The organism is Bacillus sp. iso_77, assembly GCF_056173625.1.
The window spans coordinates 1781512-1839182 of the sequence record NZ_CM149683.1 but is presented as its reverse complement, the minus strand read 5'-3'; the positions used below and the strand labels follow the sequence as shown (position 1 = coordinate 1839182).

49 protein-coding genes and 3 pseudogenes (2 of these 52 only partly in view) are annotated in these 57671 nt (G+C 42.5%); 41 read left to right on the top strand and 11 right to left on the bottom strand.

Annotation, left to right across the window (positions count from 1 at the left end):
* The 4 genes from AC0VYC_RS09305 to AC0VYC_RS09290 form a co-directional block, all read right to left on the bottom strand.
* Nucleotides 1-450, bottom strand: partial view of a spore germination protein gene (locus tag AC0VYC_RS09305; RefSeq protein WP_475389984.1) — the start only. It extends 1038 nt beyond the left edge of the window; the window shows 450 of its 1488 coding nt (coding positions 1-450); the start codon lies at nucleotides 448-450; its stop codon lies off the left edge, out of view.
* A 78-nt stretch (nucleotides 451-528) separates the two neighbouring features.
* The gene (locus AC0VYC_RS09300; protein ID WP_427244182.1) at nucleotides 529-1869 is read right to left on the bottom strand and encodes a (Fe-S)-binding protein; all 1341 of its coding nucleotides are present in this window, start codon (nucleotides 1867-1869) and stop codon (nucleotides 529-531) included.
* Nucleotides 1866-3275, bottom strand: a complete 1410-nt coding sequence (gene glcD, locus AC0VYC_RS09295) for a glycolate oxidase subunit GlcD (protein ID WP_144665564.1) — start codon at nucleotides 3273-3275, stop codon at nucleotides 1866-1868. Before glcD ends, AC0VYC_RS09300 begins: the two co-directional genes overlap by 4 nt.
* Nucleotides 3276-3352: 77 nt before the next feature.
* The gene (locus AC0VYC_RS09290; protein WP_108611237.1) at nucleotides 3353-4486 is read right to left on the bottom strand and encodes a CdaR family transcriptional regulator; all 1134 of its coding nucleotides are present in this window, start codon (nucleotides 4484-4486) and stop codon (nucleotides 3353-3355) included.
* A gap of 125 nt (nucleotides 4487-4611) precedes the next feature.
* Between AC0VYC_RS09290 and AC0VYC_RS09285 the strand changes: the two genes are divergently transcribed.
* A complete protein-coding gene (locus tag AC0VYC_RS09285; RefSeq protein WP_017367394.1) occupies nucleotides 4612-5166 on the top strand; it encodes a hypothetical protein in 555 nt (184 codons plus the stop codon).
* 33 nt (nucleotides 5167-5199) lie between these two features.
* Here AC0VYC_RS09285 and AC0VYC_RS09280 read toward each other — a convergent pair whose 3' ends face one another.
* Nucleotides 5200-5550, bottom strand: coding sequence for a tautomerase family protein (locus tag AC0VYC_RS09280; RefSeq protein ID WP_427244184.1), 351 nt, complete (start codon nucleotides 5548-5550; stop codon nucleotides 5200-5202).
* Between the two features lie 69 nt (nucleotides 5551-5619).
* Nucleotides 5620-6372: a DeoR/GlpR family DNA-binding transcription regulator gene (locus tag AC0VYC_RS09275; protein WP_017359514.1), complete on the bottom strand. Its 753-nt coding sequence runs from the start codon at nucleotides 6370-6372 to the stop codon at nucleotides 5620-5622.
* A gap of 90 nt (nucleotides 6373-6462) precedes the next feature.
* Here AC0VYC_RS09275 and AC0VYC_RS09270 point away from each other — a divergent pair, with 90 nt between their 5' ends.
* The 10 genes from AC0VYC_RS09270 (at nucleotide 6463) to AC0VYC_RS09225 (ending at nucleotide 18666) form a co-directional block, all read left to right on the top strand.
* Nucleotides 6463-7350, top strand: a complete 888-nt coding sequence (locus AC0VYC_RS09270) for a tyrosine-protein phosphatase (protein WP_335352647.1) — start codon at nucleotides 6463-6465, stop codon at nucleotides 7348-7350.
* Nucleotides 7351-7374: 24 nt separating this feature from the next.
* Nucleotides 7375-8910, top strand: a complete 1536-nt coding sequence (locus tag AC0VYC_RS09265) for a glycoside hydrolase family 10-like protein (RefSeq protein WP_096881501.1) — start codon at nucleotides 7375-7377, stop codon at nucleotides 8908-8910.
* Nucleotides 8911-9069: 159 nt separating this feature from the next.
* The gene (locus AC0VYC_RS09260) at nucleotides 9070-10212 is read left to right on the top strand and encodes an acyl-CoA dehydrogenase family protein (RefSeq protein WP_039167867.1); all 1143 of its coding nucleotides are present in this window, start codon (nucleotides 9070-9072) and stop codon (nucleotides 10210-10212) included.
* Nucleotides 10213-10254: 42 nt separating this feature from the next.
* Nucleotides 10255-11892 (top strand): AMP-binding protein, encoded by a 1638-nt coding sequence (locus tag AC0VYC_RS09255; RefSeq protein ID WP_138278600.1) that lies wholly within the window; start codon nucleotides 10255-10257, stop codon nucleotides 11890-11892.
* Nucleotides 11893-11900: 8 nt separating this feature from the next.
* Nucleotides 11901-13250 carry an acetyl-CoA carboxylase biotin carboxylase subunit gene (locus AC0VYC_RS09250; RefSeq protein WP_338705074.1) on the top strand — a complete coding sequence of 450 codons (1350 nt, stop codon included), beginning with the start codon at nucleotides 11901-11903 and terminating at the stop codon, nucleotides 13248-13250.
* Nucleotides 13247-13462 carry an acetyl-CoA carboxylase biotin carboxyl carrier protein subunit gene (locus AC0VYC_RS09245; protein ID WP_008346646.1) on the top strand — a complete coding sequence of 72 codons (216 nt, stop codon included), beginning with the start codon at nucleotides 13247-13249 and terminating at the stop codon, nucleotides 13460-13462. The genes AC0VYC_RS09250 and AC0VYC_RS09245 overlap by 4 nt, the downstream gene beginning before the upstream one ends.
* 12 nt (nucleotides 13463-13474) lie before the next feature.
* Nucleotides 13475-14380 (top strand): hydroxymethylglutaryl-CoA lyase, encoded by a 906-nt coding sequence (locus AC0VYC_RS09240; RefSeq protein WP_427244188.1) that lies wholly within the window; start codon nucleotides 13475-13477, stop codon nucleotides 14378-14380.
* A gap of 15 nt (nucleotides 14381-14395) precedes the next feature.
* Nucleotides 14396-15175: an enoyl-CoA hydratase gene (locus AC0VYC_RS09235; protein WP_047947138.1), complete on the top strand. Its 780-nt coding sequence runs from the start codon at nucleotides 14396-14398 to the stop codon at nucleotides 15173-15175.
* Nucleotides 15176-15193: 18 nt separating this feature from the next.
* On the top strand, nucleotides 15194-16717 hold the full coding sequence (locus AC0VYC_RS09230) for an acyl-CoA carboxylase subunit beta (protein WP_268356385.1): 1524 nt from the start codon (nucleotides 15194-15196) through the stop codon (nucleotides 16715-16717).
* A 14-nt stretch (nucleotides 16718-16731) separates the two neighbouring features.
* Nucleotides 16732-18666 (top strand): AMP-binding protein, encoded by a 1935-nt coding sequence (locus tag AC0VYC_RS09225; RefSeq protein ID WP_110487518.1) that lies wholly within the window; start codon nucleotides 16732-16734, stop codon nucleotides 18664-18666.
* A gap of 223 nt (nucleotides 18667-18889) precedes the next feature.
* Here AC0VYC_RS09225 and cysI read toward each other — a convergent pair whose 3' ends face one another.
* The 3 genes from cysI to AC0VYC_RS09210 all read right to left on the bottom strand — a co-directional run bounded on the left by cysI (nucleotide 18890) and on the right by AC0VYC_RS09210 (nucleotide 24094).
* A complete protein-coding gene (gene cysI / locus AC0VYC_RS09220; protein ID WP_475389976.1) occupies nucleotides 18890-20608 on the bottom strand; it encodes an assimilatory sulfite reductase (NADPH) hemoprotein subunit in 1719 nt (572 codons plus the stop codon).
* Between the two features lie 33 nt (nucleotides 20609-20641).
* Nucleotides 20642-22453 carry an assimilatory sulfite reductase (NADPH) flavoprotein subunit gene (locus tag AC0VYC_RS09215; protein ID WP_475389974.1) on the bottom strand — a complete coding sequence of 604 codons (1812 nt, stop codon included), beginning with the start codon at nucleotides 22451-22453 and terminating at the stop codon, nucleotides 20642-20644.
* Nucleotides 22454-22666: 213 nt separating this feature from the next.
* Complete coding sequence (locus AC0VYC_RS09210; RefSeq protein WP_144665542.1) at nucleotides 22667-24094, bottom strand: aldehyde dehydrogenase family protein; 1428 nt, start codon at nucleotides 24092-24094, stop codon at nucleotides 22667-22669.
* Between the two features lie 212 nt (nucleotides 24095-24306).
* Between AC0VYC_RS09210 and AC0VYC_RS09205 the strand changes: the two genes are divergently transcribed.
* Genes AC0VYC_RS09205 through AC0VYC_RS09195 form a run of 3 tightly spaced genes read left to right on the top strand, consistent with a single transcriptional unit; the run spans nucleotide 24307 to nucleotide 25939 of the window.
* On the top strand, nucleotides 24307-24732 hold the full coding sequence (locus AC0VYC_RS09205) for a DMT family transporter (RefSeq protein ID WP_008343684.1): 426 nt from the start codon (nucleotides 24307-24309) through the stop codon (nucleotides 24730-24732).
* A gap of 13 nt (nucleotides 24733-24745) precedes the next feature.
* On the top strand, nucleotides 24746-25432 hold the full coding sequence (locus AC0VYC_RS09200; protein WP_475389971.1) for a Crp/Fnr family transcriptional regulator: 687 nt from the start codon (nucleotides 24746-24748) through the stop codon (nucleotides 25430-25432).
* 21 nt (nucleotides 25433-25453) lie between these two features.
* The gene (locus AC0VYC_RS09195) at nucleotides 25454-25939 is read left to right on the top strand and encodes a DMT family transporter (protein ID WP_024718278.1); all 486 of its coding nucleotides are present in this window, start codon (nucleotides 25454-25456) and stop codon (nucleotides 25937-25939) included.
* A 12-nt stretch (nucleotides 25940-25951) separates the two neighbouring features.
* Here the strand turns inward: AC0VYC_RS09195 and AC0VYC_RS09190 are convergent, their stop codons facing one another.
* Complete coding sequence (locus AC0VYC_RS09190) at nucleotides 25952-27358, bottom strand: phospholipase D-like domain-containing protein (protein ID WP_024718279.1); 1407 nt, start codon at nucleotides 27356-27358, stop codon at nucleotides 25952-25954.
* Nucleotides 27359-27518: 160 nt separating this feature from the next.
* On the opposite strand from AC0VYC_RS09190, the gene AC0VYC_RS09185 reads away from it, so the two are divergent.
* The 5 genes from AC0VYC_RS09185 to AC0VYC_RS09165 all read left to right on the top strand — a co-directional run bounded on the left by AC0VYC_RS09185 (nucleotide 27519) and on the right by AC0VYC_RS09165 (nucleotide 32114).
* Entirely contained in the window at nucleotides 27519-28295 is a 777-nt protein-coding gene (locus tag AC0VYC_RS09185; protein ID WP_007499235.1) for a MurR/RpiR family transcriptional regulator, read from the top strand.
* A gap of 130 nt (nucleotides 28296-28425) precedes the next feature.
* Nucleotides 28426-29340 carry a 1-phosphofructokinase gene (gene pfkB / locus AC0VYC_RS09180; RefSeq protein WP_041092776.1) on the top strand — a complete coding sequence of 305 codons (915 nt, stop codon included), beginning with the start codon at nucleotides 28426-28428 and terminating at the stop codon, nucleotides 29338-29340.
* A gap of 12 nt (nucleotides 29341-29352) precedes the next feature.
* Nucleotides 29353-30768: a PTS fructose transporter subunit IIC gene (locus tag AC0VYC_RS09175; protein ID WP_475389969.1), complete on the top strand. Its 1416-nt coding sequence runs from the start codon at nucleotides 29353-29355 to the stop codon at nucleotides 30766-30768.
* 15 nt (nucleotides 30769-30783) lie between these two features.
* Complete coding sequence (locus tag AC0VYC_RS09170) at nucleotides 30784-31242, top strand: PTS sugar transporter subunit IIA (protein ID WP_327862017.1); 459 nt, start codon at nucleotides 30784-30786, stop codon at nucleotides 31240-31242.
* Nucleotides 31243-31244: 2 nt separating this feature from the next.
* Nucleotides 31245-32114 (top strand): class II fructose-bisphosphate aldolase, encoded by an 870-nt coding sequence (locus AC0VYC_RS09165; protein ID WP_041092770.1) that lies wholly within the window; start codon nucleotides 31245-31247, stop codon nucleotides 32112-32114.
* A gap of 41 nt (nucleotides 32115-32155) precedes the next feature.
* Here the strand turns inward: AC0VYC_RS09165 and AC0VYC_RS09160 are convergent, their stop codons facing one another.
* Nucleotides 32156-33679 (bottom strand): MDR family MFS transporter, encoded by a 1524-nt coding sequence (locus AC0VYC_RS09160; protein WP_335350298.1) that lies wholly within the window; start codon nucleotides 33677-33679, stop codon nucleotides 32156-32158.
* A gap of 119 nt (nucleotides 33680-33798) precedes the next feature.
* On the opposite strand from AC0VYC_RS09160, the gene AC0VYC_RS09155 reads away from it, so the two are divergent.
* The 22 genes and pseudogenes from AC0VYC_RS09155 to AC0VYC_RS09050 form a co-directional block, all read left to right on the top strand.
* A complete protein-coding gene (locus tag AC0VYC_RS09155) occupies nucleotides 33799-34269 on the top strand; it encodes a MarR family winged helix-turn-helix transcriptional regulator (protein ID WP_079919853.1) in 471 nt (156 codons plus the stop codon).
* 207 nt (nucleotides 34270-34476) lie between these two features.
* Nucleotides 34477-36123: a T7SS effector LXG polymorphic toxin gene (locus tag AC0VYC_RS09150; protein ID WP_475389965.1), complete on the top strand. Its 1647-nt coding sequence runs from the start codon at nucleotides 34477-34479 to the stop codon at nucleotides 36121-36123.
* Nucleotides 36124-36143: 20 nt separating this feature from the next.
* Nucleotides 36144-36563: a hypothetical protein gene (locus AC0VYC_RS09145; RefSeq protein WP_017367369.1), complete on the top strand. Its 420-nt coding sequence runs from the start codon at nucleotides 36144-36146 to the stop codon at nucleotides 36561-36563.
* Nucleotides 36564-36649: 86 nt separating this feature from the next.
* Nucleotides 36650-37494 (top strand): annotated as a pseudogene (locus AC0VYC_RS09140) (phage portal protein); the annotation flags it as partial.
* A pseudogene (locus AC0VYC_RS09135) lies at nucleotides 37491-38386 on the top strand (phage minor head protein). The pseudogenes AC0VYC_RS09140 and AC0VYC_RS09135, both read left to right, overlap by 4 nt.
* A gap of 89 nt (nucleotides 38387-38475) precedes the next feature.
* Complete coding sequence (locus tag AC0VYC_RS09130; RefSeq protein ID WP_259254443.1) at nucleotides 38476-39240, top strand: TRADD-N-associated membrane domain-containing protein; 765 nt, start codon at nucleotides 38476-38478, stop codon at nucleotides 39238-39240.
* Nucleotides 39241-39351: 111 nt separating this feature from the next.
* Nucleotides 39352-39990: a hypothetical protein gene (locus AC0VYC_RS09125; protein WP_243825343.1), complete on the top strand. Its 639-nt coding sequence runs from the start codon at nucleotides 39352-39354 to the stop codon at nucleotides 39988-39990.
* A 39-nt stretch (nucleotides 39991-40029) separates the two neighbouring features.
* Nucleotides 40030-40570, top strand: a pseudogene (locus AC0VYC_RS09120) (XkdF-like putative serine protease domain-containing protein); the annotation flags it as partial.
* A 551-nt stretch (nucleotides 40571-41121) separates the two neighbouring features.
* Nucleotides 41122-43194: a BglG family transcription antiterminator gene (locus tag AC0VYC_RS09115; protein WP_475390036.1), complete on the top strand. Its 2073-nt coding sequence runs from the start codon at nucleotides 41122-41124 to the stop codon at nucleotides 43192-43194.
* Nucleotides 43195-43209: 15 nt separating this feature from the next.
* A complete protein-coding gene (locus AC0VYC_RS09110; protein ID WP_058015619.1) occupies nucleotides 43210-43476 on the top strand; it encodes a PTS sugar transporter subunit IIB in 267 nt (88 codons plus the stop codon).
* Nucleotides 43477-43502: 26 nt separating this feature from the next.
* The gene (locus tag AC0VYC_RS09105; protein ID WP_217967101.1) at nucleotides 43503-44765 is read left to right on the top strand and encodes a PTS ascorbate transporter subunit IIC; all 1263 of its coding nucleotides are present in this window, start codon (nucleotides 43503-43505) and stop codon (nucleotides 44763-44765) included.
* A 17-nt stretch (nucleotides 44766-44782) separates the two neighbouring features.
* Entirely contained in the window at nucleotides 44783-45475 is a 693-nt protein-coding gene (gene alsE / locus AC0VYC_RS09100; RefSeq protein WP_048001466.1) for a D-allulose 6-phosphate 3-epimerase, read from the top strand.
* A 183-nt stretch (nucleotides 45476-45658) separates the two neighbouring features.
* Nucleotides 45659-46699, top strand: coding sequence for a LacI family DNA-binding transcriptional regulator (locus tag AC0VYC_RS09095; protein WP_041507192.1), 1041 nt, complete (start codon nucleotides 45659-45661; stop codon nucleotides 46697-46699).
* A 217-nt stretch (nucleotides 46700-46916) separates the two neighbouring features.
* Nucleotides 46917-48173 carry an ABC transporter substrate-binding protein gene (locus AC0VYC_RS09090; RefSeq protein ID WP_327868325.1) on the top strand — a complete coding sequence of 419 codons (1257 nt, stop codon included), beginning with the start codon at nucleotides 46917-46919 and terminating at the stop codon, nucleotides 48171-48173.
* Nucleotides 48174-48203: 30 nt separating this feature from the next.
* Nucleotides 48204-49136, top strand: a complete 933-nt coding sequence (locus tag AC0VYC_RS09085; protein ID WP_039167807.1) for a carbohydrate ABC transporter permease — start codon at nucleotides 48204-48206, stop codon at nucleotides 49134-49136.
* On the top strand, nucleotides 49136-49966 hold the full coding sequence (locus tag AC0VYC_RS09080) for a carbohydrate ABC transporter permease (RefSeq protein WP_426578725.1): 831 nt from the start codon (nucleotides 49136-49138) through the stop codon (nucleotides 49964-49966). Before AC0VYC_RS09085 ends, AC0VYC_RS09080 begins: the two co-directional genes overlap by 1 nt.
* Nucleotides 49967-49997: 31 nt before the next feature.
* Nucleotides 49998-51329 (top strand): alpha-galactosidase, encoded by a 1332-nt coding sequence (gene melA, locus AC0VYC_RS09075; protein ID WP_475389960.1) that lies wholly within the window; start codon nucleotides 49998-50000, stop codon nucleotides 51327-51329.
* 366 nt (nucleotides 51330-51695) lie between these two features.
* Entirely contained in the window at nucleotides 51696-53156 is a 1461-nt protein-coding gene (locus AC0VYC_RS09070) for a CoA-acylating methylmalonate-semialdehyde dehydrogenase (RefSeq protein WP_041092751.1), read from the top strand.
* 224 nt (nucleotides 53157-53380) lie between these two features.
* Complete coding sequence (locus tag AC0VYC_RS09065; protein ID WP_056408605.1) at nucleotides 53381-54925, top strand: glycoside hydrolase family 43 protein; 1545 nt, start codon at nucleotides 53381-53383, stop codon at nucleotides 54923-54925.
* 41 nt (nucleotides 54926-54966) lie between these two features.
* Entirely contained in the window at nucleotides 54967-56232 is a 1266-nt protein-coding gene (gene xynC / locus AC0VYC_RS09060; RefSeq protein WP_475389957.1) for a glucuronoarabinoxylan endo-1,4-beta-xylanase XynC, read from the top strand.
* Between the two features lie 131 nt (nucleotides 56233-56363).
* Complete coding sequence (locus AC0VYC_RS09055) at nucleotides 56364-57071, top strand: response regulator transcription factor (RefSeq protein WP_008343743.1); 708 nt, start codon at nucleotides 56364-56366, stop codon at nucleotides 57069-57071.
* A gap of 2 nt (nucleotides 57072-57073) precedes the next feature.
* Nucleotides 57074-57671, top strand: partial view of a sensor histidine kinase gene (locus tag AC0VYC_RS09050; protein WP_256689297.1) — the beginning only. The gene runs 806 nt beyond the window's last position; 598 of the gene's 1404 nt are visible here — the first part of the coding sequence; the start codon lies at nucleotides 57074-57076; its stop codon lies off the right edge, out of view.

Sequence of the window (57671 nt, the reverse complement as noted above, 5' to 3'; positions counted from 1 at the left end):
TCTGAGCAAGTTTAAGTTTGTATCCAGCCCTTCCACAAAGGCTTCCTGCGCACTGATAATCCCGAATTCAATCTCAGGTTGGCTCACTTGTCTGCCTTTCTTTTCTTCAATCGGCAAAAGGAGCGCTTTGCCCCAGTCTGTCTCAATTCGAACAGCAATACTGCCTCGATGAAGAGCTTCTTCCACTTTTTGAAGGTCCCTCGTAATCACAGCTTGTTCGATTGGGATGTGTTCTTTCAGCTCTTCAAGGTTGGGTGTCAGATGCAATTGCTGAATAAAAGGCAAGATTTGTTCATGAAGGAGATTGCCATTAATTAAAGGACGAAAAAAAGAAATTCTATAAAGGAAACCTCCGGAACTTGATAATTCATTGATAAAATCAGAGGAACGCGATAGTGCCTCAAATACTGAATTCGGGTCTTTCTGTTTTGATTTGTTTTTCTTCAGCACTTGAACCATCTCCTTCCGCGATTTTCCTCTATTATCCAACCAATCGTCTGAAGATATGCATAAAAAAAGCGTTCAGCTTCATGAGCTGGACGCTTTTTTTCCATATTGAACGGCTTCTAATAAAAAGTCAGCCAGATGAATCGCTCTCATGCTAGGCGTATGTCCTGCCTTTTTGACGCCTGCTGCCATTTGTAATTGACAGCCTGGATTCGACGTCACAATGGCAGCTGCAGCTGTGTTGCTCGCTTCCGTCATTTTATGATCTAAAATTTGCATCGACATGTCTGGCTGCAAGATATTGTAGATTCCTGCAGATCCGCAGCAGCGGCCGGCATCTTTCATTTCTTTAAACGTTACCCCTCGAATGGCTTTCATGAGCACCCTCGGCGCCTGTTGTACATTCATCCCATTTCGTAAATGACAGGAGTCTTGATAGGTGATCACTTGCGCTGGCAAAACCAGTGGCACGCGGCGGTGAAACTCCAGCTCCACAAGGATGCTTGATATATCGGTTATTTTCTGTGAGAAGGCTTTACTTCGTTTTTGAAAATCTGGGTCATCCTGAAGCAAATGATCGTAATCACTTAAAAAGGCACCGCAGCCGCCCGCGTTCATGACAATCGCATCGGCATCTGTTTCCTCGAATGCTTCAATATTCCGCTTGGCTAACTGTTTTGCTTGGTCTTTTTCTCCGCTATGACCATGTAGCGCGCCGCAGCACGTTTGTATAGGAGGAACGATCACATCGCAGCCTGCCAGCTGCAAGAGATGAATGGTCGCTTTGTTTGTGTTTGAGAAAACTGTATCCATTAAACAGCCAGTAAAAAACGCCACCCGTTTTTTTGCCTGACCAATGGCTTTATATTCATTCAAACGTTTTTTCTTTTGAGGCGGTACCTTTGGAAGTGCCTGTTCCATCAACTGTAAATGGGAGGGAAGCAGCTTCAGTATGCGCGTCTTCCTGGCGGCTGTTTGCAGTCCAGATGTTTGATAAAATCGAAGAAAACTAGCAGCTTGTCGCATACGACTTTGTGACGGAAAGAGACCTTTAAACACAACACGTCTCATCAATTTGACAGGAAATGATTGTTTTTTATGTTGTTGAATAATGTCTCTGGCATCTTCTAGCAACTGTCCATACTTGACGCCAGAAGGGCAGACTGGTTCACATGCACGGCAGCCAAGACAAAGATTAAGGGAATGTTCAACATCTTCATCCGGCTCAATGACGCCATCTCTTACAGCTTTCATTAACGCAATTCGGCCCCGAGGAGAGTGCGTTTCTTGTTGTCCAGATTCAATATAGGTAGGGCAGGAAGGGAGGCAGAATCCGCAGCGCATGCAATTAAGCAGCTCCTTTTCATTCATTTGCTCCTGAAACTGCTGCTGGATCTCTTTTTGCTTAGAAGAAGAACTCATGAGACCACCACTCGCTTTCTTGAGGCTTTTCCAAACACTTTATCTGGGTTCATGATATTTGCCGGGTCAAGTGCCTGTTTAATCGCCTTCATGGCAGCGATTCCTTCTTTTTTGACCTTCAGCTCCAAATAGGGGGCTTTCATGAGACCCACGCCATGTTCGCCTGTAATCGTGCCGCCAAGTGCAACGGCTTTTTCAAAAATGGCCTGAAAGGCAGCTTCTACACGTTTCATTTCTTCTTCATTTCTTGCATCTGTCGCACAAGTGGGGTGTAAGTTGCCATCACCTGCATGACCAAACGTACAAATGTTCACCTCGTACTTTCGTGCAATGTCTTCGATTGCACGAACCATATTGGCAATTTCAGACCGGGGAACGGTAGCATCTTCTAAAATCGTTGTAGGACTTAATCGAGCGAGGGCAGATAAAGCAGAGCGTCTCGCTGTTAAGAGCGCACTTGCCTCTTCTTCTGAATGTGCAATCTTGACGCTTTTAGCCCCGTGCTGCTCACAAACTTCTGCGATTTTTTGGATATCACGAGAAACAGCTTCAGGGTTGCCGTCCTGTTCAATTAATAACACAGCTTGAACGTCGGTGGGTAGGCCGATGTTTGCAAAATCTTCAACGACTTCAAGGGTCGGCTGATCCATAAATTCTAATGTAGCAGGAATGATACGCTCAGCAATGATGGCCGATACAGAAGTCGCAGCTTCTTCAAGGCTTTCGTATAAACAAAGCATTGTTTGTTTCGTTTCTGGAAGCGGCAGGAGCTTTAGCACCGCTTCTGTGACAATCCCGAGTGTTCCTTCTGAACCAACGAACAATCGAGTCATATCATAGCCAGCGACATCTTTTGCAAGCTTTCCGCCTGTTTTGATGATGTCACCATTTGGCAAAACCACTTCAAGCCCAAGGACATAATCCCTTGTCACTCCATACTTTAACCCCCGCAGTCCCCCTGAATTTTCGTTAATATTGCCGCCTAATGTGGAAATTTTCATAGAGCTTGGATCTGGCGGGTAGAAGAGACTTTTTTCCTCTACTTGATGAATCAATTCCTGCGTAATTAAGCCAGGCTGCACCGTTGCGGTTAAATTTTCTTCGTCTATTTCTAATAATTGATTCATTCTAGTAAAGAGAATCACCAATCCGCCCTGAGTAGGGCATGTTCCTGCGCACAGATTCGTCCCTGAGCCTCTTGGGACGATCGGCACCTTGTAAGAGGCGCACAGTTTCACAATTTGCTGCACTTCTTCTGCCGTGCGAGGTGTCACGATGGCATCTGGCATCTGTTGAAAATTTGGTGTCGCATCATAAGAGTAGGCAAGACGATCCGCCTTGCTGTCTTGGACATTGGGCGCACCGACAATCTCTTTTAATTGATTTGAAAATTCTGAATCTAGCATATGCAATCACTCCCGCTCATTTAACGTCTCTTTTCTACAAGTATAAAAAAAGAACCGTCACATGACTATAGACGATTCTACAAAATATCAGGCTGTTTTATCGTATTTTTTGTATCATGATCTAAAAGCAGCAAGGCCAAATAAAAAAGCATCGCATCTTGCATGCGCTTTGGATCAAGTGTCGTTAAATCCTGAATCCGTTTTAATCTGTAATGAAGTGTATTAATATGGACATGCATAGCTTCTGCTGTATGTTTCAATGAGTAATCCGAAGCGATGAGTACCCGCAATGTTTTCACTAGTTCAGGATAGGGGAAAAGGGACGCAATCGTTCGATCAAGAAACGCATCTTTTGTTTCCTGACTGATTTCCTCCATAAAAAGTTCAAGCGTCAAATCTTCATCAAACACAATGGGTGTTTCAGCATGTGCCAATTTTAAAGCGCGAAAAGCTTGATGAAAGGACTGCTTCATGACATGAGAAGCTGCTGGTTTTCCTGCCCCCATTAAAATCCTCGATGGTGACAGCGCTGTGAGCGCAGCATGAATATGGAACAAGCGCTTGTGCCATGTTTCTCGACCATCTGGTGTGGCTTGTAGCATGAGCAAAAAACGTGCATGCCCCCAGCGCACAATGATCTCCTGATTGGTGAGTTGCAATTTGTCCTTCATCAGTTTGTATTGATCCTGCTTCATAAACGTTTCGTCTTGACAATCAATGAGAATAGCGACACGCTGCTTGTTGACATCAAAGCCAAGCCGCTGCGCCTTCTCGGTCATTCCAACCGCTGTCTCTGGCAGATGAAGCCAGTCGAATACAAAGGCTTCAAGCTGCCGTTCATCTGTTTCCGTTTCTTGAAAGAATTCATGCTCTTGAATGAGCAGCTCCGTCATTTTACGTAAAATGTCGCCAAAAGGGGAGACATGCCTTGGATCACCTGTCATTCCAATGACCCCAATGACTTCTTGTTTAAAATAAATAGGCAGATTGATACCGGCTTTGACGCCTTTCATCTGCAGCACATCATCCTTTGTGAGAATTCGTTTCTGCCCTTCTAAGGATGTGACATATGCTCCTTCATGAAATTGACCAATGCGTGCTGGATCTGTTGCAGCAATAATGGTACCGTTTGTTTGTGTGATGATGATTTCTTCCGTCAGTACCTTTTTGACCTCATCTACGATTTTTTCTGCCAGTGTCATTGTGAGCAAAACGGTCCCCTCCGAGATGTTTCTTTTTACACTATCATACCATCATATGCTCAGGCATATCTTTCTTTTCATGTGTTATGCTAAAATAAAAAACGCATATGAAGTAGATGAAAGGAGATACAGTCATGTCACTGCAAAATCGCTTACAAGATTTATTGAAAGAAGGGCAGGCGCTCACCGACTTTGAATATAACAAAGCCGCAAGTCAAAATTGGCCGCTAGAAGGGGCAAAAATGACAGAAGAAGCACGCTTTGCAGATGTTTATATAGAACGTGTAGACAAGGAATCGGAGGAAATGATTCAAACAGAAAATGCTTCCTTTTTAAATACACCTCTTACATACGTAAAAAAACAACAAAAAGAATTCATTTATATCGAGTCGAAGTGGTTTGATGTGGTGAGAGCCGACGGACTTGCCATAGAATGGGATGAAGTATTTCAGACGTATACCGTGTTATTCGGATTGAAGCGTCCTAAAAAAGATACTGGATTACTAAAAGAGATGCTCTCAACATTAAATGGTGCTCAGCTTCAATTTAATGGACAAGACGGGTTATTTGATATCAACATTCCGCTTCTTGAACTAGAAGACATCAAAGAAGATACGCCTTTAATTGGTGTGATCTCAGCAGTGTACCGCTATTTATTCAACTTGCTCATGCAGCTTGAAAATGAATGAATCAAAAAACGGCTCACATTCCTGAGCCGTTTTTTAGAGCAATCCTCTTATGAATTGAGCCTCACCCATCCCGAAGCTCCAATCGGCGTCTCCATTTTCCACGATGGAAATCATCACATCCGTCTTGGCAACTCCGCATTCTTTTTCTATACGTTCTGCGATTTGTGCATAAAGCTGTTCCTTTTGTTCTTTCGTCCGCTGTTTACTGACAACACTAATGACAACCAGATCCTTTGTTCTCGGATAACCAAGCCCAGTGTCTTCAATGATCATCTCTTCAGGGCGGTGCTGATGAACAATTTGATAGCGATCTCGTTCAGGTACCCCAAAGGCATCAACCATTGCTTCATGGCAAGTGTCCAGCAGTTTTTTTAATTCCTCCACTTCGCCGTTTCACTCTTTTGCGCATAAGAAAAAAGCCAAAACATTGGCGCTTGGCTTTTTTGCTCTGGACTAAGGCGTGACAAACTTCACATCATGCTCTTTTCCATATTGAAGGTAATCTTCATTTGGTTGTTCATTCGTCACGACGATGTCTATGTCTTTTAAGTCACAAAACGTGGTCAAGGCATAATGGTCAAACTTACTATCATCGACTAATAAAAAGGTTTTGGCGTTTTTTTCAACGAGCGTTTTTTTAATATCTGTCTCAAGCGGGGAGGAATTCGTGACGCCATGATCAATGGATAAACCCGTTGATGCAATAAATGCTTTATTGACATTGTATGCTTTTAGACGCTCAACACTTTGATAACCAACGAAAGAATTTGTTTTTCGTTCTAGCATACCGCCGGTTGAAAAGATGGTGAGGTGTTCATAAGGCATAGCCTGTGTAATGAAATCCACGTTATTTGTCACAACGGTAATCCGTTTCTCCTTCAAATAGGGAAGCATCTCCAGTGTCGTTGTACCAGAATCAACAAAAATCATATCACCATGTTCAACAAAAGCGGCGGCAGCCTGTCCGATCAATTGTTTTTTACTCAGCTGACGAGTCTTTCGCTCTTGATACACCACCAATGTTGAGTGATTCACAGCGACGCCGCCGTACACTTTCTTTAGCACGCCGGATTCTACCAATGCTTGTACATCTCGGCGTATGGTGTTTTTTGAGACGCCAAAATGCGTCACAAGCTCATCAAGAGAGGCAGATTCCCGGTCAAATACATACTCTTTTATTTGCTGAATACGTTTTGTTTTTATCATGCTACAATCTCCAATCAATACGAATATGCTGATTCTATTATAACAATAATTCCACGTAAAAGATGTCACTGATCAACATGGGAGAATCGAATGATCTTTTTCTCTTATCTTTTCTCATTTTTCATAAAAGCGTATGATAGAGAAAAGAGGATAGAAAGGATTTTCACTTCTATGAATCAGCACAACATACAATTTTCAAAGCTTGCAAATTTTAGAGAAGTAGGGGGACTCCAAACAACGGATCAGATGGTCATCAAACAAGGAATGATTTATCGATCTGCCGATTTATCACGTCTCACGAAGCAAGACATATTGACGTTCTCAACACTTGGAATTCAAACGATTTGTGACCTGCGTACAAGCTCAGAACGAAAATCACACCCGCCAAAGATCATGGAACATGACAAAATTGTTCATATCCCTATGCAGCCTGACAGCATGATGCCTAGCAAATGGACCATGTTTCGTATGCTGATAGCAGAAGGAAAATCTCTATCCTTTACACCGATCATGAAAGATGTATATCAAAGCATGCTCTATGAGCGAAAAAAAGAGATTCAGCAATTGTTTACATTACTGTCCGATGAAAAAAATTATCCGCTTATGCTTCACTGTACAAGCGGAAAAGACCGTACAGGCTTTTTATCTGCTCTTATTCAATTAGCAGCGGGTGTGCCGGTGCATACCGTTTTAAGTGAATACATGCGTTCCAATGAAGGCGTGAAAATGCTAGTGAAAAGACAAGAACGATTTGTTCGCATGATGAGTTTATATCGGGTGTCAAAAGAACAAATTCAGCCCCTCCTCGGCGTTCAGCAAGATTATCTTGAAGATGTACTGAATGAGATGATGGATACATACGGAAGTGCAGAGCGGTATTTACTAGAAGCCTGCGACGTCCCTAAAGCTCAGCTGCTTAAAATGAAAAACATCTTGCTTATTCCATCTGCTGGCATTCCATCACAAAACGCAGAATAAACTTAATATGAGGTGATGCAAAACATGCTGAAAAAGATCAGTATGACGGTTCTGACACTAGTTTTCATGGGTGTCTTCTTATTGATTCCGTCTAGTAGTCTAGCTCGTTCGATGCCAAAAGGGAAGCTTGAGAGCACAAGAGAGATGCGTGCAGTGTGGGTCGCATCAGTTTATAACTTAGATTGGCCTTCAAAGAAAGGACTGCCCGCAGATGAGCAGAAACAAGAGTTCATTCAACTGTTAGACGACATCAAAGCGATGAATATGAACGCCGTCATCATGCAAATTAAACCAACAGCAGATGCCTTTTATCCATCGAAATTCGGGCCATGGTCTGAATATTTGACTGGTACACAAGGGAAAGACCCTGGATATGACCCGCTTGAATTTATGATAGAAGAAGCACATAAACGCGGTCTTGAATTTCATGCTTGGTTTAACCCTTATCGAATCACCATGAATCATACCGATCTCAACCGGTTATCAGCCGATCATCCTGCAAAAGCACATCCTGAGTGGACCATCGCCTACGGAAATCAGCTTTACTTTAATCCAGGCATTCCTGATGCTCAGGACTTCATTGTTGACGGGATAGAGGAAGTAGTGAAAAACTACGATATTGATGCAGTGCATATGGATGATTATTTTTACCCGAATAAAATCGCTGGTGTGCCATTTCCAGATCAAGAAACGTATGAAACTTACGGGCAGAAGTTCACTCATATAGAAGATTGGCGAAGAGATAATGTGAACGAGCTAGTGAAGCAGATCAATAACACCATTAAGAAAGAAAAGCCGTATGTGAAATTTGGTATTAGCCCATTTGGTGTATGGCGCAACATAAAAGATGACCCAACCGGTTCAAACACAACAGCCGGGATGACCAATTATGATGATTTGTATGCTGATACAAGAGAGTGGATACAGCAGCACCATATTGATTATATCACCCCGCAAATTTATTGGAGTATCGGCTTTCAGCCCGCTGCCTATGATGTGCTGACGAAATGGTGGTCAAATGAAGTGAAGGGGCAGCCTGTTCACTTGTACATTGGCCAAGCGACGTATAAAATCAATCAAAACAGTGATCCTGCTTGGTCTGATCCTGAGGAGTATTTTCGCCAGATCGAGCTGAACAGGCAGTCACAGCTCGTACAAGGAAGCATGCATTTTAGTCTGAAAGATATCAATCGGAATCCCTTGAATGTAAAGAAACGATTAATAGAAGAAACCTATAGCAAACCGGCTATCATACCAGAGATGCCATGGCTTCATCAAAAAGCGCCAAAAAAACCAATCATTCAATCTGTGAAAAAGACAGAGGATGGTGCAGTTTTACAGATACAAAATGATCCGCGCTCTAGTGCATCCTATTATGCAGTCTATCGATTGTCGAATAAAGGGACATACGAATTTGTGCAAACGGTCAGAAAAGAAACAGGTTCCTTCACACAAACGAAAGACATTTTAGCAAATCAAAAGAAGAGCTATACCTATAAAGTGACGGCACTCAATCGCCTTCATCATGAAAGCAAACCTTCTACAAAAACAGTAAAATAACAAAGACAGCATAAATGAGGGGTTTCCTCCGTTTATGCTTTTTTGCTTTCTCTATTTTTCTACTATTTTTATTTTAATTTTCTGAATTCAATCAAGCTTGGCATGAAGCAGCTATTTCAATAATAAATATGATAGAAAAGCGCCAAAGGGGGAAGCAAAATGGATTTTGAATTAACGAAAGAGCAGCAAATGATCCGTCAGATGGTCAAAGAATTTGCAAAAACAGAAATTGCACCACACGCCCAAACAGTTGATGAACAGGCAGCATTTCCGGTGAACACATTTCAAAAAATGGGGGAGCTCGGTTTTATGGGTATACCCTTTCCAGAGAAATATGGAGGTTCTGGAGGAGATACGATCTCGTATGCACTGGCAGTCGAGGAAATTGGCAAGCAGTGTGCCAGTACAGGTCTAAGTTATGCCGCAGCGGTTTCCTTAGGCGCAAGTCCACTTTATTACTTCGGCACGGAGGAGCAAAAGATGGACCATCTTGTTCCATTAGCCTCTGGAACAGCGCTTGGCTCCTTCGGATTAACAGAACCAAACGCCGGATCAGATGCAAAAGGAACAAAAACAAAAGCCATCAAAGACGGACAAGAATATGTCATCAGTGGGGAAAAGTGCTGGATCACCAATGCCAATTATGCCAGAACGATTATTGTCACCGCTGTGACAGATCATGATGAAAACGGACGTCCAATCATCTCCGCCTTTATTGTGGAGAAAGGGCAAAAAGGACTGTCGATTACAAATCCATATGACAAAATGGGGGTTCGCGGTTCAGATACGGCTGAAATCATTTTAGACGAAGTGCGTGTACCAGCGCATCATATATTGGGAGACAAATCGAAAGGATTCAAGCAATTTTTATATACATTGGACGGCGGACGAATTTCCATTGCAGCCTTATCTGTCGGAATTGCACAAGCTGCACTTGATGCTTCACTTTCCTATGCAAAAGAAAGAAAGCAATTTGGAAAGACGCTCTCATCCTTCCAGGCCATTCAGTTTAAGCTGGCGGATATGGCGATGCAAATAGAGCTTGCAAGACAAATGGTCTGGAAAGCCGCTTGGCTGAAAGATCAAGGCAAACCATTTACAAAAGAAGCGGCCTATGCCAAACTGTTTGCTTCAGAAATGGCGACAAAAGCAAGTCTTGATGCTGTCCAAATTCATGGCGGAACAGGCTATATGAAAGAATGCGGTGTTGAACGGCTTGTGAGAGATGCCAAGCTCATGGAAATCGGAGAAGGGACCTCTGAAATTCAGCGGCTCGTGATCGCAAGACAGTTGTTAGCGTAATACCTTAATGAAAACGCTTACTACACATGAGGGAGGAAAGCAATGATGTCGATTCACCCGCAAACGATTGGCTCCCTATTAAGAGAAAAAAAAGAACAGCATCCAGCACATGAAGCCGTTGTTTACCCAGAACGTTCTTTACGTTATTCGTACGAAGCGTTTTATCAAGAGGTCAAGGAAACAGGTAAAGGTCTCATGGCATTAGGGGTTCAAAAGGGAGATCACATCGCCATTATGGCACCAAATATACCTGAATGGCTCATTCTTCAATTTGCCTGCGCCTCCATTGGTGCTGTTCTTGTCACTGTGAATACCAATTTTCAATCACAGGAACTCGCCTATTTACTCAAGCATTCTGACAGCAAAATGTTGTTTATTGTAGACGGCTTTAAAGAAACGTCCTATGTCAACATGCTTGAAGAGCTAATTCCAGAACTTCAAACCGCTCATCAAGAGGAGATCACTTCCACACAATTTCCTTATTTAAAAAGATGTATCTATATCGGTCAGCATGTACCAAACGGCATGCTCGGCTGGGGTCGTCTTCAAGTGGCTGCCAAAAGAACCGAAGATCATGAATGGGAGAAGCGAATGAATGAGCTCACGCCTGATGACGTTATTAATATGCAGTACACTTCAGGCACAACCGGCTATCCAAAGGGCGTCATGCTCAGCCACACAAACATCGTCTGTAATGCGAGTCAGATCGCAGATTGTATGAAATTAACAGAGCAGGACCGTATGTGTATCCCAGTGCCGTTTTTTCATTGCTTCGGCTCTGTTCTTGGTGTACTTGCTTGTCTCACAAAAGGGGGAACGATCATCCCACTTGAATCTTTCCATCCAGAACGAGTCCTTCAAACAGTAGAAAAAGAAAAATGCACCGTTCTTCATGGTGTGCCAACCATGTTCATCGCAGAGCTTGATCATCCAAATTTCCACTCCTATGACCTGTCCACATTACGAACGGGGATTATGGCCGGTTCACTCTGCCCATCCCACGTCATGAAAGCAGTCATTGAAAAAATGGGACTGAGAGAGCTCACGATTGCCTATGGTCAAACCGAAAGTTCACCCGTCATTACCCAAACAAGAACCGATGATTCGTTTGAAAGACGCGTTCAAACAGTCGGACGTGCGCTTCCTCAAATTGAAGTCAAAATTGCTTTACCAGGGACATCAGAAGAAGTGCCAAGAGGACAGCAAGGAGAGCTTTGTACAAGAGGCTATCATGTCATGAAGGGCTATTATAAAAACGAAGAAGCAACTAATGAAGTCATTGATGAGGACGGATGGCTTCACACAGGGGATTTAGCTGAGATGGATCATGACGGTTATGTGAAAATCACAGGCCGGCTCAAAGATATGATCATCAGAGGCGGAGAGAATGTGTACCCAAAAGAGATTGAGGATGTCTTATACACTCACCCTGCCATTCTTGACGCACAGGTCGTTGGTATTCCTGACGAGACATACGGCGAGGAAGCAGCCGCATTCATTCGGCTGAAACAAGGGAAGTCGGTCTCAATTGAGACATTAACGAGCTATTGTCAGTCGCAAATGGCACGCTACAAAATCCCGAAATACTTTTTCATTACAGATGAGTACCCAATGACCGCCTCAGGCAAAATTCAGAAATTCCGCTTGAAAAAGCAGGCGCTTGATCTAATAAAGGAGTGAAGGCAGCGATGTTTGAACAAGTATTGATCGCCAATCGAGGCGAAATTGCCCGTAGAGTGATTCGGACATGTAAACGGCTCGGAATCAAAACCGTTGCCGTTTATTCAGAGGCTGATCAGCATGCACTTCATGTGCAAGAAGCAGACAGCGCCTATTATATCGGCGGCGCTAAAGTTTCTGAAAGCTATTTAAACATGGAAGCGATCATTAAGGTTGCCAAACAAACAAATGCTGATGCTATCCACCCGGGGTATGGTCTTTTATCAGAAAATGCGGCATTTGCTGAGCGCTGCCGGAGCGAAGGCATTGCCTTTATTGGACCATCTGCACAAGTCATTCAGCAGATGGGAAATAAAATTGAAGCGAGAAAAACGATGGAACAAGCGGGCATCCCAATCGTTCCTGGTGTTTCAGCCCCACTCCATGATGCACACGAAGGTGTTCATAAAGCACAGACACTCGGCTATCCCATTATGCTAAAAGCATCGAGTGGTGGCGGCGGGATTGGTATGCAGCTCGTCCGCAACGACGAAGAACTGCATCGAGCGTTTGAAGGAAATCAAAAAAGAGCACAAAGTTTCTTTCAAGACGGAACTTTATACATGGAAAAGGTGATTGAACACGCACGGCACATCGAAATTCAAGTTCTTTTTGATTCGTTCGGTCACGGCGTTCACTTATTTGAAAGAGATTGTTCACTCCAAAGAAGACATCAGAAAATTGTTGAAGAGGCACCAGCCGTCTGTCTTGAAGAAACGGTGAGACAGCAAATGGGACAGATGGCCGTCAAAGCTGCCAAAGCAATTGGGTATGAAAATGCGGGCACGATTGAATGTTTAGTCGATCAAAACCAGCAATTTTATTTCTTAGAAATGAATACGAGATTGCAAGTAGAACACCCTGTCACAGAAGAAATTACCGGGATTGACCTTGTCGAGGAGCAGCTAAAAATTGCCGCATTAGAGCAACTGTCCTTCAGCCAAGAGGATATTCATCAAATTGGGCACGCGATTGAAGTTAGAATATACGCTGAAGACCCTGTGACATTTTACCCTTCGCCAGGCACGATCACTCGGCTTTCTACACCTGATGCCCCATATATCCGTCATGAGTCAAGCGTCACGAGCGGAAGTGTCATTACCCCATTTTACGATCCAATGATTGCGAAAATGATTGTGTACGGTGATACTCGAAAACTCGCCATAGAACGATTAAAAGCAGCATTACAAGCATATGAAATAGAAGGGATCAAAACCAATGTACCGCTTTTAAAGGAAATGGCCGAATCAACTGCCTTTTTACATGGCCGCATCACAACCGATTATCTGATGAAAAAAAGGGAGGAAAACCGTTCATGAAAACTGTCACGATACAAATGGCCGGAAACTTGTGGAAACTTCTTGTGAAACAGGGTGATGATGTGCAAAAAGGACAGGAAGTCGCCATCTTAGAATCGATGAAAATGGAGATTCCCATTGTTGCAGAAGAAGCAGGTGTAATCAGTAAAGTGTATAAGGCGGAGGGGGACTTTGTTGACGAGGGAGAGGTACTTTTAGAGCTGACAGAATAGGGGGAAAGCCGCATGGCATTACCAAAAAACGTGCTCATTAGAGAGGTCGGCCCGCGCGATGGACTACAAAATGAATCCGTTTGGCTGGACACAATGGAGAAGCGAACATGGATCCATTTACTCGAAGAAGCCCATCTTCCTTATATTGAAGTCACCTCATTTGTTCATCCGAAATGGGTTCCAGCCTTAAAAGACGCCAAAGAATTAGCCCAATCATTAAACAAAAAAGAGGATATCACCTATGCCGCACTCATCCCAAATGAAAAGGGATTAGCTCATTTTTTTGAAGCAAACCTTGAGCTAGGGGCTATGTTTATCTCATCGAGTGAGACACATAACAAAAAGAATATGAATCGATCTATACAGGAAACACTGCCTGTGATCAAACAAATGACAGCCGATTTAAAAGCAGAAGGACGGCAAACGCGGGCCTATATTTCAACCGTGTTTGGATGTCCTTATGAAAAACAAGTGCCGATGGACCAAGTGCTGCGATTAACGGAACAGCTGCTGTCCTTCGGGATTGATGAAATATCACTTGGGGATACCATTGGGGAAGCCCATCCGCTGCAAGTAGAAAGACGGTTAGACCTTTTACTTGAACGCTTTCCTGCTGATAAAATCGCACTTCATTTTCATGATACGAAAGGAATGGGGCTTGCCAATATTTATACAGCATTAAAAGCCGGCATCACCATATTTGATGCCTCTAGCGGAGGGCTTGGCGGCTGTCCTTATGCACCTGGCTCCAGCGGAAACGTGGCGACAGAAGACGTGGTGCACATGCTTCACAAACTCGGGATCGAAACAAATGTCGACCTCCCTTGCTTGATTAAAGCGGCTGAATGGATTGAAACAAAAGTGGATCGAACCCTGCCAAGTCACTGTTTACGCGCTTTTCAGTCTCACACTACTTGATAAAGGGTGAATCACATGACTTCATTGATCAATTTTTCAATACAAGATCACATTGGCATCATGACATTAAATAGACCAGCGCAAGCCAATGCTCTCTCCGCTGCTATGCTAGAGGAAATCAACCAAACGATTCAAGAAATCAAACATGATGCAAACATCCGCTGTTTGCTCATGACAGGAGCTGGCGCTAAAGTTTTTTGCGCAGGAGCAGACTTAAAAGAAAGGCGATTGATGACAGAACAAGAAGCCAAAGAAGCCGTTCTGACCATTCAGCAAACCTTTACAGACATTGAATCTTTGCCTGTTCCTGTCATTGCCGTGATAAACGGACACGCACTTGGCGGAGGTCTTGAGCTCGCGCTCGCCTGTGATCTCCGCATCGCAAGAGCGGGTGCAGCGCTCGGCCTGCCGGAAACAGGACTAGCTATCCTGCCGGGAGCAGGGGGCACACAAAGACTTTCGCGCCTGATCGGACCCGGGAAAGCGAAAGAAATGATCTTCACCGGCACTTCTTTACGAGCAGAAGAAGCCGTTCAAATTGGGCTGATTGAACGTATCTCTACAGCCGATTCACTGATGAATGATGCCATCACACTCGCAAAACAAATCACCAAAAATGGACCGATCGCTTTAAAAGAAGCAAAACAAGCCATTCAATCCAGCCTTGATCACGATTTACAAACAGGTCTGACGAAAGAATACGAAGCTTATCTGCGGCTTATTCATACAGAAGATCGACTAGAAGGTCTCAAGGCTTTTCAAGAAAAACGAACGCCTTATTACAGAGGGAAATAGCAAGAAAGGGGAATGTTTATGATCGAAGAATATAAATTAAAAAAACAACGAATTGAAAAGGGCGGGGCAGAACGCTACCATCAAAAAAACAAAGAAAAAGGAAAATTATTTGTCCGTGATCGGCTCCATTTGTTATTAGATGAGGATTCTTTCATTGAAGATGCCATGTTTGCAGAGTGCAAAGATGAACATTTACCAGCAGATGGTGTCGTCACCGGAACCGGGCGTATGAATGGGCAGACTGTTTGTGTCATGGCAAACGACTCTACGGTTAAAGCAGGATCGTGGGGCGTCAAAACAGTAGAAAAAATCATTCGAATTCAAGAAACGGCCGAGAAGCTCAATTGTCCGATGCTGTATCTAGTCGATTCAGCGGGTGCAAGAATCACCGATCAGATCGCAATGTTCCCAGGCAGAAGAGGAGCAGGGCGCATTTTTTATAACCAAGTCAAGCTGTCTGGACGTATCCCGCAAATTTGTTTACTCTTCGGTCCATCTGCAGCCGGTGGTGCGTATATCCCTGCTTTTTGTGACATTGTCGTCATGGTCGAAGGAAATGCCTCTATGTATTTAGGCTCGCCGCGAATGGCTGAAATGGTGATCGGTGAAAAAGTATCACTTGAGGAAATGGGCGGTGCGAAAATGCATTGTAGCATTTCTGGATGCGGAGATATATTAGCCAAAACAGAGGAAGAGGCCATTCAAATTGCACGTGATTATTTAACCTATATGCCTGCCAACTATACAGAAAAACCAAAAACGACAGCAGCAAAAGCACCTAAACCATCTGAAACCACCATCCAAGACTTAATCCCTAAAGGCCAGAATACCCCATTTGATATGTATCAACTCATCGATTTACTGATTGATGAAGGGTCATTTTTTGAAATCAAAAAGCTGTTTGCCGCAGAGTTAATTACCGGCTTTGGCAGAATGAACGGTCAGCCTGTCGGTCTCATTGCCAATCAGCCAAGAGTAAAAGGCGGCGTATTATTCCACGACTCAGCTGATAAAGCCGCCAAGTTTATTCAGCTCTGTGATGCCTTTCATATCCCGCTGCTCTTTCTTGCGGACATACCAGGATTTATGATTGGAACAAAAGTGGAACAAGCCGGCATTATTCGTCATGGGGCAAAAATGATCTCCGCTATGTCAGAAGCGACCGTTCCGAAAATATCCGTCATCGTCCGTAAAGCATACGGAGCAGGACTATATGCAATGGCAGGCCCTGCTTTTGAGCCAGACTGCTGTCTCGCTCTTCCATCGGCGCAAATCGCTGTGATGGGTCCAGAAGCCGCTGTAAATGCCGTCTATGCAAATAAAATTGCAGAACTACCGCCCGAAGAGAGGGCTTCATTTATACAAGAGAAACGGAAGGAATACCAGGAAGATATGAATATCTATGAGCTTGCCTCTGAAATGATTGTCGATGGCGTCATCCCATTTGACCGTCTCAGAACGGAACTTTGTCATAGATTACTAGCCTATTCATCGAAAGACATGACATTTACGAAACGAAAACATCCGGTCTATCCGGTCTAAAGGGGGCTGACCTCATGATCAACCAGAAACCAGAATGGATACCGGAAGAAAAGCAGTGCCAAAAAACACGTTTGCATCAGTGGATGAAATCTCTTGGTTTTTCTACGTATGACTCATTCTATCAAGCCAGTATTGATCGCACAGACTGGTTTTGGAGAGAAGCGGAGAAGGCAGTCGGCATTCAGTGGAAAAAACCATATGAAGCGGCATTAGGTCACCACTCATTGATGTGGCCGAAATGGTATCAGGGCGGCACACTAAACATCACCGAAACGGCTGTGGACAAATGGGCTGAAAAAGAAGAAACGAGGCATCAGCCCGCCATCATTTGGAGCAATGAAGCCGGTGAAGAAAAGAAATGGTCATTTCTCGAACTTCAAGAGAAAGTGAGCCGTCTTGCAGCTGGCTTTTTGAAAGAAGGACTTCAAAAAGGGGATGTAGCCATCATCTATATGCCAATGCTTCCAGAAACGGTCGCCGTCATGCTTGCCTTTGCAAAGATTGGTGTTATTTTCAGCCCAGTCTTCTCAGGCTATGGAAGCGAGCCACTCGCTGTACGCATTCGTGCGTCAGGCGCATCCATTGTCATCACAGCAAATGAAATGATGCGGCGAGGGAAAACGATCAACATGCGGGAATGTGTGGCTGATGCCATCAACAAAACCACAACTGTGCAAAAAGTGATTGTGCACACTTCCTCTCATACCGGATATCAGGACGATGTCCTGCTGAATGATTTGTTAAAAGAACAGCCGATCACCGGCGCGACCTATGTCACAAATGAAGACCCGCTGATGATCTTGTATACGTCAGGCACAACCGGCACACCAAAGGGAGCCGTTCATACACACGCAGGCTTTCCGATAAAGGCAGCTTTTGATGCCGGGCTATGTATGGATGTGGCAAAAGGAGACCGGCTGTTTTGGCTGACTGATATGGGCTGGATGATGGGGCCATTCCTCGTCTTTGGCGGCTTGATCAATGGAGCTACCATCGTTTTATATGACGGCGCTCCCGATTATCCAGATGAGCAGCAGCTCTGGTCATTCATCCACGAGAAGAAAGTCACTCATTTTGGACTTTCCCCTACATTTGTTCGTTCTGCGATGCAGCAAACGATTGATGGGGTCGAACTATCGCATGTCAAAGCCATTATTTCTACAGGGGAACCATGGAATGAAGCTCCGTGGCAATGGTTATTTCACACCATTGGTCAAAAGAACATTCCAATCTTAAATTATTCAGGAGGAACCGAGGTTTCTGGTGGCATTGTAGGCAGTACGTTGCTTCGTCCCATCAAACCGATTCTCTTTAATGCGGCGATCTTAGGAATGGCGGCAGATGTATACAATGAAGCTGGGCAAAGCGTGATAAATGAAGTAGGGGAGCTTGTGGTGAAAAAGCCATGGGTCGGCATGACATGTGGTTTTTGGAACGAACCGGAGCGTTATGAAGATACGTATTTCAAACGATTTGATGGTGTATGGACACACGGAGATTGGGTCATGCAAACAGAGGACGGAGAATTCCACATCACCGGCAGATCGGATGATGTCATTAATACAGCAGGGAAACGCATCGGGCCAGCTGAAATTGAATCCATCCTTACCTGGCATCCTGCCGTGCATGAAGCCGCTGTGATCGGGGTAAAGGATGAGGTGAAAGGGGAGGCGCTCGTCTGTTTCATCGTGACCAGTCCGCATGCTTTTGAAGAAGCAGCCCTTATCCAAGAGCTTTCAGCCCATGTTGGTTCACATGCTGGAAAAGCGCTCACACCAAAAGAAGTTCATCTCATTTCAGCTTTGCCGAAAACAAGGAATGGAAAAATCGTACGACGTTTACTTAAAGGGGCGTATGAAGATCAGCCTTCACCCGATCTATCTTCATTAGACAATCCAGATGTATATAAGAGTCTGACCGAATACTTGAATAAGAAACAGAAAAAATAAAAAAGACAGGATGGTTCCTGTCTCAGCGTGTAGACAAACCCTCGCATTCGGTGTCAGTCCTGCGCTTCGGTGCTCACGAATGTCAAATTCGCTCCGCGCCGATGCTCGTCCTTCCTAGGGCTGCAAAGGTTTTCTATCACGCTGAAAAGAAGACAAAGGGCTAAAATCAAGTTCATTTTAGCCCTTTGTCAACAATCTGAGACAGGATGGCTCCTGTCTCTTTTTATTGCACATGAAAATTCGTTCCATCTGTTGTCTCTTTCACAATCCCTGCCCGAATGACAAAATCGCCGAAATGTTCATTTTCTTCTCGTTCTTTTGCGTAGCGGGGGAGAATAGAGCCAAGTTCTTTTAGAATGTCTTCCTCACCCACATTTTCACGGTATAATTTACTTAATCTGCTGCCATCAAATGCGGCACCGAGATACATATTATACTTACCAGGTGATTTTCCGATAAATCCAATCTCTCCAAGCGCATGACGAGCACAACCATTTGGACAACCAGTCATTCGAATGGTGATTTCTTTATCACTTAATCCGTTTTCTTCAACGATGTCTTCGATTTTATCAATCAATCGTGGAAGGTAGCGCTCTGCTTCAGCCATCGCTAAACCGCATGTTGGCAAAGATACACAAGCCATTGAGCTGCGGCGCAGGGCAGAGTGCTGCTGGCCGTCTGATAAACCAAACTTCTGAATGAGCTGTTCGATTTGTTTCTTTTTATGAGTTGTCACATTCCCAATGATTAAATTCTGATTGGCGGTTAAACGGAAGTCACCTGTATGAACCTTGGCGATTTCGCGGATGCCTGTCATCAGCGGATAATCATCATAATCTGTGATGCGTCCGCCTTCCACAAACATCGTATAATGCCATCTGCCATTGATGCCTTTTACCCAGCCATAACGGTCACCGTTATGATCAAAGTGATAATCCTTTGCCTCTAAAAGAGTAAACCCAGTACGGCGCTCAAGCTCTTCTTTTACATTCTCAAGACCAAGGCGGTCCACCGTATATTTAAAGCGGGCATTTTTTCGCACGGAACGGTTTCCGTAGTCACGCTGAATGGTGATGACTTGTTTGGCAATTTCTACGACCTGTTCAGGTGTACAAAAGCCGATGACCTTTGCAAGCTGCGGATAAGTCGCTGTATCACCATGCGTCATACCCATTCCGCCGCCAATTGCGACATTAAAACCCACCAATTGATCGTTTTCGATAATGGCAATAAAGCCTAAATCCTGCGAAAAGACATCAATATCGTTAGCAGGAGGGACCGCCACACCAATTTTGAATTTCCTTGGCAAATAAAGCGGACCATACATCGGTTCAACTTCCGTATCTGGCGTTGCCGCAACCTTTTCCTCATCAAGCCAAATTTCGTGATAAGCTCTTGTTTGCGGGAGCAGGTCATCACTTAATTTTTTCGCCAGCTCGTATACATCATGGTGCACTTCTGATTGATAGGGGTTTGATGTACACATGACATTCCGGTTCACGTCGCCGCAAGCAGCAATTGTATCAAGCATAGTAGAATGAATGTCTTGAATGGTTTTTTTCATATTCCATTTTAAAATACCGTGAAGCTGAAAGGTTTCACGAGTAGTCAGCTTTAACGTACCGTTTCCGTATTTGTGAGCAAGCTCATCCATCACAAGCCACTGCTTAGATGTGGCGATTCCGCCAGGCAGACGGACACGCAGCATAAATTGATAGGCAGGCTCAAGCTTTTGTTTTTGTCGTTCATTTCTCAGATCACGATCGTCTTGTAAGTAGCTGCCGTGATGCTTCATCAGACGGTTGTCATCATCCGGAATTCCCGCTGAAATCGGATCAAGCATCACTTCTTTTAACGTACCCCGTAAATAATCACTTTTTTCTTTGATTTCCTCTACGTCGCTCGGAGGTCCATCCGGCGCTGTTAATGCTGTCTTCACCATGTAAGTAAAAGCTCCTTTCTTTCAAGCATCAAATCAATAAACGTCACGCTGATAGCGTTTTTGCTGCTGTAAGTTGGCAAGATAGCTTTCTGCTTTTTCTTTGCTCATCGCACCTTCTTCTTGAATGATGGATAGAAGGGTATTGTGGACATCATGCGCCATATGCTTTTCATCTCCGCAAATATACACGTAAGCACCTTGCTCAAGCCATTCAAATAATTCTTTGCTTTGTTTCTTCATTTGGTGCTGGACATATACTTTTTCCTCAGTATCTCTTGAAAAAGCCACGTCCATTTTCGTTAAGACGCCATCCTTTAACCACTTTTGCCATTCTGTTTGGTATAAGAAATCCGTCACAAAATGCTGATCACCGAAGAATAACCATGACTTTCCGTTTGCACCCAGTTCCTCACGTTCCTGCATAAATGAACGGAAAGGGGCGATGCCTGTGCCTGGTCCTACCATAATGATCGGTGCATCTGGATCTTGAGGAAGCTTAAAGTTTTGGTTGTGCTGAATATAAACAGGTAACGTATCACCTGGCTGCAGGCGCTCTGCACATAGAATCGAACAGACACCTTGGCGTTCTCTGCCGTGCGCATCATATCTGACAGCCCCTATCGTCAAATGAACCTCTTCGTCATTTGCTTTGAGACTGCTTGCAATGGAATAAAGGCGTGCAGGGATTTTTCTTAAAATGGACGTGAAATCTGCGGCGGTTCCTTCAAAAGGACCGAAATCACGAGCCGCATCTACTAAGTCCCGGCCTGCGATATATTCTTTCAGTTTTTCTTCGTTTCCTTCTTCTAAAAGGGCATGCAAGGATTCGCTTTTTGTCAGTTCAGCGATCTTTTGAAGAAGTGGTTTTGTTAAAACCGTGATCTCAAAATGCGAGGTGAGTGCTTCTTTTAAAGGAAGAGTGTCTCCATTTTTATGAACGGTGACGGATTCTTCTGCATTCCACCCGCATGTTTGAATCAGTTCGTCGACAAGCGCAGGATCATTTGTCGGGTAAATGCCAAGGCTGTCACCTGGCTCATACACGAGACCTGAACCTTCAAGCGAAAGCTCTAAGTGACGTGTTTCTTTATTAGATCCACGCCCATTTAAGTTGATATTTTCAAGAACTTCAGCATAAAAAGGATTCGTTCTTGAATATTCAGAAACGGCCGTACTGTTGGCTCCCGATGATTCTCGCGGCAGTGATACAGCTTCACCTTCACTCAAAGAAGAGGCAACACCTTGAAGCCATTCTGAAAACGGCTCATCATAATCAAGGTCACAATCCACTCGGTCAAACAGGCGAGTACCGCCAAGTTCTTCGAAGCGTTCATCAAATTCTTTTCCTGTCTGACAGAAGAATTCGTATGAACTGTCACCTAATGAAAGGACAGAAAAGCTTAAATGATCGAGCTTTGGCGCACGTCTGCCGTGAACATATTCATGGAACGAAAGGGCATTATCCGGCGGATCTCCTTCGCCATGTGTGCTGACAATGACCAGTAAATTGTTTATTTTTTTCAGATTATTCGGTTTAAAATCGGACATAGAAGAGAGCGTCACTTGAAAGCCTTTCTCTTCAAGATGCTGGGCTGTCTTTTTTGCTAACCCTTCGGAATTGCCTGTTTGCGACCCATAAAGCACGGTCACATCTTTGCTCACAGGCTGTACAGGTGCTGCGGCAGAAGGCGCCGGAGTGACAGCTTCTGAGCCGGCAAGCGCTGCCTGCGCTGATAAATAACCAGTAAGCCAAATTTTTTGCTGATCTGTTAAAGTCGGAAGCAGCTGATTGAGTAACTCTGCCTGCTCCTGGCTAAACGGACTGTTCAATACATGAAGTTGCAACAATATCCACCTCACAAGGAATATAAACATAGATTAATTCGATAGGAATTATATATATAGGTTCAATTTGAACTTTACCGAAAGTTTGCCATTAAGTAAAATATATAATATTGATTGTCATGATTAAGATTTCTAATGACAAAACACGGATGAATAGGGGAGAGGGCACAAAAAAAGGAAAACGGATCACCGTTTTCCTCTTTTTCGCCTGACTTACGCCGTTGGAAGTCCCATCACAGCTTTCACTTCTAAATATTCCTCGATACCGAAGTCTCCCCATTCTCTTCCGATACCAGATTGCTTAAAGCCGCCAAATGGGGCAAAGTAATCTGTTTCTGCATTGTTAATGGTGATTTGACCGGCACGAATATGTTCAGCGACATATTTTAATGTTTTTTCATCTTGACCAACAACATACCCGGCAAGACCATACACTGTATCGTTGGCGATCTCAAGGGCATGATCGAGGTCTTGATACGTGATCACACTCATGACTGGCCCAAAGATTTCTTCTTGTGCAATGGTCATATCATTTTTCACATTGGTGAAAATGGTATGCTTGGCGAAATATCCTTTATCGATTCCGTCTGGCTTTCCAGTTCCCCCAGCAAGAAGGGTAGCACCTTCTTCGATTCCTTTTTCAATATAAGATTGCACCGTATCCCACTGCTTTTTAGAAACAAGCGGGCCAGTAGCGTGATCTTCTCTCGGATCACCAACTGTAAACTTCGGCAGGGCGTTCAGCAGCGCTTTTTCAAACTTGTCTTTCATTGATTCTGGAATTAGCACACGTGTAGCTGCAGAACACACTTGACCTGTATTCATCGCAATATGATGAATGGCTGTTTCTGCTGCTTCGTCCACATCTGCATCGTCTAAGACGATAAGAGGGGATTTTCCGCCAAGCTCAAGTGCTACTTTCTTCACATTGTCCGCTGCGTTTTCCATAATTTTAGAGCCGACGGCACCTGATCCTGTAAATGAAACGAAGTCAATATCAGGATGTGAGCTAATGCCGTCACCAATCACGTCACCCGTTCCGTTTACTAAGTTGAAGACTCCTTTCGGTACACCTGCTTCATCAATAATGTCTGCAAGAATCATCGCAGCAAAAGGGGTAATTTCCGCTGGTTTTAAGACAACTGTTGAGCCTGCCGCAATGGCACCCGCAATTTTAAGAGATGTCTGATTCGTCGGGAAGTTCCACGGTGTAATCAATCCACTGACACCAATCGCCTCTTTTATAATCGTATGTCCACCGCGGTCTTCGGTAAATGTATAAGATTTCAGTGCTTCCGCTGCTTTAGAAAAATGTTCATAACCCATTTTGTAATGAACTTCTTCGGACACTTTCAGCGGTGCACCAAGCTCTTTTGTCATCACTTCTACAAGTTCATCCTTGCGTTTTTCGTACCCGCGCACAATGTTTTCCAGCATTTCTACTCGTTCATTTTGAGATGTTTTTGAGAAAGAAGGGAAGGCAGCTCGAGCTGCTTTGACAGCTTGATCTAAATCTTCTTTCGTTCCTAAACTAATGGTGCCAATGACTTCCTCTGTCGCAGGGTTAATGACCTCCGTCGTTTCGTTTCCTGTTGATGCGACCCATTCTCCATTAATAAAGTGTTTCTCTTGATTTCTCATTCTGACATGTCTCCTTTTTATATGTGATTCAATCCAATATTCTGTTTTCAGCTCATATAAAACTGTACCCACTGTGAAAAATCTAAAACGGAGAAACTGCATGAGAAAAAGTTTCTGATATAATACGCAAAGTGGGACATATGTCCTTTTCAACATGAGGGCATCTATCATTTAATGAAACTAGACTGAAAAAAGAAGGAGCTTTTGAACGAATGAAAGGTGTTATTTTTGCATTATTAGGAGGCGCTTGTATTACACTGCAAGGCGTAGCCAACGCTAGAATTAGTCAAGATATCGGGACGTGGCAGGCGGCAACGATCACGCAGCTGACAGGGTTTATCATCTCTCTCGTCATTTTACTCATCGTACGGGATGGCCACTTTAAGGAATACAAAAAAGTGCAGCCTCTTTATTTAATTGGAGGTGCATTTGCAGCCATTATTATCTTTAATGAGGTCACTGCCATTCAAATCATTGGTGTGACACTCACCATCGCTGCTTTACTTATCGCACAGCTTGCGTTTACCTTTGCCATCGATGCAAAAGGATGGTTTGGTGTTCAGAAGAAAAAAATGAAATGGCCCCATTATGCAGGCATCTTTTTAATGATTGCAGGCGTCATCATCTTAAAACTATAAAGGAGGGCATCAGATGGAGGAGTTGCATGATGAATCTCTTTTTTCCTCTTATATGAAGACACATCAATTACAGAATGTCTTTCATCAAAAACTCATCTCACATGTGAGCTTATGGCGCTATCAGCAAGGTGAGCTGATTTGTTCAAAAGGGGATAAAAGGGAGTATATGTACTTGCTGGTGAAAGGAAAATTAAAGATTTTCACCACCACAAAGGAAGGAAAAACATTTATTCTTTGCTTTAAAAACCCTCTTGAAGCGATTGGAGATATTGAATACGTTCAGCAGACAGATATGGTCAATACAGTTGAAGCCGTTGCAGAAGTACATATGCTCAGGATTTCTCATCAAGCCCTTATGCGGCATGCAAAGGACGATCCTCGAGTTTTAACCTTTTTGCTCAAGGGCATCACAAACAAATTTTATACAAAATCAAATGATTTAAGCTTCCACCTTTTATACCCTGTAGAGGTCAGGCTTGCAAGCTATTTATTGTCTGTTTTAACAGGTGATGATGACGCGCACGCACGCACGCTTCGCCTCACGGATGCAGCGAGCTTAATTGGAACAAGCTACCGCCATATTAATCGGGTCATTCAGCAGTTCCAAGAAAAAGGGCTGATTGAAAGGCGAAGAGGAAAGATTACGATTTGTGATCAACAAGGGCTTTTAGAAATAGCAGAACACAACATTTATGAATAGAAGAAACGAAGGGACTTTTATATGATCATAGGAATAATATTAGCTGTCACTGCTGGGGCACTTGTCAGCTTACAAACCATTTTTAATAGTAAAGTCAATGAGCATACAGGCTCTTGGTCAACAACGACGCTAGTTCTAGGAATGGGCTTTATCGCTTCACTTTTGATGGGTCTTTTGTTAGAAGGAACCGGCATGTTTCAATTAAGGCATATGGAAGCCTGGTACTGGATAAGCGGAGCCATCGGGGTAGGCGTTGTCATCTGTCTTGTTCAGAGCATCAAACGTCTCGGTCCCACTTATGGAATCTCGATTGTTCTCACCTCCCAGCTAGGTTGTGCGCTTCTATTTGATTCGCTTGGCTGGCTTGGGTTAGAAAAAGTAACATTTTCTTTTACAAAATTATTAGGTGTACTTGTCATTGTGGCAGGAATCCTCGTATTTAAGTTAACCAAGCTTGAACCAGTAGAAGAGGAGCAGTCAAGAGAAAAAGGGCTGCCACAAAAGTAGCTGCCCTTTTATTTAAATCAACCGCCGCCATAAAACCGTTATGGTAGATAAACCAGTTAAAAGGAGCCTTTTCATGAAAGGCTTTTTTTTCTGTCCATAGTCGCTTGCTTTATATTCTGTTCGATCTTTCGCTACGAGAACACTATAAGCGATTTTTCGTTCGATTGCTTCCGTAAGAGATAACGCAAATGGTGCACTATCAATCACCAAAATCGATTCAGTATTTAAAAAGCTGGATCTTGCATCTAGATTATATGTTCCAATAATACTTAAGTTGTCATCAATGACCATTGATTTGGCGTGAATTGAATACGGACCTTGATATTCATACAAATGAACACCTGTTTTCATGAGTTCCTTTTTCGTGCTTAAATATCCTGCAAATGCTAAAGGGTTTGGTGTCGCTGTAAGAGAATTCGTCACGATCGTCGTTTGAATATCACTTGGTAATGGCGTGAGTCCGTCTTTCATTGGCCGTGTCGGTATGACATAAGGCGTCTGGATAAGAACCGAACGCTTTGACCGCTGTGCGAGATCGTTTAACTTTTTCAAGACGAGCGGACGTTTATTTAAGCGTTCCACTGGATTTGTGAAAAATGCAATCTGTTTTGCACGAATGGCGTCTTTTGCCCAATCATATGTGGACGTGACAAAGGGTTCTTTTGTACGAATGGCTTCCTGATAAGATCGAAGCAGCTGTTTTCTTAGCTTTTTTCCTTTTTTCGCTTTTGCCTTGGAAAATACATCTTTCGTTCTTTTCGTAAAATCATGATTCCACAAATAAACGAAATACTGTTCCATTTCATCTAATACTTTTCCTTTTTTGGCGTTGTACAGCAGCACATCTCGGTCATACGCAAAGTCTTTCGGCGGCTGATCTGCAAAGTATTTATCACCAATATTTCTGCCGCCCATGACAGCGACCCTGCCATCTGCCAAAAGAAGCTTATCGTGAAGGCGGTTATGCCACGTCCATGGCTTGAACAAACGAAAAGGCTCATAAAAACGAATGGCCATATTCGGATGATTCGCCACAGCATAACGCAAATGCTTCAGCGGTCCACGCAGGCTATGGCAAATGCCATCTAACAACAGCTGAACTTTTACTCCTCGATCAGCCGCTTCAATTAAAGCACCAAGCACCCATTCGGCGGTTTTTCCTTTTTGAATGGAATAATAACTCAAACGAATGTTCTTTTTAGCCTCTCGAATCATTTGAACTCTCACTTGACCCGATTCAAATCCGTCATCAAGCAGCATGACTTGATTTATGCCTTGGTCGTCTCCTGAGATGGAAGAAGCTTTATAGATGCAATGTTCTTTACAAGTTTTTTGAAACGGTAAATAAAACAAGACAAATGCGGTCAAAAATACATACACCACATATAAAAGGATCAGAAAAAACAAGAATTGAAGCACAGTGATCAACTCCTTTCACACAAACCGTTCTTTTTGTTAGCTTATGTTAAAAACAAAATTTCACTCATCCAGCTTTCTAATAAAAAATACAGGATAAAAGAATCACCTTGTTTTCATAGGGCATTTAATTATAGTATGAAATGAGTAAGGGGGAATCGCATTGAATGAACCATTATTTAATATACCAAGTGATGTGTACCAAACGTTAAGTGAAACAGAACGTTATTTACTGCATTATATTCACCAGCATTTAGAGGATATCTCCACCTTATCCATCGTCACATTAAGTGAAAGAGCCAACGTGTCGACGGCGACCATTGTCAGACTGATGAAGAAAATTGGATACAACGGCTATACATCCTTTAAATATCGATTGAAACAAGAAAAGAAAATGACAGATGATAGTGATCAACTAAAAAATATTGACGAAGACATCAAACTAGCCATTCGAAAAAATGAAGAAGAGGTCTTAAAGACGATTCAACTGCAAAGTATTGGGCAAATTGAGGATGCAGTTCAAAAAATCCACGATGCGGACAAAATTTATATTTTTGGCAGAGGCTTTTCAGAGATGATCGCCAAAGAGATGACCATCAAATTGCAGCTCATCGGAAAAACATGCGAGGTACATGACGACCCGAATATCATTCGGCTCAAATCGCGTGACATTGATAAAAACGAACTTGCCATCTTTGTTTCATTAAATGGAGAAACGTCGGAACTAGTAGAAGCCTGCCAAAACCTCAGTATGAAGCAGGTCACGACCATTACAGTCACAACTAGAATTGATTCTACATTAAGTAAAATATCAGATATGACACTCGTCGGATATAAAGGGGAACAATCATTCTTCCCAGATTATGAAGTCAGGTCCCGCCTGTCGCTTCATGTCATTGCCCGCATTTTACTAGACGCCTATGTGATTCGGATGAAATAAATAATCAAAAAGCCTTCCACACTTTATGATGGGGGGCTTTTTACCGTGAAAACCTTTACACAATCTGAAAACATTTTCACTGAATCGTATGAGATACTTTCTTTAGAGAAAAGAAAGAAGGTGAAACCAATTGATTTATACCTGCACCTTAAATCCTGCTATTGACCTATATATTGCATTAAAAGAAATGCGGGCAGATACAGTCAACCGCACGGAAGATGAGGATTATCAGCCGAATGGAAAAGGTGTTAATGTGTCCATTATGCTAAAGAAATATGGCTTCACCAGCACTGCATTAGGATTTATTGCTGGGTTTTCAGGTTCATATATTGAACAATCGTTAAACGATCTCTCCATTCAAACCGATTTTATCCCAGTGGATGGGATTACACGCATTAATGTATTTATTAACACAACGGAAGAATACAAACTTGTGAATCAAGGACCTGCTATTGAGGCAAAAGCGCTTGATGCGTTTCGCGAAAAAATCTCGACCATTCCAAAAGGCAGCATCTTCATTATGTCAGGCAGTCTGCCTAAAGGCGTTCCTGCTAGCATTTTCTCAGAGATAGCCGCTATTTGTCATCAAAACAACGTGAAATTTATTTTAGACACAAGCTCTAAAGCGGTTTTAGAAACACTTCAATACAAACCATATTTACTAAAACCAAATGAAGAAGAGATTGCCGCATTTTTTGGGAAAACCCACCGTTTATCAGAAACAGAACTCGTTGAATCAGGACGAAAGCTGATCGAGATGGGTGCAGAGCAAGTACTCATTTCCCGAGGAGGAGAAGGTGCACTATTCCTTACAAACGAAGCCGTATTAAAAGGAAATGCACCAATAGGAACGGTCGTAAACACGGCTTGTTCTGGTGATGCCATGCTCGCTGCATTCCTAAGTAAACAGCTGGAAGGACAACCTCATGAAGAATGCTTACGCTACGGCATTGCAACAGGGGCATCTACCGCCTTTTCAAAAGGGTTAAGTGATTTACATGACATTGATTCATTAATTGAGCAAATACACATTCAGAACATATAAGGGGGAGTTCACATGAGCCGCAAGAAAATTGTCGCTGCCACTGGCTGTCCAACAGGCATTGCGCACACATTTATGGCAGCTGAGGCATTAAAAATCGCAGCTGAGCAATTAGGGGTCGACATCAAAGTTGAAACGCATGGTCAAGTAGGAATTGAAAACGCTTTAACGGATCAAGACATTTTGGAGGCCGATGGGGTCATTGTCGCTGCTGACAAAGATGTGAATACAGATCGTTTTCACGGCAAACCACTCATTGAAGTGCCTGTAGCGAAGGGTATCCGCACACCAAACGAACTGATTCAAGGCATTATCAATGGAGAAGCCCCCGTTCATCAAGTGAAAGGAAGAGCTTCTGGAACAGAAAAAACATCTGCGCCTTCATCAGCTCAACAAAAGACAGCGAATAAGTGGATACACACCATCTACAAACATTTAATGAACGGTGTATCACATATGCTTCCATTTGTTGTTGGAGGCGGGGTCTTAATTGCTTTATCTTTTCTATTCGGTATTTACTCAGCTGATCCTCAGCATGAAACGTATCATCCGTTTGCTGCCTACTTGAAAAACATTGGCGGACTCGGCTTTAGCTTAATGGTGCCTATTTTAGCAGCATTTATCGCTGATTCAATCGCCAAACGCCCAGGGATGGTTGTCGGATTTATCGGTGGCTTGCTTGCAAACGATGGAGGCGCTGGATTCTTAGGTGGTATTATCGCAGGTTTTGCAGCAGGGTATATCATCGTACTTCTTCAATTCCTGCTTCAAAAATTACCAGCATCACTTGACGGATTAAAATCAATTTTCATCTATCCTGTCATTGGTATTTTCTTAATTGGGGCTGTCATGACCCCGCTATTAGTTCCAATCACAGGGCTAAATAATTCATTAATGGATTTTCTCTCATCAGTTCAATCCACAAATCCATTGCTTTTAGGTTTAATTGTTGGAGCCATGTGTGGATTTGATATGGGAGGACCTTTTAACAAAGCAGCCTATGTCACAGGAACGGCTTTACTCGCAGAAGGTAACCTTTACTTCATGGCAGGGGTGTCAGCAGCATGTATCACACCGCCGCTTATCATTGCGATTGCCACAACGATTTTCCGAAAACATTTTACACCACAAGAACGAAATGCTGGGATGATCAACTATATTCTCGGAGCGACTCATATTACCGAAGGAGCCATTCCATTTGCAGCAAAAAACCCAGTCGTTGTCCTGCCAATTATCATGTTTGGTTCCGCCATCTCTGCTATATTGACGTATCTGTTTGGCGTACAGGTTCCAGCTCCGCATGGCGGATTCCTTGTCCTTCCAGTCGTCACAGGCGCATTCCAGTGGGTACTATCCATACTCATCGGATCACTTGTAGGTGCGATTCTATACGGACTTTACCGCAAGAAAATAGACAAACCCGCAGTTTAATAGGGAGGAAGAGAAATGATGGAACATATTTATATGAATCTACATGAAACAGCTTCTTCACAGGCTGGCGTTTTCGCAGCCATAGCTGACATTGCCTCTAAAGCAGGGATTTGTACATCTCCTGAGGCTGTCAAAAAAGGACTAGCTGAAAGAGAAGCTCTTAGTACAACCGGCTTTCAAGATGGATTTGCCATTCCGCATACACAGTCAGACACCATCACAAAACCGGCACTCGTCATCGTTCGTACAGAAACCGGAATCGAATGGGACGCTTTTGATGGGAAGCCTTGCTTTTTCTTCTTATCCTTACTCATTCCAAACAGTGAAGCAGGAACCACTCACTTACAAGCACTTTCTGCTCTTTCACGCGGATTAATGGATGAAACGAAACGGCAAAAACTGCTCGAAACAAGAACAAATGAAGAAATGCTCGCTGTATTAAAAACAGATATTTTGACGAGAGAGGATGTTTGACCATGCCTTTACTTTCCACAACACCTATGCTTGAAGCAGCAAAAAAAGAAAAATACGGAATTGTCGCATTCAATGTACATTCCTTTGATAGTATTTACTGGGTACTCGAAACGGCAGCTGAATTAAAATCACCTGTCATTTTGCAAACAACGGTTGGCACGGTCCAATCGCTTGGCGCAAAAGCCATTGCAGATACAGTAAAGGCGGCAGCTGATCAATACCAAATACCAATCGGCCTTCATCTCGATCATTGCACTGATTTTGATGTGATTCTTACTTGTATACGAGCGGGATATACATCCGTGATGATCGATGCTTCCATGCATTCATATGAAGAAAATGTACGCCGCACAAAAGAAGTGGTGGACCTTGCCTTAAAAGTAGGTGTGAATGTAGAAGCCGAGTTAGGCAAGGTAGGCGGGGTAGAAGATGATATTGTCGTGGATGAAAAAGATGCTCAAAAAGCCATTCCATCAGAATGCCGTCAATTTGTAGAAGAAACTGGTGTACCTACTTTAGCACCTGCGATCGGCACGGCCCACGGCATCTATAAAGGGGTGCCGGATATCGACTTTGACCGCATTGAACAAATTGCAGCGCTTGTCGATGTGCCGCTTGTCCTTCATGGTGGTTCAGCTGTACCAGATGAGGATGTCAAAAGATGTGTCGCACTCGGTATGGCAAAGGTCAATGTGTCCACTGAACTGAAAAATGCATACTCTGAAGCGATTCGTGATCATTTCTCAAACGAACCTGAAAGCTTAGATCCGCGTATGTATTTACAAAAAGCAAAACAAGCAGCCAAAGACATGGTCACATCTAAAATAAAGATCGTTGGCAGCGAAGGAAAAGCCCAACTTTTATATCAATAAGATGAAAAAAAGCAGAGCCGCATCGCTCTGCTTTTTTCACATTATTCGTTTTCTTTCATTTCATTTGATGTACGTACTCGTGCATTTCCCATAAAAACGACCGTAATCGCCGCAAGTGCAATCGGGAATAAAGCAATCATAAATACATACGTAATACTTTGTGACATCGCATCAATCACTTTATTTAAAATATCAGGCGGAATTTGTGAGCGTGCCCCCTCTTGGAAAATGGCTTGTGGATCACCAACTTGAGAAGAAGCTCCTTTCATTCCGCTAAAAGCATCTGCTAAACGATTTGTCAGGACATTGGTTTGAATCGTTCCAAAAATCGTCACGCCTAAAGTCATCCCAAGTGATCTCATGAACGAATTGGTAGAATTAGCACTGCCGCGGTAGCGCGGAGAGAGATCATTCATTGAAGCAGATGGCAGAAGGGAGAAGCTAAATCCAACGCCAAAACCTGAAATCATCATAAAGAGCGTAAGCCACAATCTTGCTGTATCAGGCGACATATTGGCAAGCAGCAGCATCCCAGCAAAAAATGAAATCACAGAGATGGTCATTAATCGTCTAAAAGGTACTTTCGTCTGCATCGTTCCGCCAATCATACTGCCAATCACGGAACCAATCATCATCGGTGTTAAAATGAACCCGGCACTTGTTGCAGATTCACCGTACACTGCCTGGACGAAGATAGGAATAAAGACAGCTAGAATAATAAACGTCCCGCCATATAAAAACGCCAAAATTTGAGATGTCGCAAACAAACGATTTTTAAACATCCAAAATGAAATAATCGGTTCTTCTGCCTTCCGTTCAACAATGAAGAAGATGGTGCCAAAGACAACAAACACAGCAAATAGTGTCAAGATTTGAACAGAATCCCACGCATACGATTTACCGCCAAGCTCAAGGGCGAACATTAAACTGACAACCGCAACGATAAGTGTAATGGCACCTGACCAGTCAATTTTCTGCTTGCGATGCTCGAGCGATTCTTGATAAAATTTGGCGATCAAGAACACACTGACAATACCGATTGGTACGTTAATATAAAACACCCAATGCCAGCCGATCGAATCCGTAATAATTGCTCCTAACAGCGGTCCTAATACACTGGATAGACCAAAAACTGCACCAAACATACCGGACATTTTCCCGCGCTTTTCTGGCGGGAAGATATCAAAGATAATCGTGAAAGCGATCGGAAGAAGAGCACCGCCTCCAAGTCCTTGAATCGCACGGTAAATAATAAGCTGATCCATCGTTTGTGCGATGCCGCACAGCGCAGATCCAATTAAAAAGAAAATAAGTCCAAACAGAAAAAAACGCTTTCGACCATACATATCTGAAAGCTTTCCATAAATCGGCATACCGGCCATCACTGCCACCATATAAGAAGCAGTCACCCAAGCAAATTTATCAAAACTGCCCAAATCGGCGACGATGCTTCCCATTGCTGTTGCGACAATGGTGTTGTCCATCGCTGCCATAAAAATCCCTAACAGCAAACCGATGACAACAAAGCGAGTGGATGCCTTGCCTTTATGATCCACGTTATTCATTTCATTTACCTCCTGCTTACGTTCTCTTCACTTTTTTGCTATGATCAAGTTAATTATAAAGTAAGAGAACATTTATCTTGATGATCAAGATAAATTGATTTTAAAGGGAGGAGAACAAGTTGTCAACAAAGAACGAGGCAGAAGATCGAGCGGATCAGATCATTCATACGATGAGACGCCTTGCTACACGAACAGTCCTATTTCACCAAGCAGCCGCTCAATCGCTCGGCCTTTTCCCAACAGATCTCAAATCAGCAGATTTGTTAAACGAACTTGGACCACTCACAGCAGGTGAATTAAGTGAAAAAACCGGTCTCAGCTCAGGTGCGGTCACCGCTCTCATTGACCGGTTAGAAAAAGCAGGTTACGTCAAAAGGGAGAAGGACCCAAAAGACAAGCGAAGGGTCATCATTGTTCCATTAACGGCTGGGAAATCACAAGTGAAGGAACTCTTTCAATCTTTATCGGCATCAACTAAACAGCTCACAAACGAATACAAACGAGAAGATTTAGACTTGATCATTCAATTTATTAACGAAGCAGCAGATATTATGGACCAAGAGCTACAATTGCTTAAGTCTAAGTCTTAAGAGAGCACAATGTTAAGGGGGTGCTTTTCTTTGAAAAATAAAATAGCGAGGATATGCTTCTGATCATTTACATATTAAGTACTGTTTTTGTATCTTTATTCCTATTTAATGACAAATTTCGTGTTGGTAAAATTGACCTTGTCAATGAATAGGAGGGGGTGACTTCTTCTGGGGAAGATACTTGATGCAAAAGCACTAACCAGTGCCATGGATACAAGGGCAAAACACTATCAGGAACTCCGCGAACAAATGGTTGATTTAAAAAAGGCACTACAAGGCGTGGCAAACCTCGGTGACGACTTCACTGGAAAAGGTGCCGATAACATTAAAAGCTTCTACAAAGAACTCGCCGGAAATGTGGACATGTTTATTAGCTTCATTGATAAACAAAAAGCCTTTCATGAAGGTGTTTCTGGGACACTTGATGATACAAATTTTGGCGGCGACACCTTTGTAGAAGAACACTTTTTAGACAACGCTGTACATATGGGAATCAAGAATGCCAAAAGCATCGTGAAGGATCAAAAAAAGGCACTCAAAACGATTTTTCAAGATATTGATGACCTCATTTCTCTGGAGGTATTTGATAGTAAAACCTTTGACGAAAAGATTGCAGATGCGGAAGATGAACGGAAGAAAACGGTTAAAGATTTAATAGAACTTGATCAAAATCTAAAAGATGAATATGCTTTGTCAGAGACTGAGGAGAAGGCTACAATGGCATTGTACGCAGAAATGATGAATGCGACAAATGACGGAAAATCCATTTTGCCTATGAATTTTGACAAGAAAGCGTATCAAAATAGCGAAATCTACAAGGCAAAAAGCGATATTGAGAAGCAAACTTCTGAATATCTAAAAATCAAAAAAGATCAAGAAGAAGCCCGCAAGATCGCAAAGGAACAAGAAGCGCTCGCCAACCGTCCGTGGTATGAAAAAGCTCTTGATTACGGAGGAAATATCGTCAATGAACTGACAGGCGTGAACGATGCAAAACGTGCCGCAACAGGTGTCGATCCGATCACAGGTGAAGAACTTACCGCAGGCCAGCGAGTCGCCGCAGGCGGCATGGCAGCAGCAGGATATATCCCAATCGTCGGTTGGGCAGGACGCATTTTCAAAGGCGGAAAAGCCGTCTATAAAACGACTCAAGCCACGTCCGCCGCAGTCAGAGCAGTCGACATTTACAAGACATCACAAAAATCTTTTGATGCGTTGAAAACATCACAAAAAGGCTTATATGGCCTCACCGCAACAAACGGCTTCAGCGAAGCGATTACGGGTCGAGATATGTTTGGAAATAAAGTATCGAAAGAACAGCAGGAAGCGAGTATGAATGCGGCTTTGGGAATGCTTTTGCCGTTTGGGGCGAAAGGGTTTCATGGAAAGGTGGGAATTCAGGGTGCAGGTGGACATTCTGCTAGAAGAACTGTAATTAGTCCAGAAATTGAAGCTAAGATTCTAGAAGGACAACGGAAAGTCCCCAAAAATCAGTTAATAGGTGGACATTCGCCTAGAATTAATAATGATAATGAAAAATTTGCAGTTGAAGTATTATCAACAAATGCGGATGGTACAAAAAATGTTGTATTTACAAAACAGTTTTCTGATGGAAATATCTCTAAGATTAAAAAAAGCACGCTCTTTCCTGATTCTTGGAAGGATGAGAAAATTCTCAAAAGTATTACCGATGTTGGAGATACAGCAGCTATTTCATCAAGATTAAGAGATAGAGCAACTTGGCATAGAGCACGTATTGATGGTGTAGAAATTGATGTGATTAAAGTGGGGAAAGATGTAACTAGCGGGTATCCGACAGGTACAGAAAATGCTTTACGCCCATCAGGATTTTAATTTAAATGGAGGTATTAAATGTGTTTAAGGAATTAGATAATCTTTTATCTGCTGATACAACGGTAGATTCGTGGTATGACGACGGGTGTTTGATTGCTAGTGAGATTCTCTCGGATTTTAGCCTGAACGATTGGGAAGAATTATCAAATCAGGTGCGCAATAAGCCAATAGAGTGGCAGCGGAAAATTGCGTATTGTCTGGATAATGAGTGCAATGAATATGAGTTGAAAATTTTAATGGATTTGTTGAATACTAATGATAAAGAACTATTTGAGATCTGTATTGATACATTGAGAAGTTTTCCAATTGAGGAAGGCAAAAAATTGATATTGGAGCATCCTCAAATTTTAGAACGTGTAAATAATGTGTTGGCTACTACTGCGAATTCACCAGTAAAATTAGTTCTTCAAGATTTCCTTTCAAAAATGAATTCAAATTAGTTCATTTTTAATGAGATTATACAAAAAAACCTTGAATGGCTTAATACCTTTCAAGGTTTTTGGTGTTATTGGACTTCAAGCAGAGCGGCAGCGGTACATATGGTGTTCCTCGCTGGATTGGTAACATCGTCAATATGTACGGAGCACGCAAGGCAGAAGAACTGAACTATCTGTACTTTAAACAAGGTCGGCATGTGCCGGCAGTTATTACAGTGGAAAATGGAATGCTGTCCGAGTCTTCCTATCAGCAGCTGCAAGAGTACATGAACGGCATTGAAGGTTCAGACAATGCACATAAGTTTCTTTTGCTTGAAGTCGAAGGGATTCCTAAAAAGAAAAAGGACAAAGTAAGCAATGACGAAGACCCTGCACCTGTGAAAGTTGAAATAAAATCACTGGCCGAGATTCTTCAGGAGGATGCGCTGTTTCTTGAATACGACGAGAAGACGAGAAACAAGATACGTTCTTCTTTCCGTCTGCCGCCGATCTACACAGGCGAATCAAAGGATTATAACAAGGCTACAGCAGATACCGCTCGAAAGACAACGGAAGAGCAGGTATTTCAGCCGGAAAGAATGATCTTCACTGGCAAGTTCAACACACTCTTTCTTCCTGATCTCGATCTCTGGCATGTGCGACTCATATTAAATGGTCCGACTTTCGTGATCCGCTCGAAATTGCTAAGGTTCTTACACCGTTTATTCAAGCAGGAGCGGTTTCACCAAATGACCTTCGTGATCTGGCTGGCCGTATTCTTGGGAAAACGTTAGAAGAATGGCCTGAAGAACAATACCACAGACCGATTGAGACTAAGCCAAAGGCATCAACTAGCTTGCTTGATACGGTTTTTCAGAAGTCAGCAGGTTCTCAGAATGAATTGGTATCGATCCTCAAAGACCTTAGGGATGAACTAGAGGAGATCCGCAAATGAGAAAGATTGATCAGTTGATAAAAAACATCAATACCTTTGTGCGAAAAGCGGAGTCGGATGAGGTCGAGGAACTAGAAGCAGCTGTAGCTGATTTTCCGGAACTTAAGGATATACCCTCTTTGGTGGAAGAGTACGAGAAAACCACCGCAAAACTTCTCAAATTGCAACGCAGGACGTTTTTAAATGCTCTGAATGGTTTTATCCAAGGACGATTCGGAAACGTTAGAATCAATTCTGGCGTTCTTTCAAAATGACTTGTTTGCAGCTGATGAATTTGCGGAGCTGTTTGGAAAAGAAACGCCCATTTTCTTGACGCTGACCGTCACGCAGCTGGCCGAGAAAATCATGCATTCCATCGATGCGGATATTCCATTCAAGGTACTTTCTGAGAAAACTGAACAGTGGATTGAATCATGGTCGCAGGAGTTGGCGCAGCTGATGAAACTGAATACTCATACAGCCATTGAGCAAACGTTGAAAGAGGGTATAAAAGAAGGCCGCTCTATCCAAGAGATTGAACTGGAGCTGAAGGACAGCCGCAAGCGCGCGTGTAACAGCCATAACTGAAGTGTTGACCGCTTCTTCCGTCGCTCAACATGAATCCTATGTCCAACCTCCAGCTGTGACGGCGAAACAATGGAAACACAGCGGCGGGAAAAAGAATCAGTCCAGAGAAAGTCATGTGCAGCTGGATGGAACAATCATTCCTCTCGATGAAGAATTTGAGATACCAGGCAGCGGAGAGCGGTGCATGTTTCCGAGAGATACACAGCTTACGCCAAAAGAGCGAGTAAATTGTCATTGTGCGGTTGGTCCTGTGGTTGATCCTGTTATTCTAGGATTGTCAGCTGAGGAAAAAGAAGAGATTAGAAGAGAGAATTATTTAACATGAAATTAATGTATGTAATGCTAAAATTTATTATATAATCATTCGTTTTTGTGATATCTTTATTTTATATTAAAAATAAAGAGGTTATTAAAATGGATAATCCAATAAATTCTGGAGACACAATGAGTAATGATACAAAACCCGATATTAACCGCCTTGAGAGAGAAAAGACCTCATTAAAACTTAGGGAAAAATTTAAGAAAGCTGTGTTTCTTTTAGGTGGATTATGCTATATAGTTTTTAGTTTAGTTTTTTTCTCATTTATTAGAACGGAAGCTAGTAATGTGATGATCTTAATTTGTTCTTTAGCAGGTATCGCCCTGATTGTAATACCATATATAATACCAAATCAACGATTCATCACAATGATGCATGATATTGATATGGAAATTGACTTGTTACAGAGTGATGATCCCACGATAAATAGGAGTGAGATCCTATTCAAACAACATGATTTACAATTGAAAAGATATTATGATCTTAATCTAAGGCAAAACTCTTTTGTGTTTTGGGTTGGGATTTGTTGTATTGTTTTAGGTTTTATATTTTTAGGAATAACAATGTATTTAATATCAAGTAATATATTAGGTGATTCACAAAACAAAATAATAGTAGCTGCAACCGGTACACTTGCAGGAATACTCTCTAATTTTATTGGAGCTATTTACTTGAAAATGCACACCAATTCGATTAAATCTTTAACTCAGTTTCATAATAGAATTGTTAATACACATCATTTTTATTTCAGCAACTTTCTAATCTCTCAAATAAGTGATGAACACAAAAGACAAGAAACTTTGGCAAACCTAGCTTTAAATATAAGCAATGATAAATCCACGGAGGGCAAAATTGAATAATACGGGATTAGTATAAATTATTAGAAATGTTTTTTGAGAAGAGATAAACACTTATAAATATGGGGTTTTAATAGTGTGAATTCTGCATTACTTTGGGAGTGAGGGGAATTTATGAATTGGTTGGAATTCTTTTCTAAGATTATAGATTCTATGGTTTGGCCTTTAGTTTGGGTTATAGTGATTATTATTTTTAAAGAGCCATTAAGCGGTATTCTTAATAAAGTTGGTGGCTTGTTGAGCTTTAAATATAAAGATATTGTACAAGTTGAGTTTAAGGAAGATTTAATTAATCTTGAACAAGTAAGTAAAGAAATCAAAACCAGTCAAAATAATGAAGAAAATCTATATAACATGAATGAACATGATACCGAAGCTGAAACTGATGAACATGAAATCGAATATAAAATTTATGAGGATTTGGCAAAAAAATCGCCTGAGCAAGCTGCTTATTCAGCTTGGTTAGAACTCGAGAAGGAACTAAGATATGCACTAGTTAGGTTAAACAAGGAGACAATGGATGATATACCGCAGATAGTCAAATATCTTCTTCTTAATAACTATATATCAACTCCGATGGCAAATAGCATTCTCGGGTCTTGGCATTTAAGGAATGATCTTGTTAAAAACCCAGATGCAGTATCTCTTGATTCTGATGATGCTATTAGGTATTTATCAATAGTATTTAAATTAATTAAGTCCCTAAAAGAAATCAGTGGAGAGTATTATAATAGTGGTGAAGGAACTGTCTGATTGAAAGACAGTTTTTTCTTTTGAAAGGAGGTGAATGAAATGCCACGCGAATTGATAAACGCAAAAATCACACACGTTTCATACGTAGACAAAGCTGCTAACCAAAAGCAGTTTTTTTTCGTTAAGTCAGAAAAAGAAAATGACTTTCAAAAAGAGATCAAGGTCATTGCAAAAGCTGATGATGCGCAGCGTCTTGTGTATGGTATTGTTTATGAACCAAACGTAGCAGATGCACATGGAGACTATATGACACCAGAAGAAATTGAAAAAGCCGCTCATGGGTTCCTGAAGGATGCACGTGAGATCGACAAGCAGCATGATTTCCAAGGCGGTGTCGGGGAAGTCGTTGAATCGTACATTGCTCCGTCTGACTTTGAAATGGGCGGGGAGCTGATTCAAAAAGGATCTTGGGTACTTGTGACAAAAGCCTCTGATGAAATTTGGGAACAGATTCAAAAGGGTGAGATCACTGGATATTCAATGGCCGGAACAGCAGACATAGGAAAACAAGAGGATCACAAGCCAGCTTCTGATGAGAAGGGGCTTTTTTCTTTGCTCAAAAACTTCTTTTTATCAAAAGGAGAAGTGAAGAACAGGTACGACAAAGGCCGCATGCGTCGTGAGTTTTGGGCGGCACAAGATGCACTGAATTCCGTTTTGTATAAATGGGATTCTTACGACGATGAAGACTTGGAGACTGATCCTAACAAGGTTAGGTCAGCACTGCAAGATTTTGTGGAAATCACACAAGAGATTTTGCTTACTGATGACTTAGCGGTGATCCAAACTGATCCACCTGAAGAAGTCGCAAAAGCAGGTAGAAAGTTTTCAGCTGCTAACTTAACTGAATTGAAAAATGCCAGAGAGCAGCTATCGACAATCTGTTGAGTCAAGAGGCGGTTGAAATTGCTCAATGGGGCATTCGGAAGCTGATCACATAGCAAGGCAATTAAAAGCAGAAAAAGGGTTCTTTTTATACAAATCTCAAAGCACACTCGCTTGAGTGTGCTATTTCTTAAGGCAAAAGAAGCACCCAAAAGCTGCACAACATTTACTGCAAACATTTGGACTTCTTTGACACATGCGAGTTGATTAGACTTATAACCAAAGGGAAGAAGGGAGGGATTCCAACTGCACTTAACCAAGAGGGGCACGACTTTATTATCGATGCTGCTTCACACGACCACTTATCTATCAATTGAAGATTTACAGAATCGACTGAATGTCTCTACTCGAACGGTCTACGCTGAAATCAAACGAATGAATAGTTGGCTGGAAACCCATCAGCTTAGTGGCGTCCAGCGAAAAGATCAACGAGGCTACTATTTAAATCCACACGAGAAAGAAGTCATTTTCGAAAAAGCTGACACTGTTCTTGTCGGTCATGACTATGAACCATGTGTAAAAGAAAGACGTGCCATCTTGCTCCTATCCATTGCATGCAGTGAGAAGCATCTAAAAATTGATGATTTTATAGAGATGACGAAGGTAAGCCGCAATACACTGCTTGAAGATATGAAACAACTAAAAGAAGCACTTTCAAAACAGCAGCTTACACTTCATTATCAGGCGGCCAGTGGCTATTTAATTTCAGGAGAAGAAAGAACAATTCGGTTGGCGCTGAAACCTTATATTCATTTCATTCGCAACATGATAAAAAATGAAAAAACATTTCCATCGGTTTGGTTAAAGGGTCCTATCTCATATAAGAGAATACATGCTCTCCTTCAACAGTCCGAACAAGATCTGAAGCTTGAGTTTGCAGATGACATGCTGGATCAGCTGTCTATGGATCTCTTTTTCTACTTTAAACGGATGAAGCTTGGACGTGCTGTACACATTTCAACAGAAGAAAAACGGACATTGCAGGAAACAGATGAATGCTTGGCTGCTATTCGTTTCATGACGCAAATTCAAAAAGAAACCAGTCTTTTGGTTCATGATGATGAAATCTATTTTCTTAGTACGCTATGGCTCAGTGCCAAAAAACAAAAACTTCCAACAAGTCAAAAACCAGAAGAACATCTCATTCGAACCATTGCGAGACAAATGATCATTGACTTTCAGCGTTATGCGTGTATTTCCTTCCAGGAAGTAGAAGTCTTGGAACAAAACTTAACCATGCATTTAATTCCGGCCTATTATAGACTCATCTATCACATTGATATCATCAATGAATTAACAGATTCCATGAAACATGCACAGCCAGAGGTGTTTGACATCACGCAAAAGGTTGCTTGCCATTTAGAGAAGGCGACCTGTTCAAAGATGAGCGATCATGAAATTGCCTATGTGGCGATGCATTTTGGCGGCTGGATGAGAAGAGAAGGGATTTCGTCGATTGCGAAACGTTCTGTTTACATTGTTTGTGGAGAAGGAATTGGCACAAGTCACATGCTGAAAACGCAGCTTCTTGAATTAATCGGTTACATCGACATACGCGGACTGTTATCAAAACGTTCATATGAAGAATTAACATCCATTGATGCCGACTTTGTTGTGTCAACGACACCTATTTCGTTTAAGGGAAAACCTGTTCATCTCGTTCATCCTATTCTCACTGCTTATGAGAAAAAAACATTGCTTCAATATGGAGAAGGCTCAGAACCTAAGCTTGATGAGCACCATGTGAATGCTTTATTCAATATCATTCAGCAGCATACCATCGTTCAAAATGAAAAAGCATTGCTTCATGACTTGAAGGAGCTGCTTCATCCCACATATGTATCACACCAGAAAGGGTGGAAACCAGTGTTAAACGATTTATTAACAGAAGAAACCATTCAGCTCCAGCAAACAGCAGACACATGGCAGGAGGCCATTACAAAAGCAGCGCAGCCTTTAATTGATCAACAAGCGATTCAGGAAAGTTATGTGAAAGCGATGATCCAGTCTGTTCATCAAAATGGCCCTTATATTGTGATTGCGCCACAAGTGGCGATTCCGCATGCCAGGCCAGAGGATGGCGTGAACAAATTAAGCATGTCACTTATGTCATGTCATCAGCCCGTTTCCTTTTCAAAGGATGGAAAAAAGCAAGTTCGGCTCATCATTGTATTAGCTGCCATTGACAGTATGACCCACCTGAGAGCACTCAAACAGCTGACGATGCTGTTAAGTGAAGAAAAACGGGTGAGACAATTGATTGAAGCAGAGAAATTAGCAACTATCCAACAACTAATCAATCAATTTTCACAAGTATAAAGGAGGAAAAAGAGAATGAAAAAAATTCTTGTTGTGTGCGGAAACGGATTAGGGAGCAGCTTCATCGTGGAAATGAATGTAAAAAAAGCATTAGAAGAGCTAGGGCTTGCAGCTGAAGTGGACCATACCGATCTCAGTACAAGCAAAAATGAACAAGCAGACCTCTATATTGGCGCAACAGACATTATCGATCAGTTGGATGACGGCACAAGAAAGGTCGCTGGATTAAATAACTTGTTAGACCAGGAAGCCATTAAAGACGTCCTTCGTAAACACATATAATCGACGGAAAAAGGGGGATTCACATCATGATAGAACTGATCATGAACGATATATTGGGCACACCTGCAATTCTCATCGGTTTGTTTGCACTAGCTGGTTTACTTTTGCAGAAAAAGTCAGCTGCCGATACTGTATCAGGCACCTTAAAAACAACAATGGGTTTTTTAATATTAGGAGCGGGCGCCACAGTCGTATCTGATTCTCTTGGGGTTTTTAGGAAGATGTTTGAAGCAGCGTTTCACATTCAAGGGGTTGTCCCAAATACAGATGCCATGGCGGCCATTGCCCAAAAGGAATTCGGTACACAGACAGCGCTCATTATGATTTTTGGCATGTTGGTCAATTTGCTTTTGGCAAAATTCACACCCTTTAAATACGTCTTTTTAACTGGGCATCATACGCTATATATGGCGGCTATGCTTGCAGTCGTTCTGTCAACAGCCGGCATGCAAGGAACGCTGCTGATCACCACTGGTTCAATCGTATTAGGTGCAGCGATGGTCATTGCTCCCGCAATCCTTCAGCCGTTTACAAAAAAAGTCACTGGAAGTGATGATCTGGCACTCGGTCATTTCAGTACGTTCGGCTATTTTACAGCGGGAATGATCGGCAAATGGGTCGGGCGCCCAGAGAAATCAACGGAAACCATTCAAGTGCCTAAATCACTCGGTTTTCTAAGAGATACATCGGTGGCCATCTCCATTACGATGGCTTTGCTTTTCTTTGCGATTGCACCGTTTGCGGGAATTTCATTCATAGAAAACATTAGTGGTGGTACGAACTTTGCTGTCTTCATTCTCATTCAGGCCATTACCTTTGCTGCTGGGGTGTACATTATTTTAGCAGGTGTACGGATGGCAATCGGGGAAATTGTGCCGGCTTTCAAAGGGATTGCCGATCGTTTCGTCAAAGGGGCAAAGCCGGCACTTGATGCGCCAACTGTTTTCCCATTTGCTCCAAATGCGGTGATCATCGGTTTTTTATGCAGTTTTGCAGGTGGCATCGTGTCTATTTTCCTTCTTCCATTGTTTGGTTTAACTGTCATTGTACCTGGACTTGTGCCGCACTTTTTCTGCGGTGCAACAGCGGGCGTATATGGCAATGCAACAGGGGGAGTGAGAGGTGCAGTCGCCGGTTCCTTTGTAAATGGAATACTCCTTTCATTTTTACCAGCTTGTTTACTTCCTGTGTTAGGCACTCTTGGCTTTGAAGGGACAACATTTGGCGATACAGACTTCGGTATCATCGGAATATTGATTGGATTGATCAAATTTATATTTCATCTTTAAAAAGGAGGCATTTCAGGATGACAGCTATTTTCTCACCTTCATTGATGTGCATGGATTTAACGCACTTCCGTGAACAAATTCAGCTTCTGAACACAAGGGCAGATCGTTATCATGTCGACGTCATGGATGGTCATTATGTAAAAAATATGACCTTATCACCCTTTTTTATTGAACAACTTCGGAAACTGACAGACGTTCCGATTGATGTTCATCTAATGGCCGAACAGCCTCAGGAATTTTTAATTGATGCATGTATTGATGCAGGCGCAACGATGATTTGTTTACATCCAGAAGTGGTGCAAAAAGACGTTTTTCGAATCATTCGGCATATCCACGAAAGAAAGTGTGAGGTCGGCTTTGTTCTCAATCCCGCCACACCAGTTGCAGCATTAGATGCTTTTATTCATTTAATAGACCGGGTGACGATCATGACAATTGATCCAGGGTTTGCGGGTCAGCCTTTTATCAAAGAAATGCTTCCGAAAATGAAAGCGGTGAAAGAAATCAAAGAGAAGGGGGGATACTCATTTTCAATTGAGGTAGACGGCTCTTGTAATGAAAGCACGTTCCGGTTGCTTGCTGAGGCAGGAAATGAAATTTACATCATCGGTACCTCAGGTTTATTTGGACTTCACGAAGAATTAGATAAAGCATGGGAAATAATGAAGCAATTGTTCGCAAAAGAAACAGCCACAATGAAATCACCTTAGTAAAAAGGAGGATGAAGCCCATCCTCTTTTTTACGCAATTTTACTAAACAAACTATCTCCTTATCAAAACATACTCAAAAACTTCATAAAAGCACAAATTTATAATTGAAAGCGCTTTATTTATGTGTTATTCTTCAAATATCTTTAGTAAACATTTAGTCAAAAATGATGAGGAGTTTGCCTATGACTACACTCAAAGATATTGCTCATGATGCAAAAGTATCCGTCTCTACTGTATCCCGTGTGTTAAATGGCGACCAAACGCTTGCCGTTTCACACGCAACAAGACAAAACATCCTCGACATAGCCAAGAAATTAAACTATACCCCAGTCAGAGCAAGAAAAGCCGATCAAGCAGAAGTAAAAAGCCCACCCGCATCCCCAGTCATCGGTGTCGTTGTCGCCCAATCCATTGACGAAGAATTAAATGATCCTTTTTTTTCATCGATTCGAAAAGGAATTGAAAAAGAATATGCCAAACAAGGTCTGTCCACTCTCCATACCTTTCGCCTAAGAAACATGGATAAAGGGGCGATACTAAAGGATATTGACGGTTTGATTGTCATTGGACGAATCAGCCCTGATACGGTTGAAAAGATGACAAACCGCATGGAACATATCGTTTTTATCAATCATTATGCGGATGAAGATTTGTATGATTGTGTACATGTGGATTTTGTCAGAGCGGCAGATCGTGCCATTCGTCATCTGCAATCTCTCGGCTACACACATCTAGGCTATATTGGCGGGAAAGAGAGGGAGCATTATTTCGAAGGAAATGCTGTGATTGAGGACGAAAGACAAACAACTTTTATCAAAAGAATGCAAGAAGCGGGAACTCTTCATATGAATGACATCCACATAGGCGAATATTCCATGCAAGAAGGCTACTCGCTTATGCAAAAAGCCATTCAGAAAGGAAATCTTCCAGAAGCCTTTTTTATCGGAAGTGACTCTATGGCAATAGGCGCTATGCGTGCGCTACATGAAGCCGGCCTTCGTGTACCTCAAGATGTCTCAATCGTGGGGTTTAATGATATCGAAGCCGCTTCCTTTTCAAGCCCGCCGCTCACAACGGTTAAAGTATATACAGAACAAATGGGGGAAGTAGGTCTAAAGCTTTTGCTTGAGCGGATAGAAGGAAGAAAGCTTCCCCTAAAAGTCGTCGTGCCAACAAAGCTCATGCAAAGAGGCAGCACATGCCCAATCCATGAAAGGGGGTGAATATGCATTTCAGTAAACAAAAAAGAGACAAAAAAGCAGGAAGGGAGCTGCTGAGCATGATGGCCAGATCATGCTGAAAACAATGCAGTTCACCCAATTGCTCTCTTATCTCTTTGAAAAGAATAGAATTCCAGTATAATGGACTTCTTTTGTTTCCGCAACTGCATGAATTCTACCTATAATCGTCTGAATTTTCAGTGATCAAAAGGAGGAAACGATGAATAAAAAAAATTTGATGCTGTGTGCAGCTCTAGTTTTGTCGATAATCTTGTCTGCTTGTGGCAATAACGGTGCGTCTGAAGCAAACGGAAAAGTGACCTTGACTCTATTCTCTACAATGAGCAACAGCGGGGAGAGAAAGGCATTTGAAGAAGTGATCCGTGACTTTGAAAAAGAACATCAAAACATCCGAATTGATGCCAACTTCCCTGGCAACAGCTATGAAGATATGATACGCGTCAAAATGGGCGCAAACGACATGCCAGACCTATTTGATACACACGGCTGGGCCAAGCTGCGATATAGCGAATACGTGGCTGATCTAAAGGAGATGGACTGGGTAAAACAACTCGATCCTTCACTTGATCAAATTTTAAAAGACAAAGATGGCAAAGTCTATGCCTATCCGCTGAATCAAGCAAAAGACGGACTCAGCTTTAATGCCAATCTATTAAAAGAATATGGCATAAAAGTTCCTAAAACACTGAATGAACTGAAAAGTGCTTTACAGACTGTCAAAGAAAAAAGTAAAGGAGACGTTGTGCCGCTCTGGATCCCAGGAGGCGATAATTCTAATATTGCCCAAGTCTTTGATGAGCTGGCAACGCCTTTACTCATTACCGATCAAAAACATCAATACGGAAAAGACCTTGAAAATGGATCATTTGATTGGTCTCACTATACACCGCTTGCACAGTTTATGAAGGAGCTGAAAGATCAAGACCTTTTAAACAAAGATGTACTCACTGCGAAACTATCTCAAGCACCTGAGCTGATGGCACAAAACAAAATCGCTTTCACCTTTGTGGGAGGATCTTTAGGACCTGAGGCGACTGAACTCAATCAATCGATCAAAGTAGGCACCATGCCCGTACCAGCGATTCATGAAGGAGATGAGCAAAGCTGGATTGGCGGGGAACGCTTTACTGTTGCGGCATGGAAAGACTCAAAGCATCTAAAAGAAGCACAACAATTCATTGACTTTTTAGCAAAGCCTGAAAACGCCAAAAAAATCGCAGAGGGCACTTCCTCTGAAACGGCTTTAAAAGAAGTCAAAGCCAAAAACTATTACTCTACATTTTACGAGCAATATGAAGATATTAAGATTGAACCATATTTTGATCGGAAATACTTACCGAGCGGCATGTGGGCAGTCATGGCAACGACCGGTCAAGAATTATTAGCAGGCTCCATCACACCGGAACAACTATCGAAGAAAATGGAAGAGGAATATAAGCGTCTGAAAAAACAATAGCAGGCTCATGCTGAAACAGGAGTGAAGCCAATGAGTGACATCACAAAAGAAAAACAGGCGGCGACATTTACCTCTTTTCCAAAACAGAAGATGAAAAATAGCCAAAATTCTTCACTTTGGTGGATGTATCTGCCTGCTGTTCTCGTTGTCAGTACCTTTATCATTTATCCCTTTTTTAACGGGATTCAGCTCTCTTTTACAAATTGGAACGGTTTCTCACAACAGTATAAGTGGATCGGACTGGATCAATACAAACGGCTACTGCAAGATCCAACCACATGGCTTGTTGTGAAAAATACCCTTCTTTACGGCATCGGGAGCACCATCTTACAAAATATGATTGGTCTTGGATATGCACTCTTATTAAATCAAAGTTTAAAAATGAGAGCCATCACAAGAACGGTGATCTATTTACCCGTCATGATCAGCCCGATTGCTATGGGCTATATTTGGTATTTTGTCTTTGCGTACCAAGGTGGTGCTTTAAACGACGTTGTTACCTTTTTTGGATTTGATCCAATGAATGCACTTGGTAATCCGCAGCTAAACACTTGGATCATTGTGTTTGTGAATACGTATCAATTCGTCGGGATTGCCATGATCATTTATTTAGCAGGACTCCAAAGCATTCCTAAAGATTATTATGAAGCAGCACAACTCGACGGAGCTTCAGGTCTTCAGCAATTTTGGCGCATCACATTGCCACTTTTAATGCCATCTATCACCATCAATGTTGTGCTCAATGTGATCGGTGGACTTAAATTGTTTGATGTCATTGTCGCGCTCACTGGCGGAGGACCCGGAGATTCCTCGCAATCGATGTCGACTTTTATGTACGATTTGTATTTCAAACGGCAGGATGCAGGCTATGCAGCGACGCAAGGTGTCTTTATGGCTGTCATCATCCTTGTCGTTAGTGTTGCAGCGCTTATTTATTTCAAACGAAAGGAGACCGAGGTGTGATGGATAACGCCTATAAACGAAAGAAAAGATGGTACTCCTTACTCGCCCTTTTGATAACATTGCTGCACCTGATTCCATTTTATATTTTAGTCACGACCTCTCTAAAGGGGATAGGAGATTTTAGCTCAAAATGGTTGTTCCCATCAACGCTTCATTTTGAAAACTTTCGCATGGCATGGACAGATGCTCAGCTTGGCCAGTCCTTTTTGAATACAGTGATCATTACGTTCAGCTCGGCTGCCCTACTCATCATCTTTGGATCACTTGCCGCCTATCCGCTCGCAAGAAGAGGAACAAAGCTGAATCAAGCGGTGTATCTCTTATTCATTGCCATTATGGTCATACCGCCGCTCACAGCCCTTGTCCCTTTATACAAAATGGTTGTACAAATTGGCATGATGAATACTTATCAAATCGCTATTTTAAACAATGTTGCTGCTTTTTTGCCACTGACGATTTTTCTATATGCCGGTTTTATCCGGTCGACGATTCCAAAGGAGCTTGAAGAAGCCGCTCGTATTGATGGCGCGGGAACACTCAGAGTCTTTTTCATCGTCGTTTTTCCGCTGCTGAAGCCGATTACCGCTTCTGTTTTAATCATTGCCTGTGTGTATATTTGGAACGACTATCAATTTGCCATCTTCTTCTTGCAAGATAAAGAGATGCATACACTGACAGTCGCCTTATCAAATTTCTTTGGTCAAAATCAACACCAGCTCCAGCTCGTTGGCGCCGCTGCTCTTATTGCGATGCTGCCAATGGTCACGATGTTTTTACTTTTGCAAAAATACTTTATCGCAGGGCTGTCTCAAGGCTCTGTTAAAGGGTAATCCAACCTTGATGTAAAAAGGAGTGTCGTCTATGTCTAAAATCACATTTATCGGAGCAGGAAGTACCGTTTTTGCTAAAAATATATTAGGAGATTGTCTGTTCGTTCCCGCACTTGCCGGCTTTGAATTTGCGTTATATGATATCGACCATAACCGGCTGAAAGAATCAGAAACGATGCTACGTCACTTAAAAGAGAACTACGGTGCACATGTGACCATTCAGTCGTATCACAACCGGAAAGAAGCCTTAAAGAATGCGAAATATGTCATCAATGCCATCCAGGTGGGAGGCTATCAGCCAAGCACTGTTATTGATTTTGAGATTCCAAAAAAATATGGATTAAGACAAACGATTGCAGATACGGTTGGCATCGGCGGCATTTTCCGTTCACTTCGAACCATTCCCGTGATGCTGGACTTCGCAAAGGATATGGAAGAGGTATGTCCACACGCCTTATTATTAAATTACACGAATCCAATGGCCACACTGACTGGCGCTATGCTGCGTTATACTCGGGTTCAAACGGTTGGTCTTTGCCATAGCGTACAGGTGTGTACGAAAGATTTATTTCAATCACTTGAAATGGACCATGAAGGCATTGAAGAAAAAATTGCCGGCATTAACCACATGGCATGGTTATTAGAAGTGAAACGGGACGGTCAAGACTTGTATCCAGAAATCAAAGCAAGAGCAAAAGAAAAACAAAAAACGCGGCATCCAGATATGGTTCGTTTTGAACTAATGGATAAATTCGGCTACTATGTCACCGAATCCTCAGAGCACAATGCAGAATATCATCCGTATTTTATCAAATCTCGTTATCCAGAACTGATTGGACAGTTTAACATTCCGCTCGATGAATATCCAAGACGCTGCGAGGAACAAATCAACAATTGGAATACGATGAAACATGACCTTGTGGGAAACACACAAATCACGCATACGCGCTCTAAAGAATATGGTTCACGTATCATTGAAGCGATTGAAACGAACGTTCCCTTTAAATTTGGTGGAAATGTACTGAACACAGGAGGACTCATTCACAATCTTCCGGAAAAAGCCTGTGTCGAAGTGCCATGTATTGCAGACCGGAGCGGTATCATGCCATGTTATATCGGAGAGATACCTGAACAATTGGCTGGACTCAACCGGACCAATATCAGCTCACAGCTCATGACGATTGAAGCTGCAATCAGCGGCAAAAAAGAACACATTTACCAAGCGGCATTATTAGACCCGCATACAAGTGCTGAATTATCAATTGATGACACCATTAAACTATGTAATGAATTAATTGAAGCACACGGGGAGATGCTCCCGGCTTATTCAGAGCCGAGTCAATACGCAATTTCTTCTAAATAACTAACATAAACAGTCTTAGCCTGATGCACTTGGCATCAGGTTTTTTTAGATCAACAAACTGATCATTGACTGGAAGCGTTTTTAATATTATGATTTTTCTAAAGTTAACCAACAGTTAACCAAAAATACATCATCAATTAGTTAACATGATCATGACACACAGACAAAACGACCTAAAAGGGGTACAGATCTTCGGAACCAAAAGAGCTAGAAGGTATAGACTTCACATGTTTTATCAGAACGTAAAGCAAAACTGTGGTTTCATTTGACAAAGAGTGTATACAGATGAAGGCCCCTTAGATGAGACAATGACGATAAATCAATACACGATTGCATCACAATCCAAACAAAGAGGAGAGAGGGAACATGACCAAAACAGATGTACAAACGTTGAAAAATTATATTGGCGGACAATGGGTGGACGCCGAAACGAATCAAACGGAAGCTGTTTATAATCCAGCTACTGGCGAAGTCATCGCAGAAGTACCGCTTTCAACAAAAACGGATGTAGAACATGCAGTCCAAGCAGCACAAGAAGCGTTCACCACTTGGTCTAAAACAGCTGTTCCCCGGCGCGCACGTATATTATTTAAATACCAACAGTTACTCGTTGAGAAATGGGATGAGTTGGCTGAACTCGTCACGCTGGAAAACGGAAAAAGTGTAACAGAAGCAAAAGGAGAGGTGCAGCGAGGAATTGAATGTGTGGAATTTGCCGCTGGTGCACCAACCTTAATGATGGGGAAACAACTGCCTGATATTGCGACTGGTCTAGAGTCTGGCATGTACCGCTACCCAATTGGCGTCATCGGCGGCATTACCCCGTTTAACTTTCCGATGATGGTCCCATGCTGGATGTTCCCGCTTGCCATCGCTTGCGGAAATACATTTGTTTTAAAGCCTTCAGAACGGACGCCAATCCTTGCTGCACGGTTAGCAGAACTATTTGAAGAAGCGGGACTTCCAAAAGGTGTGCTCAACATTGTCAATGGCGCTCACGATGTAGTAAACGGTCTGCTTGAACATGAAAAGGTAAAAGCCATTTCGTTTGTCGGCTCTCAGCCAGTCGCAGAATACGTCTATAAAAAAGGGACAGCACATGGTAAACGTGTACAAGCACTTGCCGGTGCAAAAAATCACTCCATCGTCTTGAAAGATGCTGATTTAGAATCGGCAACAAAACAGATCATTGGTGCTGCTTTTGGATCAGCAGGTGAACGCTGCATGGCAGCAGCCGTTGTCGCAGTGGAAGAAGACGTGGCGGACGACTTGATTCAACAATTGGTCGATGAATCCAACCAGCTTGTCATAGGAAACGGAATAAATGAAGATGTCTTTCTCGGACCAGTCATTCGGAAAGAGCATAAAGAACGAACTCTTCAATATATCCAATCAGGAATTGAAGAAGGCGCAAGCCTGATTCGTGATGGCAGACAAGATAACGAAACAAATGGAGAAGGGTATTTTGTCGGACCAACGATCTTTGATCATGTCACAAATCAAATGAAAATCTGGCAGGACGAGATTTTTGCCCCAGTCTTATCCATTGTCCGTGTCTCATCACTCGCAGAAGCAATCGACCTGTCCAATCAATCAAAATTCGCAAACGGTGCCTGCCTATACACAGACAGCGCTTCAAGCATAAGAGAATTTCGTGAAAACATCGAAGCCGGCATGTTAGGCATTAACATTGGTGTTCCTGCTCCAATGGCTTTCTTCCCATTTTCCGGCTGGAAAGATTCCTTCTACGGAGACTTGCACGCCAATGGAACAGACGGAGTAGAGTTTTACACGAGAAAGAAAATGGTGACCGCTCGGTATATGTAGAAGTACATTTATTGAACATTGAGAAAGAATGCAGCTCCAAAATGGAGACTGCATTTTTTTGTTGTCTTCTAGTTAAAAAGTAAGGGTTTTCATCGCACTCTTTACAGGGTTTCACAGGGAGAAATCATTCTTTGTATTCATTCTTCATCACGAAACATCAACATAATTTGAAATTGGGCCTAAACCCCAATATCAGGAAGATGAAAACAGGAGGAAATGACACGATGAGGACGAGGATGAAGTGCAGCGTTTGTTTATTGATTTTCACTTTGGTACTGAGTTGTTTGCCGGTATATGAAGCGAATGCGGCAAGCACTCCTATTGCCAAGCAAGTAGGAAATGCAAACCCGCTCATTGACCATCACTTAGGAGCAGATCCGTTTGCACTTACCTATAACGGAAGAGTGTACCTTTATATGTCGAGTGATGACTATGAATATCAAAGCAACGGAACGATTAAGGACAATTCATTTGCAAATCTGAATAGAGTATTCGTCATCTCTTCGGCGGATATGGTCAACTGGACCGATCACGGAGCGATTCCAGTAGCGGGGGCAAATGGGGCAAACGGCGGCAGAGGCATTGCCAAATGGGCAGGCGCATCATGGGCCCCATCAGCAGCGGTAAAGAAGATCAACGGAAAGGATAAATTTTTCCTTTATTTCGCTAACAGCGGCGGAGGGATAGGTGTCCTTACAGCAGACAGCCCGATCGGCCCATGGACTGATCCGATTGGAAAACCACTCGTTACGCCAAGTACACCTGGCATGTCCGGAGTTGTATGGCTTTTTGATCCGGCCGTATTTGTAGATGATGACGGCACTGGTTATCTATATGCCGGCGGAGGCGTTCCAGGCGGTTCCAATCCAACGCAGGGACAATGGGCAAATCCTAAAACAGCAAGAGTCTTGAAGCTAGGTGCTGATATGACAAGTGTGGCCAGTAGCGCATCCACCATTGATGCTCCTTTTATGTTTGAAGACTCAGGGATGCATAAGTATAACGGAACCTATTACTATTCCTATTGCATCAATTTTGGCGGCTCACATCCTGCTGATAAACCACCTGGTGAAATCGGCTATATGACGAGCTCAAGTCCGATGGGACCCTTCACGTATAAAGGACACTTTCTGAAAAATCCGGGTGCTTTTTTTGGTGGCGGCGGTAACAACCATCATGCGGTGTTCAATTTTAAAAATGAGTGGTATGTGGTGTATCATACGCAAACCGTTAGCTCTGCATTATACGGAAGCGGCAAAGGCTATCGCTCTCCACATATTAACAAGCTTGTGCATAATGCAGATGGCTCCCTTCGAGAAGTAGCAGCCAATTATGAAGGAGTGAAACAGCTATCTAATCTGAATCCATATCAACGTGTTGAAGCTGAAACATTCGCTTGGAATGGACGCATTTTGACAGAAGCCTCGTCAGCACCAGGAGGACCAGTGAATAACCAGCATGTCACCAATATTCAAAATGGCGATTGGGTCGCTTTAGGGAATGTAGACTTTGGTTCAAATGGCGCTAGAACATTTAAAGCCAATGTCGCATCGACAGTAGGCGGGAAAATAGAAGTACGCCTTGGCAGCGCGAACGGCAGACTGGTCGGTACACTGAATGTCCCTTCCACCGGTGGAACACAAAACTGGCGGGAAATAGAAACATCGATTAACGGCGCATCCGGAGTGCACAACGTATTTTTTGTCTTTACCGGAACAGGCGGGGGAAATCTATTCCAATTTGATTCTTGGCAGTTTACTCAAAGGTAGCGAATAAAGGTGCTTAAATGTTTGATAGAGGAGTGGGAAATTTGATGTCATGTATAAAAAAACCAATGCTTGCTTTATTGGTGTGTTTCACCATGCTGTCTGTCATGTTCATAGGCCCCGGAGTAACTGAAGTATCAGCAGCTGACGCAAACATTAACCTCAACGCAGAAAGACAAGTGATTCGTGGTTTTGGCGGAATGAACCATCCAGCTTGGATTGGTGATTTGACAGCACCACAAAGGGAAACCGCCTTTGGCAATGGACAAAATCAGTTAGGGTTTTCCATTCTTAGAATTTATGTAGACGAAAACAGAAACAATTGGAGCAGAGAAGTCGCGACGGCCAAACGAGCGATCGAGCATGGTGCTCTAGTCATTGCTTCCCCTTGGAATCCTCCAAGCAGTATGGTTGAAACATTCAACCGGAATGGATCACCTGCCAAGCGGCTTAAATACAATCAATACGCAGCATATGCTCAGCATCTGAATGATTTTGTCACTTACATGAAAAACAACGGAGTCAATCTTTATGCGATTTCTGTTCAAAACGAGCCCGATTATGCACACGAATGGACATGGTGGACACCTCAGGAAATCCTGCGATTCATGAGAGAAAATGCCGGCTCCATTAATGCACGTGTGATTGCACCAGAATCCTTTCAATACCTTAAGAATATCTCAGATCCTATCTTAAACGATCCGCAGGCGCTTGGAAATATGGACATTCTCGGCGCTCATCTATACGGAACCCAAATTAGCCAGCTTCCGTACCCTCTTTTCAAACAAAAAGGGGCAGGGAAAGAGCTATGGATGACAGAGGTCTACTATCCGAATAGTGATAACAATTCAGCGGACCGCTGGCCTGAGGCATTAGGGGTATCAGAGCATATTCACCATTCAATGGTGGAAGGGGACTTTCAGGCGTATGTGTGGTGGTACATCCGGAGATCATACGGTCCTATGAAAGAAGATGGAATGATTAGCAAACGCGGATACAACATGGCGCATTTCTCCAAGTTTGTGCGACCAGGGTACGTCAGGATTGATGCAACGAAAAGCCCTGAACCGAATGTTTTCGTCTCAGCCTACAAAGGAAACAATCAGGTCGTCATTGTTGCGATTAATAAAAACAATGCAGGGGTCAATCAACACTTCGTCGTGCAAAATGGCTCTGTTTCTCAGGCGTCTAGATGGGTGACGAGCGGCAGCAGCAACCTTCAGCCTGGAACTGACTTAAACATATCAGGAAATCAATTTTGGGCTCATCTCCCGGCTCAAAGTGTGACAACATTTGTGGTCAAACGCTAAAGAAACACGAAAAGCCAATTTTCTCATTAAAAAAGAAAATTGGCTTTTTTCTGTGTAAATAGAAAGTTGATTTTTCACGACGTCAACACTTTGGGTATAATAATAACAATGACTTCAGGAGAGTGATCATCATGCCAAAGGTTCAAAGCAAAGTATTGATTATAGATGACGAAAAAGAAATTTTAGAATTAATCCATACCGTATTAACAAGAGAAGGCATTGACCAGGTGTTAACAGCTTCAACTGCCCGTGATGGGCTCACGCAATTTCATCAAGAACAACCAGATCTCGTCATATTGGATATTATGCTGCCAGACGGAGAAGGCTACGATATTTGCAAACAAATCAGAGATGTTTCGCATGTTCCGATTATTTTTTTATCAGCAAAGGGAGAGGAATCAGACAAAATTGTAGGACTTGCCATTGGCGGCGATGATTACATTACAAAACCGTTCAGTCCAAAAGAAGTCGCTTACCGGGTAAAAGCCCAGCTAAGACGGTCATCATACTTACAGCCTTCTCAAGCGGAGCCCGTGATCAAAAAAGGCCCATTTGAGTTAAACGAGCAGCAAGCCGAACTGACGAAAAACGGAGCGGCGATTGAGCTCACTCCGAAAGAACTTATGTTGATGACTTATTTCTTGCAGCATCCGAATCGCGTAATCAGTAAAGAAACGCTTTATCAAACGGTTTGGGGAGAGGATTTCTTCGGTTCTGATAATACGGTAATGGTTCATATACGAAGACTGCGGGAAAAAATAGAACATTCCCCATCTACACCAGAATTTCTCGTGACGGTCAAAGGGCTTGGCTATAAATTTGTTGTAAAGGATGCGTAAAGATGAAATGGCGATTAACAGGCAGATACATGGTCTCTGTCATTATCGTGACCATTATCACGGTCTTTATTAACTTATTTGGATTCATGATATGGCTTGTACTACAAGCAAGCAGTCAGCAAAACGAAGGAAATACGCCGGAAACCTTCACAAGAACATTTGAACAATACATCACCTTGTCTGATCAAAATATCACTGTGAGTAAAGAAGGACAGCAAGCCTTAAAACAACAAAATGCGTGGATTCAAATATTAGACGAAAATGGACAAGACGTCTATCATGCACTAGCACCTAAAGGCTTAAAGAGCAAATACACACCTATAGAAATTGTAAACTTACATAAATATAAAGATAAGCAGTTGATGTCGACGATCTATGCTGGCGGGAAAAATGGAAAGGGTAAGGAATACAGCTACTTCATCGGATTTAAGGACCCTTCCATCGGAAAGTATTTATTTTCTTTTGATACGAAAGACTTAATAGCGCAATTCAATATCGGGACGATGATTTTATTATCGATTGATGCCATCATTGCCTTATTCATTGGATACTTATTCAGCCGGCAACTCATCAAACCGCTCGGCCGTGCCATTTACGGCA

What these genes read in the sequence shown, in the direction of transcription:
- AC0VYC_RS09195 (WP_024718278.1), top strand. Translation starts at nt 25,454, where the DNA reads ATGATCATAGGAATAATATTAGCTGTCACTGCTGGGGCACTTGTCAGC.
- glcD (WP_144665564.1), bottom strand. Translation starts at nt 3,275, where the DNA reads ATGCTAGATTCAGAATTTTCAAATCAATTAAAAGAGATTGTCGGTGCG.
- AC0VYC_RS09275 (WP_017359514.1), bottom strand. Translation starts at nt 6,372, where the DNA reads ATGATAAAAACAAAACGTATTCAGCAAATAAAAGAGTATGTATTTGAC.
- cysI (WP_475389976.1), bottom strand. Translation starts at nt 20,608, where the DNA reads ATGGTGAAGACAGCATTAACAGCGCCGGATGGACCTCCGAGCGACGTA.
- AC0VYC_RS09225 (WP_110487518.1), top strand. Translation starts at nt 16,732, where the DNA reads ATGATCAACCAGAAACCAGAATGGATACCGGAAGAAAAGCAGTGCCAA.
- AC0VYC_RS09125 (WP_243825343.1), top strand. Translation starts at nt 39,352, where the DNA reads ATGAATTGGTTGGAATTCTTTTCTAAGATTATAGATTCTATGGTTTGG.
- alsE (WP_048001466.1), top strand. Translation starts at nt 44,783, where the DNA reads ATGACAGCTATTTTCTCACCTTCATTGATGTGCATGGATTTAACGCAC.
- AC0VYC_RS09300 (WP_427244182.1), bottom strand. Translation starts at nt 1,869, where the DNA reads ATGAGTTCTTCTTCTAAGCAAAAAGAGATCCAGCAGCAGTTTCAGGAG.
- AC0VYC_RS09270 (WP_335352647.1), top strand. Translation starts at nt 6,463, where the DNA reads ATGATCTTTTTCTCTTATCTTTTCTCATTTTTCATAAAAGCGTATGAT.
- AC0VYC_RS09230 (WP_268356385.1), top strand. Translation starts at nt 15,194, where the DNA reads ATGATCGAAGAATATAAATTAAAAAAACAACGAATTGAAAAGGGCGGG.
- AC0VYC_RS09110 (WP_058015619.1), top strand. Translation starts at nt 43,210, where the DNA reads ATGAAAAAAATTCTTGTTGTGTGCGGAAACGGATTAGGGAGCAGCTTC.
- AC0VYC_RS09095 (WP_041507192.1), top strand. Translation starts at nt 45,659, where the DNA reads ATGACTACACTCAAAGATATTGCTCATGATGCAAAAGTATCCGTCTCT.
- AC0VYC_RS09245 (WP_008346646.1), top strand. Translation starts at nt 13,247, where the DNA reads ATGAAAACTGTCACGATACAAATGGCCGGAAACTTGTGGAAACTTCTT.
- AC0VYC_RS09160 (WP_335350298.1), bottom strand. Translation starts at nt 33,679, where the DNA reads ATGAATAACGTGGATCATAAAGGCAAGGCATCCACTCGCTTTGTTGTC.
- AC0VYC_RS09090 (WP_327868325.1), top strand. Translation starts at nt 46,917, where the DNA reads ATGAATAAAAAAAATTTGATGCTGTGTGCAGCTCTAGTTTTGTCGATA.
- AC0VYC_RS09240 (WP_427244188.1), top strand. Translation starts at nt 13,475, where the DNA reads ATGGCATTACCAAAAAACGTGCTCATTAGAGAGGTCGGCCCGCGCGAT.
- AC0VYC_RS09170 (WP_327862017.1), top strand. Translation starts at nt 30,784, where the DNA reads ATGATGGAACATATTTATATGAATCTACATGAAACAGCTTCTTCACAG.
- AC0VYC_RS09260 (WP_039167867.1), top strand. Translation starts at nt 9,070, where the DNA reads ATGGATTTTGAATTAACGAAAGAGCAGCAAATGATCCGTCAGATGGTC.
- AC0VYC_RS09165 (WP_041092770.1), top strand. Translation starts at nt 31,245, where the DNA reads ATGCCTTTACTTTCCACAACACCTATGCTTGAAGCAGCAAAAAAAGAA.
- AC0VYC_RS09285 (WP_017367394.1), top strand. Translation starts at nt 4,612, where the DNA reads ATGTCACTGCAAAATCGCTTACAAGATTTATTGAAAGAAGGGCAGGCG.
- AC0VYC_RS09235 (WP_047947138.1), top strand. Translation starts at nt 14,396, where the DNA reads ATGACTTCATTGATCAATTTTTCAATACAAGATCACATTGGCATCATG.
- AC0VYC_RS09210 (WP_144665542.1), bottom strand. Translation starts at nt 24,094, where the DNA reads ATGAGAAATCAAGAGAAACACTTTATTAATGGAGAATGGGTCGCATCA.
- AC0VYC_RS09255 (WP_138278600.1), top strand. Translation starts at nt 10,255, where the DNA reads ATGATGTCGATTCACCCGCAAACGATTGGCTCCCTATTAAGAGAAAAA.
- AC0VYC_RS09205 (WP_008343684.1), top strand. Translation starts at nt 24,307, where the DNA reads ATGAAAGGTGTTATTTTTGCATTATTAGGAGGCGCTTGTATTACACTG.
- AC0VYC_RS09250 (WP_338705074.1), top strand. Translation starts at nt 11,901, where the DNA reads ATGTTTGAACAAGTATTGATCGCCAATCGAGGCGAAATTGCCCGTAGA.
- AC0VYC_RS09070 (WP_041092751.1), top strand. Translation starts at nt 51,696, where the DNA reads ATGACCAAAACAGATGTACAAACGTTGAAAAATTATATTGGCGGACAA.
- melA (WP_475389960.1), top strand. Translation starts at nt 49,998, where the DNA reads ATGTCTAAAATCACATTTATCGGAGCAGGAAGTACCGTTTTTGCTAAA.
- AC0VYC_RS09080 (WP_426578725.1), top strand. Translation starts at nt 49,136, where the DNA reads ATGGATAACGCCTATAAACGAAAGAAAAGATGGTACTCCTTACTCGCC.
- AC0VYC_RS09130 (WP_259254443.1), top strand. Translation starts at nt 38,476, where the DNA reads ATGGATAATCCAATAAATTCTGGAGACACAATGAGTAATGATACAAAA.
- AC0VYC_RS09265 (WP_096881501.1), top strand. Translation starts at nt 7,375, where the DNA reads ATGCTGAAAAAGATCAGTATGACGGTTCTGACACTAGTTTTCATGGGT.
- AC0VYC_RS09105 (WP_217967101.1), top strand. Translation starts at nt 43,503, where the DNA reads ATGATAGAACTGATCATGAACGATATATTGGGCACACCTGCAATTCTC.
- AC0VYC_RS09085 (WP_039167807.1), top strand. Translation starts at nt 48,204, where the DNA reads ATGAGTGACATCACAAAAGAAAAACAGGCGGCGACATTTACCTCTTTT.
- AC0VYC_RS09055 (WP_008343743.1), top strand. Translation starts at nt 56,364, where the DNA reads ATGCCAAAGGTTCAAAGCAAAGTATTGATTATAGATGACGAAAAAGAA.
- AC0VYC_RS09200 (WP_475389971.1), top strand. Translation starts at nt 24,746, where the DNA reads ATGGAGGAGTTGCATGATGAATCTCTTTTTTCCTCTTATATGAAGACA.
- AC0VYC_RS09150 (WP_475389965.1), top strand. Translation starts at nt 34,477, where the DNA reads ATGGATACAAGGGCAAAACACTATCAGGAACTCCGCGAACAAATGGTT.
- AC0VYC_RS09065 (WP_056408605.1), top strand. Translation starts at nt 53,381, where the DNA reads ATGAGGACGAGGATGAAGTGCAGCGTTTGTTTATTGATTTTCACTTTG.
- AC0VYC_RS09175 (WP_475389969.1), top strand. Translation starts at nt 29,353, where the DNA reads ATGAGCCGCAAGAAAATTGTCGCTGCCACTGGCTGTCCAACAGGCATT.